The sequence below is a fragment of the Streptomyces harbinensis genome (assembly GCF_900116145.1).
GTDB classification, from domain to species: domain Bacteria; phylum Actinomycetota; class Actinomycetes; order Streptomycetales; family Streptomycetaceae; genus Streptomyces; species Streptomyces carpaticus.
Window position 1 is genome coordinate 755649 of record NZ_FPAB01000002.1, and the last position, 56927, is coordinate 812575.

The window sequence follows — 56927 nt, forward strand, 5'->3', positions numbered from 1 at the left end:
CAGCGCCACCGAGTTCGACACCGACACCTACTACCGCACCCTGGCCGCCGCCCGGCGGATCGACCGGATCATCACCGGCCACTCCACGGTCATGGACCTCTACGACCCGCTGCGCACGGTCGGCCTGGTGCTGGACGAGTGGGGCACCTGGTGGGACGTGGAGCCGGGCACCAACCCCGGCTTCCTCTTCCAGCAGAACACGCTGCGCGACGCCCTGGTGGCCGGCGTCCACTTCGACATCTTCCACAAGCACGCCGGGCGCCTGGTCATGGCCAACATCGCGCAGACCGTCAACGTCCTCCAGGCCATGATCCTCACCGACGGGGACCGGCTCGTGCGCACCCCCACCTACCACGTCTTCGAGATGAACAAGGGCCACCAGGACGCCACCTCGCTGCCGGTGCATCTGAAGCTCGCCGCCGGCGGCAGCCACGCCCTGCCCGACGGCAAGGAACTCGACACCCTGTCCGTCTCGGCCAGCACCAAGGACGGCGCCCTGCTGATCTCCCTCAGCAACCTGGACGCGGACGCCCCGGCGGAGGTCACCCTCGACCTGCGCGGCGGCTCCGTCGGCACCCCCACCGCCCGGCTGCTGACCGCCGACCGGCCGCAGGTCTTCAACAGCCCGCAGGATCCCGACGCCGTCGCGCCGCGCCCCTGGGACGAGGGCCTGCGCACCGACTCCGACCGGCCGGGCCTGCTCACCGTCACGCTGCCCGCGCACTCCTTCGCCACCGTGCGGGCCCCGATCGCCGGCTGACCCGGGAACCCCGGCACGTGCCGGCGGCCGGCCCCCGAAACGGGGGCCGGCCGCCGGCGGACCGGGGCGGGGGAGCGCGTCAGCCGTTCGAGGTGGCGGACGAACGGGCCGGCACGGTGAGGGTGGTGCCGTCCGAGAACGTCACCGTCCGCTCCGCGTCGGCGTGGTTGTGCGCCGTGTAGGTGCGCACCCCGTCCTTCTCGAACACCGCGGCGGTGGGAATGTCCGCCGTCACGTCCAGGTTGGGCGTGCCGACCGCGGCCAGGGTGGTGATCCAGTGGTAGGTGTGGGCCCGGGTCGCCCCGGCCTCCGGCTCGTACGCGTCGCCGTCCGCGTCGTAGGAGGACTTGGCGGTCGCCGGGTCGGCGAGGGCCTGGAACTGCCAGAGCAGGTCACGCCACTCCTCGAACGGGCCGCCGTTCTGCTCCACCAGGTGCGTCAGGTTCCGCTCGACGGCCTGCGGGTCGGCCGCCAGATGCAGCGAACCACCGGTCACCGGCAGCACGTTGATGCCGTGGATCTCCTCCGGGTTGGCGGTCCACCACGTGGAGTAGGCGGCGCCGGAGCCCCACACCATGCCGACGATCGGGTGCGTGTAGTCCTCGGGGTACACCTCCTGGTCGGCGTCGAACCAGTACTGGCGGATCGACTCGGCCTCGGTGGTCAGCAGGAAGACGCCCAGATCGCGCAGTTCGTCGTCGCCGGTGGCCGAGCCCCACAGGATGAGGCCGACGCTGAGGTTGATGGACTCCGAGGACGACTCCTGGTTGTTGCCGGCGGCGAAGCCCTGGTGACCGGCGGCCCAGCTGTGCCCCGCGTACGGGTCGAAGCCCCGCAGGAACGGGTAACGGTCGTCGTCGCGCGCCGGGTTGGCGGTGTCCCGGATCAGCTCGTGGACCATGCCGCCCCACGCGGACTGCTCGGCCCACGCGGGGTCGAACTGCGCGACGACGGCGGCGGCCATCACGAAGTAGCTGTAGTGGAAGTGGTGGTCGTTCAGCTCGGTGTCGCTGCCGTAGGACGCCGGGTAGCCGGTGAGCGTGGACCAGTCGGAGTCGTAGGAGAACTCGGCCGCACCGCCGACGGTGAACCATTCCTCCAGCCGGTCCTTGATCAGCGTCAGCAGCCGGTCGCGGGAGGCGTCGTCGCCGGCCTGGTCGGCGATGGTGGTGAGCTGCGCCAGCTTGCCGAGCTGCTTGCCGGTCCAGTAGGTGTCGGTGGCGCCCTCGAACGGGTCCTCCGCGCCGAGCACGTCGGCGATGTAGCCGGCGAGCCGGCCCTCGTCGACCGCGTCGCTCTCCGGCAGGACCGGCAGCACACCGGGGACGGTCTGGGTGGTGGTGAACGAGGCGCCCTCGCGGACCTTCATCGTGCCGCGCGGCGAGACGTACTCGTGGTCCAGCAGCGCGTCGTCGGTGTGCAGCCACTGGTGGCGGTAGAGCGCCTGGAGGGTGCCGGTCTCGGAGCCCTCGCGGGCCTCGGTCTCCAGCGTGTAGGTGGCGTTGACCTCGCCGGCGGCCGTGTCGTACTCCCACGACACCTGGGAGCCGGTGACGAAGCTGAAGGCGTACTGGGCGTAGGTGTCCAGCGCCTCCTGCTCGGGCAGCAGCGCGACCGAGTAGTAGTCGTTGTCGCCGAGCGCGGCCGTCACCGAGGTGCCGGAGACGTTCCAGTCGCTGCCGCTGGGGGCGAACAGCGCGTAGTGGTTGCCGGCGACGGTCACGCCGAGGATGTTGCCGTCGTCGGCGAAGACCTCGGGGGTGCCGTTGGTGATGATCTCGGCGTCACCGCCGTCCGCCTCGGCGTACACGTACGGCAGGCCGTGCCCGATGGTGGCGCGCAGTTCGCGGTCGCCGTCGCCCCAGTAGGGGGTGACGGTCCAGTCGGACCAGCCGTCCGCCCGGACGTCGGGCGCGTCGAGGCCGGTGACGCTGAGGGTGAGGTCGGCGGTGTGCGCGAACTCGTACTGCCGTCCCTCGCCGACGATGGTGTGGGCCGTGGGGTGACCCACCTGGAGGCCCTCGGCGACGGCCTGGTAGGTGAGGGGGTGCCCGTACATCGGCTGGGAGTACGGGTTGTCGGGGTAGCGCTTGAAGACGAGCGAGGACCACCACTCGTTGGTGGGGACCGGCTCTCCGGCGACCGCGTCGGTGACCTGCGGCAGGACCGGGGTGCCCATGTTGTCGGTGGGTCCCTGGGTGCCGGCCGGGCGGGAGTCGGAGTAACTGCCGTTGCCGACCGGGATCTCCGCGGCGGTGGCGGACGGGATGACCAGGGCTCCGGTGACGGCTGCCGCCGTCGCCGCCGCCGCGGTGGTCAGGGCGATCCGGCGTCGTCGCCGGTTCACGCGATGCTTGCTCATCTGCTACCTCAGGTGCGTGGGGGGAAGACGGGCAGGGCCGGACGTGTGGGACCGGCGTTCGCGAAGGTAGGAGGGTGCCGACGGCCTGTCAACGGAGCACGACCGGTTGCCGCCGCCGGGCCGGGACCGGGGGAGAGGGGAGGAACCGCAGGTGGGAAGGGGTGCGGGCGGCCGTGCCCGGGGCGGAGGCGGCCGGTGGAACGGCGGAAGATCAGTGTCGGCTCAGCCGCGCTTAAGAAGCGGTTAAGCCGCCACGGCCCCGGCGTGGTCGCCGGTATCCCCGTCCGCGACGGGAGACGGATCAGCCAGGAAAGGACGATCATCCGCCGTTCACAGGCAATCAAGTTGCTGTTCGCGGCGGAAGGAAACGGTCTAAGGCGATCCCCGTGTCGAAGGCTGCCCACGGTCCCCGATGGCGCGGCCACGCGGCCGGAGCACCGCCCAGGCAGCCGAGCAGTGAAGAGGCATCATGTTTCGTTTCCGACGGCGTCGGAACCAGCACATCGGAAAGAGAGCCGTCTCGGCGGCCGTCGCCGCCGCCCTGGTGGCCGGGCTCGGCCAGGTCGCCTCCGCACCGGGCGCCACCGCCCGCGACCAGGACACCGGCGCCGCGCAGCTCAGCCCGTTCGACGCGGTGGACCAGTTCATCGGCACCCGCCACGACACCACCCAGAACAAGGGCAACAGCGCCTACGGCAACACCTGGCCGGGCGCGACACTGCCCTTCGGCATGGTCCAGTTCACCCCCACCACGCACCACACCAGCGGCGGCGACAACTGGGGCGGGTACGAGTACGGCGCCGACCAGCTGCGCGGATTCGGCCTCACCCGGCTCTCCGGCACCGGCTGCGCCAACAACAACGGCGCCTTCGACGTCCCCGTCCTGCCGTACACCGGCCGGCTGACCGCCGACCACGCGCTGCCGACCTCGCCCGCCGACGGCATCCGCGACTACTACCTGGACTTCTCCCACGACAACGAGCACGCCGAGCCCGGCCACTACGCGGTCGGCCTGGACAACGGCACCGACGTCGCCCTGACCGCCACCCCCCGCACCGGCGTCGCCACCTTCGACTTCCCCGACGACCGGGACTCCGCCACCCTCATCTTCGACGTGGCCGGCTCCAACAACGGCTCCAGCGCGAGCGCGGTCACCGTCGCGGGCGACACCGTCTCCGGCTGGACCGAGACGCGCACCGTCTGCGGCGGCGGCAGCTACCGCGTCCACTTCTCCGCCACCTTCGACACCCCCCTCGCCTCGCACGGCACCTGGAGCGGCTCGGAGGTCACCCCCGGCGGCACGGAGGCCGCCTCGACCTTCAGCCACGGCTCGGGCGCCTTCGTCACCTTCCCGCGGGGCGCCGAGGTCACCGCCCGGATCGGCATCTCCTACGTCAGCGTGGAGAACGCCGCGCTCAACGCCGCCACCGAAACCGGCGACCGCACTCCGGAAGCGCTGCGCGCGCAGGCCGCCGCGGCCTGGCGGGACGCCCTGGGCACCGTCCAGGTCACCGGCGGCGACGACGCCCGGCGCACCGTCTTCTACACGGCGCTGTACCACGCGCTGCTGCACCCCAACCTGTACGACGACGTCAACGGCGAGTACCTCGGCTACGACGGCACCGTCCGGCGCGTCGCCGAGGGCCGCCACCAGTACGCCACGTACTCCGGCTGGGACGCCTACCGCGGCCACGCCCAGCTGATCGCGCTGCTCTTCCCCGAGGTCGGCTCGGACATCAACCAGTCCCTGACGGACCTGGCGACCCAGACCGGCCGCTGGCCCAACTGGCCGCACAACGGCGTCTCCCAGCAGAAGATGAGCGGCGACGGCCTCCAGGTGATGCTGGCCTCGATCGACGCGTTCGGCAGCACCGACTACGACCGCGAGGCCGCGCTCGCCTCCATGGTCGCCACCCAGACGCTGCCCGCCGACCGCAGCAACCGCGCGCACCTGCACCAGTACGCGGGCCTGGGCTGGGTCGAGAGCCGCAACGGCGACGTCGCCACCTCCAGGACGCTGGAGTACGCCATCAACGACTTCGCGATCGCCCAACTGGCCGCCCGGCTCGGGGACGAGGACAACCACCGCCGGTTCATGACCCGCGCGCAGCACTGGCAGAACCTCTTCGACCCGGTCAGCGGCCACATCCGGCCCCGCGATCGCAACGGCTTCGACCGCGGCTTCAACCTCGGCGAACGCGGCGACCAGTTCGAGCAGTCCACCGGCTACCAGTACGGCTGGCTCGTCCCGCACAACCTGGCGGCCCTCATCGAGCGCCGGGGCGGCACCGAGGCCGTCGCCGCACAGCTCGACACCTTCTTCACCGAGCTGGACGCCGGCGTGTACGACACCCCGTACGCCTACCTCAGCAACGAGGGCGACTTCCACACCCCCTGGATCTACAACTGGCTGCGCCGGCCCGCTTCGACCACCGATGTGCTGTACCGCGCCGCCGAGGAGATGTTCGACACCTCGCCGAGCGGCCTGCCCGGCAACGACGACCTCGGCGCGCTCTCCGCCTGGTACGTGTGGGCCGCGATCGGCCTGCACCCCTCGGTGTACGGCACCGCCGACCTCGCCGTCTCCTCCCCGATGTTCGAGCGGGTGCTGATCGACAGCGCCGGCAGCGACCGCGCCATCGCCATCGAGGCGCCCGGCGCCGGAACGGAGCAGCGCTACATCCGCTCCCTCGCCGTCAACGGCACCGACTCCACCGCCTCCTGGCTCCCGGAGAGCTTCACCCGGACCGGCGGCACCCTGGACTTCACCCTGGGCACCACCCCCGGCACCTGGGGCACCGGCCCCGACGACGTGCCGCCCTCCTACGGCGACCGGCAGGACGCGTACAACAACATCGGCACCACGGCGGACGGCCGCGGCGCCACCGGCATGCTGGACGCCTCCGGCAACAGCCTCTCCCGCGACCACCTGGCCGCCGCCGGAGCCGGCCCGGGCGCCGCGCTGACGGTGCCGGAGACCGACACCGTCTTCCACTGGCCCGACACCCCGGCGGGCGAGCCCGACAACTGGGTGCCGCACGGCCAGCGCGTGGACCTCGGCGGACGCCACGGCGCGTCGGTGTCCTTCCTCGGCCTGGCCACCAACGGCCCGGCCGAGGGCACAGCCACCGTTCTCTACACGGACGGCTCCACCCAGGAGGTGCCGGTCCAATTCACCGACTGGACCCCGGGCACCGCCTACCGCTTCGGCAATGTGCCGGTGGTCACCGTCCCCGGCCGCAACCGCGCGGACGGCGGGCAGGACACCACCGAGGCGAAGGTCTTCGCCACCGCGCCGGCCGCCATCGACCCGGACCGGGCCGTCGAGGCCGTCCGGCTGCCGGAGGGCTCCGACCGGGGCGTCATGCACATCTTCGACGTGGCGCTCAGCGACACGGCACCGCCGGCCCCGGACGAGACACCCGAACGGGTCGTCCTCACCCCGGCCGCCGACCCGGCCACCGAGCAGCGGATCACCTGGCGCAGCCGGGCGGATACGGGCACCGTCGAGGTCCGCGCGGGCGAGGCGGGCGAGGTGCGGACGGTGGAGGCCGAGGTGCGGACCGAAGCGCACATCGCTGACCCGGCGTTCACCGGCTGGACGGCCGCCCTCACCGGCCTGGAGCCGGACACCCGCTACTCCTACCGGGTCGGCCACGACGGCGCCTGGAGCCCCTGGCACACCTTCACCACGGCCGCCGCCGGGGCCGAACCGTTCACCTTCCTCTACTACGGCGACAACCAGCAGGGGCTCGGCGACGTCTGGCCGGCCATCGCGGCGCAGGCGAACGAGGCGTACCCGTACGCCAGGGCCGCCCTGTACGCCGGGGACCTCATCGACAACTCCCACGAGGGGGAGTGGAACACCTGGTTCGCCGCCAACCCGGCCGCCCTCGCCTCCCAGCTGAACCTGGTAACGGTCGGCAACCACGAGTTCAACTCCGGCAACGGCCTGCTCCAGACCAACCGGGCAAGCTTCGTCTACCCGGACAACGGCCCGCTGCCGGCCGATGCCGGGGCGGACGCCGACCGGTACGGTGCGCATCTGGCGGCGGCGCTGCGGGACACCGTGTACCACGTGGACCACCAGGACGTCCGGTTCGTGGTGCTCAACGCCAACCGGGACGACATCTGCGAGCTCGTCCGCCCGGCCGACCTCGCGGACTTCGACTGCGACGAGGCCCGCGGCGTCTGGGTGCGCATGCAGGCCGTGTGGCTGGACCGGGTGCTGACGGAGAACCCCAGCACCTGGACGGTCGTCCTGCACCACCAGCCGGTGTTCTCCACCGGCGCCGGCCGCGACGAGCCGGACATCCGTGAGGCATGGCTGCCCGTCTACCAGGAGCACAACGTCGATCTGGTGCTCGCCGGTCACGACCACACCTACGCGCGCGGCTACGTGAACGACGACGCGACGGACACCCCGGGGCTGACCACCGGGCCGGTGTACGTGGTAGCGGACGCCGGTTCGAAGTTCTACGACCTCCAGCCGGCGGACGACAACGTGTGGACGCGCAACGGTGCCACCCAGGTCACCCGGGCGCAGCAGACGTCCACGTACCAGGCGATCACGGTGGACGGCGAGAGCCTGTCGTACCGTTCGGTGATCGCCCACAAGGGCGACGACCGGGCGGCCCCGGGGGAGATCGGGGACACGCTGGACAGCTTCACCGTGACGCGGTACGCGGATGGGACGAAGTGGGTCACCGAGGAAGGCGTGACGCCCCCGGAGCGGCCGGAGGACCCGGACGACGGGGAGGACCGGACCGGCGGCGGTGACACCGGCGGTGACACGGGGGGCGAGAGCGGGGGCGAGAGCGGCGGTTCGGACGGCCCGCAGAACCCGGCCCCCACCACCGGCGGCGGTGACAGCGGCGGCGGCGATGTCGCAGGCGGTGGCACGGCGGCCGGTTCCGGCGGCAGCGGCAGCACCGGCAGCATCGGCACCACCGGCGGCGGGGGCTCCGGCGGCCACCCGGACGGAGGCGGCAAGGGTCCGCTGGCGAGCACCGGTACCGCCGTACTCCCCGCCCTCGTCCTCACCTTCGCGGCGCTGATCGCCGGCACCGCGCTGCTGCTGTGGCGCCGCCGCCTGACGGCACGCTGAACCGGCACCACCCACGGGTCCCCCTCACCCCACGGTGAGGGGGACCCGCCGCGTCCGGTTCCGGTTCCGGCCCCGTCCGCGGTGGCGCCGCCCGCCTACCGGGCCGCGTGGGCGAAGACGATGCCCAGCCAGAGCCAGCCGGTGACGATGAACACGCGCTGGATCAGACCGGTGCGGGGGTCGTCGCTCTCCCACGCCTGCGAGAACCGGGCCATGCTGACGACGGTGACGAGCGCGGTGAGCGCCGCGTACACCTTCCAGCCGGTCCCGGGCAGGACGAACACCGCGACGAGGGCCGCGACGGGCAGCGCACCGAAGACCGCGAAGCCGGCCCAGTCGTGCCGCTCATGAGTCTCCGAGAACCGCGGGGGATCCCCCTCCGGGGTGCCGGGCGGATAGCCGCGCATGGGGTCCATGGGATAGACGCCGGAGGCCACCAGCGCCAGTCCGAACACCGCGACCACCACGCCGAGCAGCACGCTGTCGACCGCTCCCGGGAGGGCGGCGGCGCCGGCGGTGATCGCCAGGCCGCCGACGATGAAGTTCGTCTTCTGCACCCAGCCCCGGTCACCGAGGGCGAGAGCGCTCACCGGATGCCGGACGGGGCGGTACCCGGGGCGGGTCCAGCCGTCGATCAGAAAGGTCACGACGAACAGCCAGCTTCCGAGGGCACCGAGCCACAGCAGGCCCGTCACACGGCCCCCTCGGTCGGCATGGGCGGACATATGGGTTCAGGGAGCACGGTGGAGTCCATCCGGAGCGACGGGCGCGGAACCCGAACCTAGGTAGGCAGGCCGGAGCCCGTCAAGGCCGGGGCACCCGGGGCAGGTTGGGCGTTGTCCTGGGCGGGTGGCGCCTGGAACCTCGCCCGCTCCGGGGTGGCCTCGCGCCCCGGCACTACAGTGGAACGGCGGAACTGGAAGCGCCATGGGGAAGGACCGCACATGAGGACCGGTACGGGGGAGCGGCCGGCGGGAAGTCCGTGGTGGTGGCTGCTGCCGGGCCTGCTGCTGCTCGGTGTGATGACCGCATGGGGGCTGCTGCGTTACCCGGAGCTGCCCGACCGGATACCGCAGCACATCGGCCCCGGCGGTGTGGACGCGTGGACGGACAAGAGCGTGGGCATGGCGTTCCTGCCGGTGTTCCTCTACGCGGGACTGATCGCGATCACGGCCGGCTGCGCCTTCGCGGTCACGCGCACCACGCCGCTGGACGAGATGCCCGCACCGAGCGACCGGTGGGCCATGGCCGCCGCCACCATGAACGGCCGTCCGGCCACGGCGGCTTCGGCCCGCCGGGTGGCCGGGGCGCTGCTGATGACCAACGCCCTCCTCGGCGTCGCCCTGCTGCCGTTGTGCTGGATCCAGTGGCGCGCCGACCAGACCGCCGCGGTCCCGGCCTGGACCTGGATTCTCGCCGCGACGGCCTTTCTGCTGTCGATGGTGCCCACCACCCGGGCCTGGTGGGCCGATGCCCGGGTGCGGGCGGCGGGGCGCGGTGTCTCCACCGGGAACGGCGCGGGGACGGCCCCCGGCCGGGACGGCTGAAACGGCGGCTGCTCGCAGGCGCGCCCGGGGGCGGAGCCGCGCTGCGGAGCCGGCTGGGCGGGGACGGGGTGCGGGTGTTGCCTCCTCGGGTCAGTGGACGACGGGACGGCCGAACCGGGCGAGCCAGGTGAAAGCGGGCAGTGCGCGGAGCGTGGGCCCCGGGTCGGACAGGGTGCGGTCACCCCCGCGGGCCGCCTCCCTGGCCTGGATGCCCAGCGCCGTGGCCACCACTGTCAGCCAGGTCTCGGTCGAGGGAGTGTGGTGCGCGGTGGTGCCCGGCGGCATGCCGCGCGGCAGCGCGGCGAGGGCGTGGCGGCCGGTGAGGACGCGTAAGGGGCCCGCCGAGCCCGGCAGATGGGACAGCAGCTTGGCTGGACAGAACGGGTCGGACGGCCGCGCCGGCAGGGAGAGCGCGTGCGTCAGCTCCAGGAGACGCTGGTGCGCCCCCGGCGCGGTGGTGAACACCGCTATCGGCCGGGTCCCCAGATGCAGGGCGACCGGAGCCCCGAGGTCCGGGCCGAGCACCGGCTCCACGGGGAAGACGTAGGTGTCCAGCCGGTCCGGCTGGACGCGCCACTTGCGCCACACGCGCGCGACCGTGGTGTACGAGACGTCCAGCCGGGAGGCGAGCAGGCGCGAGGACCAGCGGGGTGCGCGCAGCGCGGGTGGTGGGATGCCGCGGTCCGCCAGGGTCTCGGCCAGGATCTCCGCCTCGTCCACCTGCACCCGCCGCCCCGGCCGCGGTCGGTCGGTCAGGCCGTCGATGCCGGCCGCTCCGTAGCGTTCACGCCACTTCAGCACGGTGGGCCGGGTGGTCCCGGTGCGCTGGGCGATCTCGGTGTTGGGCAGTCCGCTGGCCGCGAGCAGGACGATGTGGGCTCGCTGCGCCAGTTGTGTGGGGGCTTTCGAAATGATCAACTCCAATCTTTGTCGGTCGCCGTGCTGCAACACTAACGCCGGTGCCACGTACATGACTTCGATTATGCCTATTCGTCAAACGTAAAGCATGCAATGGCACATTGCGATTGCTTGGCAAGCCGATGGGGTTCGGCTAGTGTGGAGATGACCTAAGGACGACGGGGTGAGTGGTCCTTTTCGGGACCTCGTTCAGTAATGGGGGGTGCTGTGGCGCGGGTCTGTTGTCGTGTGCACGCTGCGACTGCTCAACTGGAGCAGTAAGCGGTCAAACAGCGCGAGTTCGCTGATCACTGAATTCTTCACATGCGCCCCGCGTCGGCCGGGTGCGTATTCGGCATGCGCCTGACCGAGTTTCTTTTCCTTTGGCGCTGTCGTAGTTCTGCGTGTCCGGACTTGGTCTTGGGGGAATGGATGGCAGCCAGTTTCGCTTCGGGTTTCGCTTTGTCCGCGCGCACCGTGACCGAGTTCTTTGCGGCGTCGGTGGCACGAAACCCGGCAGCCGTGGCAGTGGTCTCCGGTGAAACGGAACTGACCTACGCCGAACTGGCGGAACGTTCCGACCGTCTCGCGGGTCGCCTGCGGCAACACGGTGTGCGGCCGGAGTCCCGGGTGGCCGTGCTCTTACCGCGTTCGGTGGACTACGTCGTCGCGGTGCTCGCGGTGGTGAGAGCGGGTGGCGTGTATGTGCCGGTGGATCCGGAGTACCCACCGGAGCGGCGACGGTACCTGCTGGCGGACGCCCGTCCCGTGGTGGTCCTGGACGCCCTGCCCGCCACCGAGGACCGCCCGGAGCCCCCGCCGGCCGGCGGGCACCCGCTCGGCGCCGCCTACATCATGTACACCTCGGGTTCGACCGGGACACCGAAAGGCGTGGAGGTCACGCACGCCGACATCGTGGCGCTCACCCAGGACCCGTGTTTCGCGCAGGGGCACGAGCGGGTGCTCCTGCACTCCCCGCAGGTGTTCGACGCCTCGACGTACGAGCTGTGGGTGCCGCTGCTGCGCGGCGGCACGGTGGTCGTCGCGCCGCCGGGCCGGCTGGACACCGAGCGGCTGGCCCGGACCGTGGCCGAACACGGCGTCACCGCCCTGTGGCTGACGGCGGGTCTGTTCTCCGTCATGGCCGAGCACCACGCCGAGGCACTGGCCGGGGTGCGGCAGGTGTGGACCGGTGGTGATGTCGTCTCCCCGCAGGCGGTGCGCCGGGTCCGTGAGGCGCACCCGGACCTCACCGTCGTCAACGGCTACGGCCCCACCGAGACGACCACCTTCGCCGCTCGCCACCCCGTCACCGGGGAGGTCGGCGCGGTGGTGCCGATCGGTGCGGCGATGGACGCCATGCGGCTGCACGTTCTCGACACGGAACTGCGCCCGGTCCCGCCCGGCACGACCGGTGAGCTGTACATCGCCGGTACGGGTGTGGCCCGGGGCTATCTCGACCGGCCCGCCCTCACCGCTGAACGGTTCGTCGCCGACCCGTACATGCCGGGGGAGCGGATGTACCGCAGCGGCGACCTGGTGCGCCGCAACGCCGACGGCGACCTGGAGTTCCTGGGCCGCGCCGACGACCAGCTCAAGCTCAACGGCTTCCGCGTGGAGCCCGGCGAGGTCGAGGCCGTCCTGCGCGACCACCCCGGCGTCCGGGACGCCGTGGTCGTCGCCCGCGAGGACCGCCCCGGCGAGCGCAGACTCGTCGGCTACGTCGTACCCGCCCCCACCGAAGGAGAGGCGGCGGAACAACTCGGCGAATGGCACGCCGTCTACGAGTCGATGTACGCCGAGTCGGCACCCGAAGCCTGGGACGAGGACTTCACCGGCTGGAACTCCAGCTACACCGGAGACCCGATCCCGCTGCCCGAGATGCGCGCCTGGCGCGACGCCGCCGTGGACACCGTCCTGGCCGGGCAACCGCGCCGGGTCCTGGAACTGGGCGTCGGCTCCGGTCTGCTGCTGGCCCGGATCGCGCCGCGCGTCGACTCCTACTGGGGTACCGATCTGTCCGGGACCGGCATCCGCCGGCTGCGGGAACGGATCGGCGGCCACCCCTGGGCCGACCGGGTCGCACTGCGCGCCCAGCCGGCCGACGACCTCACCGGACTGCCCGAGGGCTACTTCGACACGATCGTGCTCAACAGTGTCATCGCCTACTTCCCCCACGCCGGCTACCTGCGCGATGTCCTGCGCGGGGCACTGGCCCTGCTCGCCCCCGGCGGGCGGCTGATCGTCGGCGATGTCCGGAACCTGGCCACCCTGCGCGCCTTCCGCGCCGGCGTACGGGCCGCCCGGTACCCCGGTGAGTCGCCCGAGCGGGCCCGCGCCGCCGTCGAACACGCCGTGCGGATGGAGAAGGAACTCCTGCTGGACCCCGAGTGGTTCCACCGGTTCCAGGAGGACGAGCCGGACGTCACCTCGGTCGACATCCGGCTCAAGCGCGGTGCCGCGCACAACGAACTCACCCGGCACCGCTACGAGGTGGTGCTGCACCGCGGCGGCGCGCCCGCCGACCCGCAGACGCGGCCGGAGCTGCCGGTACTGCCGGAGCTGCGCTGGGGCCGGGATGTCCACACGGTCGCCGACGCCGTGGAGCGGGCCCCGGCACGGTTCACCGGCCTGCCCAACGCCCGCCTGGAGAGCGAGACCCGCCTCACTCCTCCCGGCACGGCCGCCCCGGCCGCAGCCGTCGATCCCGAGGAGCTGGCCCGGCACGCCGAACAGCACGGCCTGACCGCCCTGCTCACCCCCTCCGGAGAGACCCCGGACGCGTTCGACGCCGTCCTGCTCCCCGGCCAGGCCGAGACCCCCGCGGTCTTCCGCCCCGGCCACGGCACCCGGCCGCTGGCGAACGACCCCTCCACCGCCCGCCACTCCGGCGCCCTGGTACCGGCCCTCCGCGACCACCTGCGCGACCGGCTCCCCGCCCATCTGGTCCCCTCCGCCCTGGTGGTCCTGGAGACCATCCCGCTCACCGCCAACGGCAAGACCGACCGCCGCGCCCTGCCGGCCCCCGGACGGCCCACCGGCACCCCGCTCGTCCCGCCGAGCACCCCCACCGAGACAGCGCTGTGCGAGCTGTACGCCGAGGTGCTCGGCATCTCCGAGGTCGGCGTCCACGACGACTTCTTCGAACTCGGCGGCCACTCGCTGCTCGCCACCCGGCTGGCCAGCCGGGTACGCGCCACACTCGGCGCCGAACTGCCGGTCCGCACCGTGTTCGACGCGCCGACGGTGGCCGCCCTGGCGGGCCGCCTCGCCGGCGGACGTACCCGGACCGCGCTGACCGCCCGCCCGCGGCCCGGCCTCCTCCCGCTGTCCTACGCGCAGCGCCGCCTGTGGTTCCTGCACCGGCTGGAAGGCCCTTCGCCCACCTACAACATCCCGCTCGTGCTCTCGCTGTCCGGACCGCTGGACCACACGGCGCTGCGCACCGCCCTGGACGACGTGGTCGGCCGGCACGAGGCGCTGCGTACGGTCTTCGCCGAGACCGACGGCGTCCCGCACCAGGTGCTGCGCGAGGACCCCGCCGTGGACCTCACCCCGCACGACACGACCCCGGACGACCTGCCGGACCGTCTGGCCGCCGCTGCCCGGCACGGCTTCCGGCTGGACCGCGACCTGCCCGTGCGCGCCTGGCTGTTCCGCACCGCGCCCACCGAGCACACCCTGCTGCTCCTGGTCCACCACATCGCTGGGGACGGCTGGTCGCTCACCCCGCTCGCCGCCGACCTGATGACCGCCTACACCGCTCGCCGCGCCGGAAGCCCGCCGGCGTGGACCCCGCTGCCGGTGCAGTACGCGGATTACACGCTGTGGCAGCGCGACCTGCTCGACGACAGTCTTCTGACGGAGCAACTGGACTACTGGCGCCGGCAGCTCGACGGCCTGCCGGCCGAACTGGGCCTGCCCACCGACCGCCCCCGGCCGGCCACCCCCTCCTACCGCGGCGCGTGGCTGCCCCTGGCCCTGGACGCCGACCTGCGGCAGCAGGTCACGGAGCTGGCCCAGCGGACCGGAACCACCGCGTTCATGGTGTTGCAGGCGTCGCTGGCGGCGTTGTTCACCCGGCTGGGGGCGGGTACGGACATTCCGCTCGGTACGCCGATCGCGGGCCGCACGGATGAGGCGCTGGACGAGCTGGTCGGGTTCTTCGTCAACACCCTGGTGCTGCGCACCGACACCTCGGGTGATCCCAGCTTCACCGAACTCCTCGCCCGGGTGCGCGAGACGAGTCTGGCGGCGTACGCGCACCAGGACGTGCCCTTCGAACACCTGGTGGAAGTCCTCAACCCCGAGCGGCTGCCCGGCCGGCACCCGCTGTTCCAGGTCGGCTTCGCCGTGCAGAACACCCCCCGGCAGGAGCTGTCCGTCCCCGGCCTGACGGTACGCACCCGCCTGGAGTCCATGGGCACCTCACGCTTCGACCTCTTCGTGAACGTGGTGGAGGGCGCGGACGGCTTCGAGGGCTTCGTCGAGTACGCGGCCGACCTCTTCGACGCCACCACCGTCCGCACCCTGCTGGCGCGCTGGCAGCGGCTGCTGCGCGCGCTCCTCGCCCACCCCGGCCGGCCGATCGGCACGGCCGGCATCCTCACCGCCGCCGAACGGCACGCACTGGCCGGATGGGAGACCGGCGCGCCCACCGGCCCGCAGCCGGACCTCCTCGCCCTCTTCACCGCCCAGGACCCGGCCGCGACCGCGCTGATCGGCGGTGAGCGGATCTCCTACGGCGAACTGAACCGGCGCGCCAACCGGCTCGGCCACCGGCTCATCGCCCGGGGCGTCCGCCCGGAGGACCTGGTCGCCGTGGTCCTGCCCCGGTCGGTGGAGTTCGTCGTGACGGTCCTGGCCGTACTCAAGGCCGGCGCCGGCTACCTCCCCCTCGACCCCGCCCACCCCGAGGCCCACCGCACCCGCCTGCTCACCGAAGCGCGCCCCGCACTGGTCGTCGACGGCCCCGTGGAGAGCGCGGCCCAGCCGGACACCGACCCGGGCGTGACCGTCCCCGCCCACACCGCCGCCTACGTCATGTACACCTCGGGCTCGACCGGCACCCCCAAAGGTGTGCAGGTCACCCGCGCCGACATCGTCGCACTCGCCACCGACCCGATCTTCGCCCAAGGTCACGAGCGGGTGCTCTTCCACTCCCCGCCCGCCTTCGACGCCTCCACCTACGAGCTGTGGGTACCGCTGCTGCACGGCGGGACCGTGGTGATCGGCCCGGACGCGCGGGCCGGCACGGACGCCCTGGCCGCCGCCGTCCGGGACCACGGAATCACCGCCCTGTGGCTGACCTCCGGGCTGTTCGCCGTGGTCGCCGAGCACCACCCCGAGACCTTCCGCGGGCTGCGACACCTGGGGACCGGCGGCGACATCGTCTCGCTCCAGGCCCTGCGCACCGCCCGCGCGGCCGACCCGGACCTGACCCTCCTCCACGCGTACGGCCCGACCGAGACCACCACCTTCGCCACCCTCCACCCGGTGACCGGCGAGCCCACCGGCACCGTTCCCATCGGCCGGCCCACGGCGGGCATGCGGGCGCGCGTCCTGGACGAACGGCTGCGCCGGGTACCGCCCGGGGTCACCGGCGAGCTCTACCTGTCGGGCGCCGGCGTGGCCCGCGGCTACCTCGGCCGCCCCGGAGCGACGGCGGAACGGTTCGTCGCCGACCCGGACGGTCCCGGCCGGATGTACCGCACCGGCGACCTGGTGCGGTGGAACGCCGACGGCGACCTGGAGTTCCGGGGCCGCGCCGACCAGCAGGTGAAACTGCGCGGGTTCCGCGTCGAGCCCGGCGAGGTGGAGGCCACGCTGCGCGCCCACCCGGCGGTCACCGACTGCGCCGTGCTGGTGCGCGACGGCCGGCTGGTGGCCTACGTCACCGGGGACCCCACCGGCGTGCGGGCGTACGCCCGGGAGCAGCTGCCCGCCCACCTGGTGCCCGCCGCCGTGGTCGCGGTCCCCGTCATCCCGCTCACCGCCAACGGCAAGATCGACCGCCGCGCCCTGCCCGCCCCGGAGCAACCGGCCGGCGGCCCCGGCCGCGCCCCGCGCAGCCAGCACGAGGAAGTGCTCTGCGGCCTGTTCGCCGAGGTCCTCGGGGTGCCACGGGTCGGCGTCGACGACGGCTTCTTCGACCTCGGCGGTCACTCGCTGCTCGCCACCCGCCTCGTCAGCCGCATCCGCGCCGTCCTCGACGTCGAACTGCCCATCCGGGCCCTGTTCGAGTCACCCACCGTCGCCGGGCTCGCCCAGCACCTCGCGGGGGCCGGCCAGGCCCACCCGCCTCTCGTCCCGGTGCCACGCCCCGAGGTGCTGCCGCTGTCGTACGCGCAGCGCCGCCTGTGGTTCCTGCACCGCCTGGAGGGGCCGAGCGCCACCTACAACATCCCGCTCGCGCTGCGGCTGACCGGCACCCTGGACAAGGACGCGCTCCGGGCGGCCCTGCACGACGTACTGGCCCGCCACGAAGTGCTGCGCACCGTGCTGCCCGAGACCGACGGCGAACCGCGCCAGGTGATCCTCGACGCGGACACCGTCCCCCTCGACTGGCGCACCCGCCCCGTGGCCCGGGCGGACCTGGACGCCGCGCTGGCCGAAGCGGCGGGGCACGGCTTCGACCTCGCGACGGACATCTCCGTACGCGCCTGGTTGTTCGAGATCGAGGACACCGAATCCGTCCTGCTGTTGCTGCTGCACCACATCGCGGGAGACGGCTGGTCGCTCGGCCCGCTGACCCGCGATCTGATCGCCGCCTACGCGCGCCGCCGCTCCGGCCTGGCCCCGGACTGGGCGCCGCTGCCCGTGCAGTACGCGGACTACACCCTGTGGCAACGGCAGCTGCTCGGCGCCGACGGCGACCCGGACAGCCTGCTCACCCGGCAGCTCGACTACTGGACGGACACCCTCGCCGGGCTGCCCGAGCTGGTCACGCTGCCCACCACCCACCCCCGGCCCGCACGGTCGGCGCACCGGGGCGACCTCACCTGGTTCGAACTGGACGCCGAGACGCACCGCCAGGTGCTGGACCTGGCCCAGCGCTCCGGCGCGACCGTGTTCATGGTGCTGCAGGCGTCGCTGGCGGCGCTGTTCACCCGGCTGGGGGCGGGCACCGACATCCCGGTCGGCGTGCCGATCGCCGGCCGCACGGATGAGGCGCTGGACGAGCTGGTCGGCTACTTCGTCAACACCCTCGTGCTGCGCACCGACACCTCCGGCGACCCCACCTTCACCGAACTCCTCGGCCGGGTCCGGGAGGCGAGTCTGGCCGCGTACGCGCACCAGCACGTCCCGTTCGAATACCTCGTGGAAGTGCTGAACCCGCCGCGCAGCGCCGCACACCACCCGCTGTTCCAGGTCATGTTCGCCCTCCAGAACACCCCGGAGTCCCGGTTCACCCTGCCCGGGATCCAGGTCGAGGCCGAACCGGTCGGCACCGGCACCGCGCGGGTGGACCTCGCCATCAACCTCACCGAACGGCCCGGCGCCGCCGGTCTCACCGGCATGGTGGAGTACAGCAGCGAACTGTTCGACCGCGCGGATGTGGACACCCTCCTCGCCCGATGGGCCCGGCTGGTCCGTGCCCTGGCAGGCACGCCCGACCGGCCCATCAGCCGGGCGCCGCTGCTGACCGCCGCCGAGCACGCCCACCTTCTCGGCACCCCCGCGCCCGTGGCCGCGCCCGGCCCGCTGCTCATCGACCTCGTTCCCGGCGAGGCGGACACCACCGCCGTCAGCTTCGGGAACCGAACGCTGAGCTACCGCGAGCTGGAAGTGCGGGCGAACCGGCTGGCGCACTGGCTGATCGAGCAGGGCGTGCGCCCCGAATCGCGGGTCGCGCTCGTGCTGCCGCGCTCGGCCGATCTGGTGGTGGCGGTGCTGGCGGTGCTGAAGGCCGGTGGAGCCTATGTGCCGGTCGATCCGGAGTACCCCGAGGAGCGGCGGGCGTTCGTCGTCGCGGACGCGGCGCCGGTCGTGGTACTGACGGAGCTGCCCGAGGTGTCGGGGTATCCGGCGACCCCACCCGGCGTGCGGGTGCCGGACACGGCGGCGGCGTACGTCATCTACACCTCGGGTTCGACGGGTGTGCCCAAGGGTGTGGTGGTATCGCACCGCAATGTGGTGCGGCTGCTGGAGCGGACCCAGCCGTGGTTCGAGGTGGACGCCTCCGATGTGTGGGTGCTGTTCCACTCGATCGCCTTCGACTTCTCGGTGTGGGAGCTGTGGGGCGCTCTCACCCGCGGCGGGCGGCTGGTGATCGCGCCGTACGAGACGACGCGTTCCCCCGAACGGTTCGCCGCGCTGCTCGCCGACGAGGGGGTGACCGTCCTCAACCAGACGCCCTCCGCCTTCTACCAGCTGATCGCCGCCGCACCCGAACTGCCCGACCGCATACGGCTGGTCGTCTTCGGCGGTGAGGCCCTGGACGCGGCCCGCGTCACCCACTGGCTCACCAACTGCCGCACGGCGCCACCACGCCTGGTCAACATGTACGGCATCACCGAGACGACGGTCCACGTCACCGCCCAGCCCCTCACCGCCGGCATGACCGGCAGCCCCATCGGCGAGGCGATACCGGACCTGCGCCTCCACCTTCTCGACGACCGGCTGAACCCCGTCCCGCCGGGCGTGACCGGTGAGCTGTACGTTGCGGGCGCCGGTGTGGCCCGCGGCTACCTCGGCCGGCCCGGGCTCACCGCCGAACGGTTCGTGCCCGACCCGTTCGGCGCACCCGGCACCCGCCTCTACCGCACCGGCGACCTCGCCCGGCGCACCCGGGACGGCGGCCTGGAGTTCCGGGGCCGCGCCGACAGCCAGATCAAGGTCCGCGGCTTCCGCATCGAACCCGGCGAGATCGAAGCCGCCCTCCGCGACCACCCCGATGTCGAGGACGCCGTGGTCGTCGTCCGCGAGGATCGGCCCGGCGACCGCCGCCTCGTCGCCTACGTGGTGGGCGCGACAGCCGGACTCCGCGACCACGTCGCCCGGAGGATGCCCGCCCACCAGGTGCCCGCCGCCGTGGTCTCCCTCCCGGAGATCCCCCTCACCCCCAACGGAAAGCTCGACCGGCGCGCCCTGCCCGCACCCGAGTACGGTGGCTCCGGCGGCCTCGCCCGCACCCCGCAGGAGGACCTGCTCTGCGGGCTGTTCGCCGAAGTGCTCGGTCTGCCCCGGGTCGGCGTGGACGACTCGTTCTTCGACCTCGGTGGCCATTCACTGCTCGCCACCCGCCTCAGCAGCCGGGTACGCGCCGTCCTCGGCACCGAACTGCCGATCCGGACCCTGTTCGACGCGCCCACCCCCGCGGGTCTGGCCCGCCGGCTCGTCCGCGACGGCCAGGTGCGCATGGCGCTCCGCCCCCGGACCCGGCCCGAGACCCTGCCGCTGTCCTTCGCCCAGCGCCGCCTGTGGTTCCTGCACCAGCTGGAGGGCCCCTCGGCGACCACCTACAACATGCCGCTGACCCTGCGGCTGACCGGCGTACTGGACGAGACGGCGCTGCGGGCGGCCCTGGACGACGTGGTGGCGCGCCACGAGTCGCTGCGCACCGTGTTCCCCGCCGTGCACGGCGAACCCGTACAGCGGATACGCCCGGCCGCCCGCATCGCCTGGCACACCGAGCGGGTGACCCCCGACGCACTGGCCGACTCCCTGGCCTCGGCCGCCCGCCACCGCTTCGACCTGGCCGAGGAGATCCCCATCCGGGCCGGACTGTTCCGGCTGAGCGACACCGAGGCCGTCCTCCTCGTGCTGTTCCACCACATCGCGGGAGACGGCTGGTCGATGGCGCCGTTCGCCCGCGACCTGGTCACGGCGTTCACCGCCCGCCGCGAGGGCGCCGCCCCGGACTGGCCGCACCTGCCGGTGCAGTACGCCGACTACACCCTGTGGCAGCGGGAACTGCTCGGGACGGACGACGACCCGGCCGGCATCTTCGCCACCCAGGTCGACTACTGGCGGCGGCACCTGGCCGGACTGCCCGAGCGCCTGGAACTGCCCACGGCGCGGCCCCGCCCGCCGGTGGCCTCCTACCGGGGCGCCACCGGCCACTTCACGATCCCCGCCGAACTGCATGCCGCCGTCGAAGCGCTGGCGCTCCGCAGCGGCGCCACGGTGTACATGGTGTTGCAGGCGTCGCTGGCGGCGTTGTTCACCCGGCTGGGCGCGGGTACGGACATTCCGCTCGGTACGCCGATCGCGGGCCGCACAGACGAGGCGCTGGATGAGCTGGTCGGGTTCTTCGTCAACACCCTGGTGCTGCGCACCGACACCTCGGGCGATCCCAGCTTCACCGAACTCCTCGCCCGGGTGCGCGAGACGAGTCTGGCGGCGTACGCGCACCAGGACGTGCCGTTCGAACACCTGGTGGAAGTCCTCAACCCCCGGCGCAGCGCCGCACACCACCCGCTGTTCCAGGTCGCCCTGGCTCTCCAGAACCACGGGGCGGGCGAGTTCACCCTGCCCGGGCTGACCCTGCGGGTGGAGACGGCGGACGTCGGCACCGCCCGCTTCGACCTGCTGCTCTCCCTCACCGAACAGCGCGCCGAGGACGGCCGCCCCCAGGGCATCGGCGGCCACGCCGAATACGCCACCGACATCCACACCGCATCGACCGTGAAAACACTGGTCGCCAGGTGGCTGCGCCTGCTCGCCGCCGTGACCGCCGATCCCGACCAGCCCGTGGGCCGGGCCGACATTCTGACTGCTGAGGAGCGTGACCGGGTGCTGGTGGGCAAGGGGAGTCAGCCGGAGACAGGTACCACCGCGACGCTGATCGAGCGATTCCACTCCAGGGCCAGGCGCTCGCCGCGCGCGATCGCGGTGGACGGGCTGAGCTACCGCGAACTGGACGCCCGGGCCAACCAGCTGGCCCACTGGCTGATCGAGCAGGGCGTGCGCCCCGAAGCGCGGGTCGCGCTCCTGCTGCCGCGCTCCGCCGATCTGGTGGTGGCCGTGGTCGCGGTGCTGAAGGCCGGTGGAGCCTATGTGCCGGTCGATCCCGATTACCCCGAGGAGCGGCGGGCGTTCATCGTCCAGGACGCCGCACCCGCCGTCGTACTGACGGACCTGCCCGAGGTGTCGGGGTATCCGGCGACCCCACCCGGCGTGCGGGTGCCGGACACGGCAGCCGCGTACGTCATCTACACCTCGGGCTCCACGGGCACACCCAAGGGCGTGGTCGTGTCCCACCGGAACGTGGTACGGCTGCTGGAGCAGACCCAGCCGTGGTTCGAAGTGGACTCCTCCGACGTCTGGGTCCTCTTCCACTCGATCGCCTTCGACTTCTCGGTGTGGGAGCTGTGGGGCGCTTTGACCCGCGGCGGGCGGCTGGTGATCGCGCCGTACGAGACGACGCGTTCCCCCGAACGGTTCGCCGCGCTCCTCGCCGACGAAGGGGTGACCGTCCTCAACCAGACACCCTCCGCCCTCTACCAGCTGATCGCCGCCGCACCCGAACTCGCCGAGTCGGTCCGCCTGGTGATCCTCGGCGGTGAGGCCGTGGACGCCGCCCGCGTCGCGGACTGGCTGGCCGGCCTCGGCGAGCACGCCCCCGAAGTCGTCAACATGTACGGCATCACCGAGACGACCGTCCATGTCACCGCCCAGCCCCTCACCGCCGGCATGACCGGCAGCCCCATCGGCGAGGCGATACCCGACCTGCGCCTCTACCTCCTCGACCCGGACCTGCGGCCCGTCCCGCCGGGCGTGACCGGTGAGCTGTACGTCGCGGGGCCCGGTGTGGCCCGCGGCTACCTCGGCCGGCCCGGGCTCACCGCCGAACGGTTCGTGCCCGACCCGTTCGCGTCCACCGGGGAGCGGATGTACCGCACCGGTGACCTGGCCAGCCACACCCCGGACGGCGGCCTGGAGTTCCGGGGCCGCGCCGACAGCCAGATCAAGGTCCGCGGCTTCCGCATCGAACCCGGCGAGATTGAAGCCGCCCTCCGCGACCACCCGGGGGTCGGCGAGGCCGTGGTCGTGGCCCGTGAGGACCAGCCAGGCGACCGCCGCCTCGTCGCCTACGTCGTACCGGCAGCCGGAGCCGAGGCCGACGCCGACGGACAGGTGCAGGAGTGGCGGGAGATCTACGAGTCGATGTACGGCTCCGCGGACTCCGCCCCGTGGGGAGACGACTTCACCGGCTGGAACTCCAGCTTCACCGGCCGACCGATTCCGCTGCCGGAGATGGCGGACTGGCGGGACGCGGCCGTCGAACGGGTCATGGAACACGCACCCCGCCGGGTACTGGAGATCGGCGTCGGCTCCGGCCTGCTCATGTCGAGGATCGCGCCCCGCGTCGAGTCCTACTGGGGCACCGACCTGTCCTCCGTCGCCATCGAGCGGCTGCGCGGCCGGCTGCCCGGCGTGGAACTGCGCTGCCGGCCCGCCGACGACTTCACCGGCCTGCCCGAAGGCCACTTCGACACCGTCGTCCTCAACTCGGTGATCCAGTACTTCCCGGACGCCGACTACCTCGCCCGGGTCCTGGCCGGGGCGTACGCGCTCCTCACCCCGGGCGGCCGGATCGTCGTCGGGGACGTGCGCCATCACGGCCTGCTCCGCGCCTTCCACACCGAAGTCGTCCAGCGGCAGACGCCCGACGCCACCCCCTCGGTACAGCGGGCCGCCGTGGAACACGCGGTGCTGCGCGAGAAGGAACTCCTCCTCGACCCCGCCTGGTTCACCCGGTGGGCCGAAGAACACCACGCCGTCGCCGACATCCGGCTCAAGCGCGGCGCGCCCCGCAACGAACTGACCGCCTACCGCTACGAGGTGGTGCTGCACCGCGAGCCCACCGAGGTCGTCTCCGCCGCCGGCCTCGCCGAGACGGACGCGCCGGCCGCCCCGCCCGTCCGCGTCACCGGACTCGGCAACGCCAGGCTCGGCCCCGGCGGTACCGACCCCGAGGCCATCCACGCCTGGGCGGCGGAACACGGCTACCGCGCCATCACCACCTGGTCGGCCGCCGACCCGCAGCGCTTCGACGCGGTGATCCTGCCGCCCGGCGACGCCGTCGTCACCGACGCCTACCGCCCGGCAGCCGCTCCGGGCGGACTGGCCAACACCCCGGTCACCTCCCGGCAGGTCGGCGCACTGGTCACCGGCCTGCGCGACTACCTGGCCGACCGGATGCCCGCCCACCTGGTGCCCTCGGCCGTCGTCGCCATCGCCGACATCCCCCTGACCGTCAACGGCAAGCTCGACCACCGGGCCCTGCCCGCCCCCGACTTCGCCGGAACGGGCCGCGCCCCGCGCACCCCGCAGGAAGAAGTCCTGTGCGGGCTCTTCGCCGAAGTCCTCGGCGTGTCCCGGGCCGGCATCGACGACTCCTTCTTCGACCTGGGCGGTCACTCCCTGCTCGCCACCCGCCTCATCAGCCGCATCCGCTCCGTCATGGGCGTGGTGCTGCCGATCCGCGCCCTGTTCGAGACCCCCACCGTGGCCGGGCTCGCCCCGCAGCTCGGCTCCGGCACGGCGCCCCGCGACGAGCTCGCCCGCCAGGAACGCCCCGAGGTGCTGCCGCTGTCCCACGCCCAGCAACGCCTGTGGTTCCTCTACCAGCTGGAAGGCGCGTCACCGACCTACAACATGCCGCTGGCCCTGCGGCTGACCGGCGAGACCGACCGGGCCGCGCTGCGGGCCGCCCTCGACGACGTGATCGCCCGGCACGAGGCGCTGCGCACCGTCTTCCCGTCCGTGGACGGCGATCCGCGCCAAGTGGTGCTGCCCACGGCCACCGCCGAGTGGACCATCCGCGAGGTCCCCGAGGACGAGCTGTACCCCGCGCTGCACGAGGCCGCCCGGCACCCGTTCGCACTGGACCGGGACATCCCGGTGCGCGCCTTCCTGTTCCCGGTCGCTTCCGGGGAGTGCGTGGTGCTCGTGCTGCTGCACCACATCGCCTCCGACGGCTGGTCCATCGGCCCGCTCGTACGGGATCTGCTCTCCGCCTACACCGCCCGGTCCGGCGGCGCCGCACCGGACTGGCAGCCGCTGCCGGTGCAGTACGCGGACTACACGCTGTGGCAGCAGCGCCGGCTCGGCGTGGACACCGACCCCGACAGTGTGCTCACCCGGCAACTCGGCTACTGGCGTGCACAACTGGCCGGCCTGCCGGAACGGATCACGCTGCCCGCCGACCGGCCCCGGCCCGCCGTGCCCTCCTACGCGGGCGGACTGACCTGGTTCGAACTGGACGAGGACCTGCACCGCGCCGTGACCGCCCTGGCCCGGCAGAGCGGGTCGACGGTGTTCATGGTGCTCCAAGCAGCGTTCGCCGCCCTGTGCACCCGGCTGGGGGCGGGCACGGACATTCCGCTCGGTACGCCGATCGCGGGCCGGACGGATGAGGCGCTGGACGAGCTGGTCGGGTTCTTCGTCAACACCCTCGTGCTGCGCACCGATACGTCGGGGGATCCGAGCTTCGCCGAGCTGATCGAGCGGGTGCGCACCACCGACCTGGCGGCGTACGCGCACCAGGACGTGCCGTTCGAATACCTGGTGGAGGAGCTCAACCCACGCCGCTCCAGCGCCCACCACCCGCTCTTCCAGGTCATGTTCGCCCTCCAGAACGCCCCGGAACCCGACTACCGGCTACCCGGAGTACGCGTCACGGGCGAGCCGATCGGCACCGGGGTCTCCCGCGTTGACCTGTCGGTCAACCTCGCCGAACGGTACGCCGACGACGGCCGCCCGGCCGGGGTGCTGGGCTGGGCCGAGTACGCCACCGACCTGTTCGACCAGGCGACGGTCGACGGCCTCATGGCCCGCTGGCTGCGCTTCCTCACCGCCTGTGTCACCGCCCCCGACCGGCCCATCGGCGCCGCCGACCTGCTCACGGAGGGGGAACGCGAAGCCCTGCTGGACCTGAAGGTCCTGCCCACCGCCGACCGGACGGTGCCGGAGGTGTTCGCGGCGCAGGACCCGGCGGCTCTCGCTCTCGACGGCGAGGAGCGGCTGACGTACGGGGAACTGGATGCGCGCTCCGACCGGCTGGCGTCCTGGCTGATCGGCCGGGGCGTGCGGCCGGAATCCCGGGTGGCGGTGGTGCTGCCGCGTTCGGTGGACTACGTGATCGCGGTGCTGGCGGTGCTGAAGGCCGGCGGTGTCTATGTGCCGATCGACCCGGAGTACCCGGAGCACCGCCGTGACCTGCTGCTGGCCGACGCCCAGCCGGTAGTCGTGCTGGACGGCGAACTGCCCGAGGGCGGCGGGCCGGTCACCGGCCTGCCCGCTCTGCGGCCGGACAGCGGCGCGTACATCATGTACACCTCCGGCTCGACCGGCACACCCAAGGGCGTCCTGGTCACACACGCCGACATCGTCTCCCTCACCGCCGACCCCTGCTGGTCCGAGGGGCACGAGCGAGTGCTGTTCCACTCCCCGCAGGTCTTCGACGCCTCCACCTACGAACTCTGGGTGCCGCTGCTGCGCGGCGGCACCGTGGTGGTGGCGCCCCAGCGGCCGGACACCGAGCAGCTCGCCCGCGTGATCGCCGAGCAGCGGATCACCGGACTCTGGCTGACCGCCGGTCTGTTCTCCGTCATGGCCGAGCACCACCCCGAGGCGTTCGCCGGCGTCCGGCAGCTGTGGGCCGGCGGCGACGTGGTGGCCCCGCACGCCGTCCACCGGATACGTACCGCCCACCCCGACATCACCGTCGTCAACGGCTACGGCCCCACCGAGACCACCACCTTCGCCGCCCACCACCCCGTCACCGGCGAGATCGGCGCGGCCGTCCCCATCGGACGGCCGATGCACGGCACCCGCCTCTACGTCCTGGACGACCGGCTGCGCCCGGTGCCCCCCGGCGTCCCCGGCGAGCTGTACATCGCCGGCGCCGGCCTGGCCCGCGGCTACCTCGACCAGCCCGCCCGCACCGCCGAACGGTTCGTCGCCGACCCCTACGTCCCCGGCGAGCGGATGTACCGCACCGGCGACCTCGTGCGCCACAGCACCCACCGTGACCTGGAGTTCCTGGGCCGCGCCGACAACCAGGTGAAACTGCGCGGCTTCCGCGTCGAACCCGCCGAGGTCGAATCCGTACTCCGCGGCCACCCGGGCGTCACCCAGGCCGTGGTGCTGCCCCGCTCCGGCCGCCTCGTCGCCTACGTCGTCGGCGAGACCGACGGCGTGCGGGACTTCCTCCTCCAGCGGCTGCCCGACTACCTGATGCCCTCGGTGGTCGTGTCGGTCCCGGAGATCCCGCTCACCGCCAACGGCAAACTCGACCGCGCCGCACTCCCCGACCCCCTGCCCGTCACCACCGGCCAGGCCCCGCGCACCCCGCGCGAAGAGCTGCTGTGCGGACTGTTCGCCGAAATCCTCGGCCTGCCCGCGGTCGGCGTCGATGAGTCGTTCTTCGACCTCGGCGGCCACTCCCTGCTCGCCACCCGCCTCATCAGCCGCATCCGCTCCGTCCTGGCCGTCGAACTGCCCATCCGCGCCCTCTTCGACACCCCGACCGTCGCCGGACTCGCCGCCCGGCTCACCGACACCGGCCCGCGCCGCACCGCCGTCACCCCCCGCCCCCGGCCCGACATCCTGCCACTGTCGTTCGCCCAGCAACGCCTGTGGTTCCTGCACCAGCTCGAAGGCCCCTCCGCCACCTACAACATGCCGCTCACCCTGCGCCTCACCGGCGACCTGGACCGCCGGGCCCTGCACGACGCACTCGCCGACGTCGTCACCCGGCACGAGTTGCTGCGCACCCGGTACCCCGAGGTCGACGGCCGCCCCCGGCAGCAGATCCTCACCCCCGAGGAAGCCGCCGTCACCTGGCAGACCGAGCACGTCACCGACCTGCCCGCCGCTCTCACCCGCGCCGCCCGCCACGGCTTCGACCTGGCCCGGGAACTCCCCGTGCGCGCCTGGCTCTTCGACACCGCCCCGGACGAGGCCGTCATCGTCCTGCTGCTGCACCACATCGCCGGCGACGGCTGGTCGATGGGCCCCCTGGCCCGCGACCTGATCGCCGCCTACACCGCCCGCCGCGAGGGCACCGCGCCCGACTGGGCGCCGCTGCCCGTCCAGTACGCCGACTACACGCTCTGGCAGCGCGACCTGCTCGGCGACAGCACCGACCGGGACAGCCTGTTCGCCCGGCAACTCGCCTACTGGCGGCAGCACCTCGAAGGACTGCCCGAGGTACTCGCCCTCCCCACCGACCGGCCACGCCCCCAGGCCGCCTCCTACCGGGGCGACAACACCCCGTTCCGCCTCGACGCCGACCTGCACCGCGCCGTCGTCCGCCTGGCCCACCGCTCCGGCACCACCGTCTTCATGGTGCTGCAAGCGGCCCTGGCCGCCCTGTTCACCCGGCTCGGCGCCGGCACCGACATCCCGCTCGGCAGCGGCATCGCCGGCCGGACCGACCAGGCGCTGGACGACCTCGTCGGGCTGTTCGTCAACACCGTCGTGCTGCGCACCGACACCTCCGGGGACCCCACCTTCACCGAACTCCTGGACCGGGTACGCGAGGCCAGCCTGGCCGCCTACACCCACCAGGACGTGCCGTTCGAATACCTGGTGGAGGAGCTGAACCCGGTCAGGTCGACCACCCACCACCCGCTGTTCCAGGTCGCCCTCGCCCTGCAGAACATGCCGCAGACCGCCTGGGAACTGCCCGGACTCGTGGTGCGGCCCGAATTCACCGGGACCGGCACCTCGCGTTTCGACCTGCTGTTCTCCCTCAACGAGGAGCAGGACGCCGACGGCCTGCCGGCCGGCCTCACCGGCTGGGTGGAGTTCGCCACCGACCTGTTCGACCGGGCCACGGTGGACGGCATGGTCGCCCGCTGGACGGGCCTGCTCGCCGCCGCGGCCGGCGACGCCGACCGCAGGATCAGCGAGTTCGACCTGCTCACCGAAGGCGAAGCGGACCGGGTCCTGCGCACCTGGAACACCACGGAACCGGTCGCCCCGGTCCCCTTCGGCGCCCTCCCGTCCGGCGCCGGCGACGCACCCGCCCTGGCGCACGGCGACCGGACCCTGACCTACGCCGAACTGACCGCCCGCGCCAACCAGCTGGCGCACTGGTTCATCGCGCGGGGCGTGCGCCCCGAGTCCCGGGTCGCGCTCGTCCTGCCGCGCTCGGCCGACCTGATCGTCGCCATCCTCGGCGTTCTGCGGGCCGGCGCGGCCTACGTGCCGGTGGACCCCGCCCAGCCGGCCGAGCGGCAGGCGTTCCTCCTCACCGACACCGACCCCGTCCTGGTACTGCGCGAACTGCCCGCCCTCGACGGCGTGCCCGCCACCGACCCGGCCGTGCACATCCACCCCGACAGCGCCGCCTACATCATCCACACCTCCGGCTCCACCGGCACCCCCAAGGGAGTCGTGGTCACCCACGCCGGCATCGCCGCCCTGGCCGACACCCTGCTGGAGCGCTGCGCCGTCACCGCCGACGCCCGGGTGCTCCAGCTCGCCTCCCCCGGCTTCGACGCCTCGGCCCTGGAACTCGCCATGGCCTGGCGGGCCGGCGCCGCCCTGGTCGTCCCGCCGGCCGGACCGCTCGCCGGGGACGCGCTGCACACCGTGCTGCGCACCGAGCGCGTCACCCACGCCCTCATCCCGCCGTCCGTCCTGGCCACCGTGCCCCGCGAGGACCTCCCCGACTTCCGCTCACTCATCGTCGGCGCCGAATCCTGCCCGCCCGAGCTGGCCGCCGCCTGGTCGGCCGGCCGCCGGATGGTCAACGCGTACGGGCCGACCGAGAACACCATCGCCGTCAGCATCAGCGCCCCCGTCACCGGCGGCACCCTGCCCATCGGCACCCCGGTGCGCGGCACCCGCGTGTACGTACTGGACGACGCCCTGCGGCCGGTCCCACCCGGCATGCCCGGCGAACTGTACGCGGCCGGTCCCGGCGTGGCCCGCGGCTACCTCGGCCGGCCCGCGCTGACCGCGACCCGGTTCCTGCCCGACCCGTTCGGCCCCGGCCGGATGTACCGCACCGGCGACCTGGCCCGCTGGACCACCGGCGGCGTACTGGAGTACCTGGGGCGGGCCGACGACCAGGTGAAGGTCCGCGGCGTACGCATCGAGCCCGGCGAGGTCGAATCGGTGCTGCGCGAGCACCCCGGGGTGGCCGGCGCCGTCGTGACCGCCCGCGAGGACCGGCCCGGCGACCGCCGCCTGGTGGCCTACGTCGTCCCCACCGCCGACGGCGAGTCCGCCGCGCAGGTCGCCGAGTGGCGCGACATCTACGAACGCGTCTACACCGGGGCGGACGCCGCCGAGTGGGGCGACGAGTTCACCGGCTGGAACTCCAGCTTCACCGGCGAGCCCATCCCGCTGCCCGAGATGGCCGACTGGCGGGACGCCGCCGTCGAACGCGTCATGGCCCACGCGCCCCGCCACGTGCTGGAGATCGGCGTCGGCTCCGGGCTCCTCATGGCGAAGATCGCACCCCGTGTGGAGAGCTACTGGGGAACGGATCTGTCCCCGGCCGCCATCGAGCGGCTGCGCGGCCGGCTGCCCGGCGTGGAACTGCGCTGCCAGCCGGCGGACGACACCTCCGGACTGCCCGAAGGCCACTTCGACACCGTCGTCCTCAACTCGGTCGTCCAGTACTTCCCGGACGCCGGCTACCTCACCCGGGTACTCGAACAGGCCCTGACCCTGCTGGCCCCCGGCGGCCGGATCGTGGTCGGCGACGTCCGCAACGCCGCCACCCTGCGCCTGTTCCACACCGCCGTGCACCAGCACCGCATGCCCGACGCACCCGCCTCCGTACGGCGCGCCGCCGTCGAACACGCCGTCCTCGTCGAGAAGGAACTGCTGCTCGCCCCCGACTGGTTCCACCACTGGGCCGCCGAACACGGCGCCGCCGCCGACATCCGGCTCAAGCGCGGCACCGCGCACAACGAACTGACCTGCCACCGCTACGAGGTGGTCCTGCACACCGACCCCGCCGCGACGCTCCGGGTCGAGGACGTCCCGGTGGTGCCCACGATGGACGACATCCGGGACCTGCCCGCCCGCGTCACCGGACTGGTCAACGGCCGCCTCGGCGCCGGCGGGACCGACCCCGAAACCGTGACCGCCCTCGCCGCCGAGCAGGGCCTGCAAGCCGTACTGACCTGGTCCGCCGGGGACTCCACCGCCTTCGAGGCCGTGTTCCTGCCCCCGGACGTCACCGCCCTGTCCGGCGTCTACCGCCCCGCTGCCCACCCCGGCGAACTCGCCACCAACCCGGCGGCCTCCCGGCAGGCCGGCGTCCTGCTCACCGCCCTGCGCGCCTACCTCGCCGACCGGCTGCCCGAACACCTGCTGCCCTCCTCGGTGCTCGCGATCCCCGCCATCCCGCTGCTGGCCAGCGGCAAGGTCGACCGCAACGCGCTGCCCGCGCCCACCGCACCGCACACCGCCACCGGCCCCGGCCGGCCGCCGCGCAACCCGCAGGAAGAGATGCTGTGCGCCCTCTTCAGCGAAGTCCTGGGCATCGCGAGCACCCGAGTGGACGACTCGTTCTTCGACCTCGGCGGCCACTCCCTCCTCGCCACCCGGCTCATCAGCCGCATCCGCTCCGTCCTGGGCGTGGAACTCCCGATCCGGGTGCTGTTCGAAGAACCCACCGTGGCCGGCCTCGCCGCCCGTCTCCACGACGCCGACCGCGCCCGCACCGCCCTGACGGTGCGGGAACGCCCCGAGGTGCTGCCGCTGTCGTTCGCCCAGCAGCGCCTGTGGTTCCTGCACAAGCTCGACGGACCCTCCGCCACCTACAACATGCCGCTGGCCCTGCGCCTGCGCGGCCCGCTGGACCCGGAGGCACTGCGCACCGCGCTCGACGACGTGATCGCCCGGCACGAGGCGCTGCGCACCGTCTTCCCCGAGGTGGACGGTGCCCCCCGGCAGACCGTGCTCCCGCAGGCCCCCGCCGTACGGTGGGCCGTACGGCCGACCACGGAGCAGGAACTGTCCGCGGCGCTCGCCGGAGTCCTGTCCCAGACCTTCGACCTGGCCGCCGAGATCCCGGTGCGTGCGACGCTGTTCGTCCTCGGTGACGAGGAGGCGGTGCTGGTGGTGCTGATGCATCACATCGCGGGTGACGGCTGGTCGATGGGCCCGCTGGCCCGGGATCTGGTCACGGCCTATACCGCCCGGCGGGAGGGCACAGCCCCGCAGTGGCAGCCGCTGCCGGTGCAGTACGCGGACTACACCCTGTGGCAGCGCGACCTGCTCGGCGACGAGCACGCCGGGGAAGGGCTGTTCGCCCGGCAACTGGGCTACTGGCGCGACCAGCTGGCCGAGCTGCCCGAGCTGACCGTATTGCCCACCGACCGGCCCCGGCCGCCGGTCGCCTCCCACCGGGGAGCCGTCACCACCTTCGCACTGAACGCCGAGACGTACCGGCGGATCGCCGACCTGGCGCAGCAGCGCGGCGCGACGGTGTTCATGGTGCTGCAGGCGTCGCTGGCGGCGTTGTTCACCCGGCTGGGGGCGGGGACGGATATTCCGCTCGGTACGCCGATCGCGGGCCGGACGGATGAGGCGCTGGACGAGCTGGTCGGGTTCTTCGTCAACACGCTGGTGCTGCGGACCGACACCTCGGGGGATCCGACCTTCGCCGAGCTGATCGAGCGGGTGCGGACGACGGATCTGGCGGCGTACGCGCACCAGGACGTGCCGTTCGAATACCTGGTGGAGGCGGTGAACCCGGTCGCCCTGCAGAACGCGCCGCTGCCCGCCTTCGACCTGCCCGGGATCGAGGTGACGGGTGAGCCGGTCGAGCTGACCGTGTCCCGGGTCGACCTCACCCTGAACCTCGCGGAACTGCCCGACGGCGGAGTCCATGGCTGGGCCGAGTACGCGACCGACCTGTTCGACCGGGCCACCGTCGACACCCTGCTGGAGCGCTGGCTCCGGCTGATACGCGATCTGCTCGCCGACCCCAGCCGTCCGATCAGTGCCGCGCCGCTCACCACCGCTGCCGAACGCGAGGCGCTGCTGGACCTGCGGGCGCTGCCTGCCACGGACCGGACGGTGCCGGAGGTGTTCGCGGCGCAGGATCCGGCGGCTCTCGCCGTGGATGGCGAGGAGCGGCTGACGTACGGGGAGCTGGATGCGCGGTCGGATCGGCTGGCGTCCTGGCTGATGGGTCAGGGGGTGCGGCCGGAGTCGCGGGTCGCGGTGGTGCTGCCGCGTTCGGTGGACTACGTGATCGCGGTGCTGGCGGTGCTGAAGGCCGGCGGGGTGTATGTGCCGATCGACCCGGAGTACCCGGAGCACCGCCGTGACCTGCTGCTGGCCGACGCCCAGCCGGTAGTCGTGCTGGACGGCGAGCTGCCCGAGGGCGGCGGGCCGGTGACCGAGCTGCCCGCCCTGCGGCCGGACAGCGGCGCGTACATCATGTACACCTCCGGCTCGACCGGCACACCGAAGGGCGTCCTGACCACACACGCCGACATCGTGGGTCTGGCCCAGGACCGGTGTTTCGCGGAGGGACATGAGCGGGTGCTGTTCCACTCCCCGCAGGTCTTCGACGCCTCGACGTACGAACTCTGGGCCTCCCTGCTGCGTGGCGGGACCGTGGTCGTCGCGCCGCCGGGCCGGCTGGACACGGACGCTCTCGCCCGGGCCGTGGTGGAGCAGCGGATCACGGGGCTGTGGCTGACGGCGGGTCTGTTCTCGGTCATGGCGGAGCATCATGCCGAGTCGCTGGCCGGGGTGCGGCAGTTGTGGGCCGGTGGTGATGTGGTGTCGCCGCAGGCGGTGCGCCGGGTCCGGGAGACGAACCCGGGTATCACGGTCGTCAACGGCTACGGCCCGACCGAGACCACGACGTTCGCCGCCCGCCACCCCATCACCGGCGAGGTCGGCGCGGTGGTGCCGATCGGTGCGGCGATGGACGCCAAGCGGCTGTACGTCCTGGACGACCGGCTGCGCCCGGTGCCCCCCGGCGTCCCCGGCGAGCTGTACATCGCCGGTACGGGTGTGGCCCGGGGCTATCTCGACCAGCCCGCCCTCACCGCCGAACGGTTCGTCGCGGACCCGTTCGCGCCGGGGCAGCGGATGTACCGCACCGGCGACCTGGTGCGCCACAACATCAACGGCGACCTGGAGTTCCTGGGCCGCGCCGACGACCAGGTGAAACTGCGCGGCTTCCGTATCGAGCCCGCCGAGGTCGAAGCGGTCCTCCGTAGCCACCCGGGCGTCACCCAGGCCGTAGTGCTGCTGCGCTCCGGCCGCCTGGTCGCCTATGTGGTCGCCGAGCGCGGGGCCGATGGACTCCGGGAGGCGCTGGCCCAGCGACTGCCGGACTACCTGGTGCCTTCCGCCGTTGTCCCGGTCGAGGCGATCCCGCTGACCGCCAACGGCAAGGTCGACCGCGCCGCCCTGCCCGACCCCGACACCGCCGGAACGGGCCGGTCCCCGCGCACCCCGCAGGAAGAGGTGCTGTGCGGGCTGTTCGCCGAGGTCCTCGAACTGCCCGTGGTCGGGGTCGACGCGTCGTTCTTCGACCTCGGCGGCCACTCCCTCCTCGCCACGCGCCTCATCAGCCGCATCCGCTCCGTCCTGGACGTGGAGCTGCCGATCCGCGCCCTCTTCGAAACCCCGACCGCCGCCGGTCTCGCCGCCCGCCTGTCCCGTGCCGGGAGCGCCCGGCCCGCGCTGACCGTGCGAGAACGGCCCGAGGTGCTGCCGCTGTCGTTCGCCCAGCAGCGCCTGTGGTTCCTGCACAAACTCGAAGGTCCCTCCGCCACCTACAACATGCCGCTTGCCCTGCGCCTGACCGGCACAGTGGACCGGGAGGCGCTGCGGGCCGCACTGAACGACGTGGTGGCCCGGCACGAGTCCCTGCACACGGTCTTCCCCGAACGGGACGGCAAGCCCGGTCAGGAACTGCGTCCCGAGCTGCCGGTGCCGTGGAGCACCGTGGAGGTGACCGAGGACGGTCTGGCCGACGCTCTGGCCGGGGCGGCCCGGCACCCGTTCGACCTGGCCGGGGAACTGCCCGTCCGGGCCTGGCTCTTCGTCCTGGACAGCGGCGAGCACGTGCTGTTGGTGCTGATGCATCACATCGCCGGTGACGGCTGGTCGATGGGCCCGCTGGCCCGCGATCTGGTCGCCGCGTACACCGCCCGCGCCGCCGGGACCGCGCCGCCGTGGCCGGCGCTGCCCGTCCAGTACGCCGACTACACGCTCTGGCAGCGCGACCTGCTCGGCGACGAGCACGCACCGGACAGCATGTTCGCCCGGCAACTGGACTACTGGCGCGGGCAACTGGCCGACCTGCCCGAACAACTTCCCCTCCCCACCGACCGGCCCCGCCCGCAGGTCGCGTCCTACCGTGGCGAGCTGACCTTCTTCACCCTCTCCGAGGACACCCACCGGCGGCTGGCGGAACTCGCCCGCGAGACCGGCGCGACCGTCTACATGGTGTTGCAGGCCGCCATCGCCGCCCTGTTCACCCGGCTCGGCGCGGGCACCGACATCCCGCTCGGCAGCGCGATCGCGGGCCGGACGGATGAGGCGCTGGACGAGCTGGTCGGGTTCTTCGTCAACACCCTCGTGCTGCGGACCGACACCTCGGGCGATCCCACCTTCGCCGAGCTGATCGAGCGGGTGCGCACCACCGACCTGGCGGCGTACGCGCACCAGGACGTGCCGTTCGAGCACCTGGTGGAAGTCCTCAACCCCGACCGCGGCGCTGCGCACCATCCGCTGTTCCAGGTGATGTTCGCCCTCCAGAACACGCCGCCCGCCGACTTCGACCTGCCGGGCCTCGCGGTCCGTGGCCAGACGGCGGCCCTGGGCACCTCACGGTTCGACCTCTTCTTCAGCCTCACCGAACGCCCCGAGCGGGGTGGGATCGACGGCTTCGTCGAGTACGCGACCGACCTGTTCGACCGGTCCACGGTGGACACCATGGTCGCCCGCTGGCTGCGGCTGCTCGACGCCGTGCTGGCCGATCCGCGGCGGCGGATCAGCACCGCCGAACTGCTCACCGGCGCGGAGCGCGCCGCGCTGCTCCCGCGCCCCCGCCCGACGCTCGACCGGACGGTGCCGGAGGTGTTCGCGGCGCAGGACCCGGCGGCTCTCGCTCTCGACGGCGAGGAGCGGCTGACGCACGGGGAACTGGATGCGCGCTCCGACCGGCTGGCGTCCTGGCTGATCGGTCAGGGGGTGCGGCCGGAATCCCGGGTCGCGGTGGTGCTGCCGCGTTCGGTGGACTACGTCGTGGCGGTGCTCGCGGTGCTGAAGGCCGGTGGTGTCTATGTGCCGGTCGATCCGGGCTATCCGGTCGAGCGGCGCGAGATGCTGCTGGCCGATGCCCAGCCGGTGCTGGTGCTGGACGGCCCGGTCGAGGTGGCGGACGAGCCCGTCCGCCCGCTGCCCGCGCTCCGGCCGGACAGCGGCGCGTACGTGATGTACACCTCCGGCTCGACCGGTACGCCCAAGGGCGTGCTGGTGACGCACGCCGACATCGTCGCTCTGGCCCAGGACGGCTGTTGGTCCGAAGGACACGAGCGGGTGCTGTTCCACTCGCCCCAGGTGTTCGACGCCTCCACCTACGAACTGTGGGCGCCGCTGCTGGGCGGGGGAACCGTGGTGCTCGCCCCCGAGGGGCGGCTCGATTCCGAAGCCCTGGCCCGGGTGATGGCCGAGCAGCGGATCACGGGCCTGTGGCTGACGGCGGGTCTGTTCTCCGTCATGGCCGAGCACCACGCCGAGGCGTTCGCCGGGGTGCGGCAGTTGTGGACCGGGGGTGATGTTGTCTCCCCGCAGGCGGTGCGCCGGGTCCGGGAGGCGCACCCGGACCTCACCGTGGTCAACGGCTACGGCCCGACCGAGACGACGACGTTCGCCGCTCGCCACCCCGTCACCGGGGACGTCGGCGCGGTGGTGCCGATCGGGTCTGCGCTGGACGCCATGCGGCTGTACGTCCTGGACGAGCGGCTGCGGCTGGTCCCGCCGGGGGTGACCGGTGAGCTGTACATCGCGGGTACGGGGGTGGCCCGGGGCTATCTCGACCGGCCCGCCCTCACCTCCGAGCGGTTCGTCGCCGACCCGTTCGCGCCGGGGGAGCGGATGTACCGCAGCGGCGACCTGGTGCGCCGCAACGCCGATGGCGATCTGGAGTTCCTGGGCCGCGCCGACGATCAGGTCAAGATCCGCGGCTTCCGTATCGAACCCGCCGAGGTCGAAGCGGTGTTCCGCGAACATCCCGGTGTCACCGACACGGTCGTGGTGCTGCGCGAGGACCGCCTCGTCGCCTACGTCGTGCCCGGTACGACGGAAGGCGACACGACCGAGCAGGTCCAGGAGTGGCAGGGCATCTACGAGTCCATGTACTCCGGTTCCACCGCGGCCGACTGGGACGACGACTTCACCGGCTGGAACTCCAGCTTCACCGGCGACCCCCTCCCGCTGCCCGAGATGCGCGCCTGGCGGGATGCCGCCGTGGCCCGTGTGATGGAGGGATCGCCCCGGCGGGTGCTGGAGATCGGTGTCGGCTCCGGACTGCTGCTGTCCCGGATCGCGCCGGAGGTCGAGTCCTACTGGGCCACCGACTTCTCCGCCGTGGTCATCGACCGGCTCCGGGGCCGCCTGCCGAACGTGGAACTCCGCCACCAGTCCGCCGACGACCTGACCGGGCTGCCCGAGGGCCACTTCGACACCATCGTGCTCAACTCCGTCGTCCAGTACTTCCCGGACGCGGCTTACCTCTCCCGCGTCCTGACGCGGGCCAGGACGCTCCTCACCCCGGGCGGCCGGATCGTGGTGGGCGACGTCCGCAACGCCGCCACCGTCCGTCACCTGCACACCGCCGTCCAGCGTGCCCGCCACCCGCACGCCGGCGCTGCCGCCGTGACGGCGGCCGTCGAGCACGCCGTGCTGGTGGAGAAGGAACTCCTGCTGGACCCGGAGTGGTTCCACCGCTGGGCCGCCGAGCACGGCGCCGCCGCCGACATCCGGCTCAAGCGCGGCACCGCGCACAACGAACTGACCTGCCACCGCTACGAGGTGGTCCTGCACCACGACCCGGACGCGACGCTCCGGCTCGACGATCTTCCCGTGGTGGCCTCCGTGGATGCCGTCCACGATCTCCCGGCCCGGATCACCGGGCTCCGCAACGGCCGCCTCAGCAGCGCCGGCACCGACCCCGAAACCCTCGCCGCCCTGGCCGCCGAACACGGCCACCAGGTGGCACTGACCTGGTCGCCCGATGACCCCACCGCGTTCGAGGCGGTGCTCCTGCCCGCAGGCCACGGCCCGGTCAGCGGCACCTACCGGCCCTCCGGCCGTACCCGCGGCCTGGCCACCCACCCGGCCGGCACCAGGGAACTCGGCGCTCTCATCGCCGCCCTGCGCGGCTACGCCGAAGCGCGGCTGCCCGAGCACATGGTGCCCTCCGCCGTGGTCGCGCTCTCCCGGATCCCGCTCACCGCAAACGGAAAACTCGACCGCCGTGCCCTGCCCACCCCGGACTACGCGGGCGTCTCCACCGGCCGTGCCCCGCGCACCCACCACGAGGAGGTGCTCTGCGGCCTGTTCGCCGAGGTGCTCGGGGTGTCCCGGGTCGGTATCGACGACGGCTTCTTCGATCTCGGCGGGCACTCGCTGCTCGCCACCCGGCTCGTGACCCGCATCCGCGCGGTCCTCGATGTCGAACTGCCCATCCGGGCCCTGTTCGAGTCACCGACCGTCGCCGGGCTCGCCCAGCTCCTCGCGGGCGCCGGAGCCGGCCGCCCGGCTCTCGTCCCGGTGCCGCGCCCCGAGGTGCTGCCGCTGTCGTTCGCCCAGCAGCGGCTGTGGTTCCTGCACAAGCTGGAAGGGCTCTCGCCGTCCTACAACATGCCGCTCACCCTGCGGCTGACGGGCCAGGTCGACCGGGCAGCCCTGCGCGCCGCCCTGCAGGACGTCGTCACCCGGCACGAGTCGCTGCGCACCGTCTTCCCGGAGACCGGCGGCCGGCCGCAGCAGCGCGTGGTGCCGGCCGCCGAGGCCGAGGTCGTCTGGGAGCACCGCCACCTCGACGCGGAGGAACTGCCCGCCGCCCTGGAGGCCGCCGCCCGCCACGGCTTCGATCTGTCGCACGAGATCCCGGTACGCGCCTGGCTGTTCACCACCGGCCCCACCGAGTCCGTGGTGCTCGTCCTGATGCACCACATCGCCGGCGACGGCTGGTCCATGGGCCCGCTCGGGCGCGACCTGCTCACCGCCTACACCGCCCGCCGCGACGGGCGCGCCCCCAGCTGGGCGCCGCTGCCCGTGCAGTACGCCGACTACTCGCTGTGGCAGCGGGCCGTGCTCGGCAGCGAGGACGACCCGGGCAGCCTGTTCAGCCGCCAGGTCGACTACTGGCGGGACCGGCTGGAAGGGCTGCCCGACGCCCTCACCCTGCCCACCGACCGGCCCCGGCCGGCGATCACCGCCTACCGGGGCGACCTCACCGAGCTCCGGCTCCCCGCCGAACTGCACCGGGCGGTGGCCGAGCTGGCCCGGCGGACCGGCACCACCGTCTTCATGATCCTCCAGGCCGCGATGTCCGCCCTCCTGACCCGGCTCGGCGCGGGCACCGACATCCCGCTCGGCACCGGCATCGCCGGCCGCGCCGATGACGCGCTCAACGATCTGGTCGGCCTCTTCGTCAACACCGTGGTGCTGCGCACCGACACCTCCGGCGACCCCACCTTCAGCGAACTGCTGGCGCAGGTCCGCGAGAACAGCCTCGGCGCGTACGCCCACCAGGACGTACCGTTCGAGCACCTGGTCGAGGTGCTCAATCCCCGGCGCTCCACCGCGCACCACCCGCTGTTCCAGATCGCCCTCGTCCTGCAGAACACCGACCGCGCCGAGTTCCACCTGCCCGAGCTGTCCGTCCAGGCCCAACTCGCGGGCACCGGGACCGCCCGGCTCGACCTGCTGTTCCTGCTGATCGAGAACTTCACCCAGGACGGCGCCCCCGCCGGGCTGGCCGGCTCCATCGAGTACTCCACCGAGCTGTACGACCGCGACAGTGTGCACACCCTGGTGGACCGCTGGATCCGGCTGCTGTCCGCGGTCGCCACCCGGCCGGAGCTGCGGCTGGGCGAGATCGACCTGCTCAGCGCCGAGGAACACGCCTCCCTGTCGGCCGCCCCCGCGGAACTCACCCCGGCCCCGCGGACCTGGCCCGACCTCTTCGAGGAACAGGCCGCCCGGACCCCGTCGGCCGTCGCGGTCCGCGGCGCGGACGGCGAACTCACCTACGCCGAACTCAACACCCGCGCCAACCACGTCGCGCACTGGCTCATCGGCCAGGGCGTCCGCCCCGAGCACTTCGTCGGCCTGGCGCTGCCGCGATCGCTCGACCTGGTGGTCGCCGTCGTCGCCGTCCTCAAGGCGGGCGGCGCCTATGTGCCGCTCGACCCGGAGTACCCGGCCGAACGGCTCACGCACATGCTCACGGACGTCGCCCCGCCGCTGGTGCTGACCGACCGGGAACTGCGCGCACGCCTGGCCCCGGTCCTGGAGAGCAGCCGCACGGTCGTCCTGGAAGACCTGCCGGACACCGCCTCGGGCGACAACCCGGGGATCCGCCCGTCCCTCGACCACCCCGCCTACGTCATCTTCACCTCCGGCTCGCTCGGCCGTCCCAAGGGCGTGATCGTGCCGCACCGCGGGGTGGCCGGACTGACCGAGGCGCAGCGCGACCGCTTCGCCGTCGGCGCGGGCAGCCGCGTCCTCCAGTTCTCCTCGCCCAGCTTCGACGTCTCCTTCGCCGAGCTGAGCGCGGCCCTGCTGCTCGGCGCCACCCTCGTCCTGCCCGAGTCCCGGCAACTGGCCGGCCAGGAGCTGAAGGAGACGCTGGACGAGCAGGACATCACCCACCTGCTGGTCGCCCCCTCCATCCTCAGCACCATCCCCGTGCACGGCGGCCCGCTGCTGCCCGCCCTGGAGACCGTCGTGATCGGCGGCGAGTCCTGCCCGCCCGACCTGCTGGCCACCTGGTCGGCCGGCCGCCGGGTGGTCAACGCCTACGGCCCCACCGAATGCACCGTCCACGTCACCACCAGCGCCCCGCTCACCGGGCCCGGTACCCCCATCGGACGGCCGGTGGCCGGTACCCGGGTGCACGTCCTGGACGCCTACCTGCGGCCCGTGGCCCCCGGTGTGGCCGGCGAACTGTACGTGTCGGGGCCCGGCGTGGCCCGCGGATACCTCAACCAGCCGGCCATGACCGCCCAGCGGTTCGTCGCCGACCCCCACGGGCCGGCGGGAGCACGGATGTACCGCACCGGCGACCTCGCCCGCTGGAACCGGCACGGTGAGCTGGAGTACCGCGGCCGGGCCGACGACCAGCTCAAGGTCCGCGGCTTCCGCGTCGAACCCGGCGAGGTCGAGTCCGTCCTGCGCGAGCACCCCGGCGTCCACCGGGCCGTGGCGATCACCCGCGAGGACCAGCCGGGCGACCAGCGGCTGGTGGCCTACGTGGTGCCCAGCGGCACCGCCCTGCACACCGGGGAGAGCGGCCAGGTCGCCCAGTGGCAGGAGATCTACGAGTCCATGTACGGCGCCGCGCGCGCCGAGGAGTGGGGCGAGGACTTCACCGGCTGGAACTCCAGCTTCACCGGCGCCCCCATCCCGCTGCCCGAGATGGAGGAGTGGCGGACCGCCGCCGTCGCCCGCGTCCTGGCCCACCGGCCGCGGCGGGTCCTGGAGATCGGCGTCGGCTCCGGACTGCTGCTGTCCCGGATCGCGCCGGAGGTCGAGTCCTACTGGGCCACCGACTTCTCCGCCGCCGCGATCGCCCACCTGCGCGGGCGACTGGCCAACACGGAACTGCGCTGCCGGCCGGCGGACGACACGACCGGACTGCCCGAAGGCTTCTTCGACACCGTCGTCCTCAACTCGGTCGTCCAGTACTTCCCGGACGCCGGCTACCTCTCCCGGGTGCTCCGCCGGGCCCTGACCCTGCTGGCCCCCGGCGGCCGGATCGTGGTCGGCGACGTTCGGCACGCAGGCACCGCCCGCGCCCTGCACACCGCCGTGCAGCGGCACCGGCGGCCCGGGCTGCGCCCGGCCGCCCTGCGGGCCGCCGTCGCCCAGGCCGAACTGGTCGAGAAGGAACTGCTGCTCGACCCGGAGTGGTTCCACCGCTGGGCGGCCGAGCACGGCGCCGCCGCCGACATCCGGCTCAAGGACGGCGCCGCGCACAACGAGCTGACCGCGCACCGCTACGAGGTGACGCTCCACACGGCGGTCGACGCCGCGCTCGACGTCTCGGCGCTGCCCGAGGTGACCGCGCTGGACGCGGTGGCCTCCGTCCCGGTGCGCGTCGCCGGGCTGCCCAACGCGCGCCTGACCGCCCAGGGAGTGGACCCGCGGGCCGTACGGGAGTGGGCCACCGCACGCGGCTACCGCGCCGTGCTGGCCCCCGCCGCCGCGGACCCGTCCCGCTTCGACGCGATCCTGCTGCCCGCCGGGGACGCCCCCGTCCTCGGCGGCTACCGCCCGGCGGACACCGGCCGCCCCACGCACAACAACCCGGTGAGCCCGCAGCGCGTCGACACCCTCATGGCCGACCTGCGCGCACACGTACGGGACCGGCTGCCCGACCACATGGTGCCGGCGGCCGTCGTGGCGATCGGCGAGATCCCGCTCAACACCAGCGGCAAGCTCGACCGCGGCGCCCTGCCCGCGCCCAGCTACGCCACCGGCGCGCAAGGGCGCGCCCCGCGCACGCCGCGCGAAGAGCTGCTGTGCGGGCTGTTCGCCGAAGTGCTCGGCCTGCCCCGGGTCGGCGTGGACGACTCGTTCTTCGGCCTGGGCGGGCACTCGCTGCTCGCCACCCGGCTCATCAGCCGCATCCGGGCCGTCCTCGGCATCGAACTGCCGATCCGGGCTCTGTTCGAGTCCCCGACGGTGGCCGGGCTCGACCGGCACCTGGGCCGGGCGGGCAGCGCCAGGACCGCGCTCACCGTACGGCCCCGGCCCGAGGTGCTGCCGCTGTCGTACGCCCAGCAACGCCTGTGGTTCCTGCACCGCATGGAAGGCCCGTCCGCCACCTACAACATGCCGCTGGCGCTGCGCGTCTCCGGCGAACTGGACCGCGAGGCGCTGCGGGCCGCGCTGAACGACGTGCTGGCGCGGCACGAATCGCTGCGCACGGTCTTCCCCGAACACGAGGGCGTACCGTCGCAGCACGTGCTGCCACGGGCCGACATCCCCTGGGCGACCCGCCCGGTGGACGCGGACGGCCTCCAGGAGGCGCTGGCCGGCGCCGTCCGGCACCCGTTCGACCTGGCCCATGACCTGCCGGTGCGTGCGACGCTGTTCGTCCTCGGTGACGAGGAGGCGGTGCTGGTGGTGCTGATGCATCACATCGCGGGTGACGGCTGGTCGATGGGTCCGCTGGCCCGGGATCTGGTCGCGGCCTACACCGCCCGGCGGGAGGGTGCCGCACCGGACTGGCAGCCGCTGCCGGTGCAGTACGCGGACTACACGCTGTGGCAGCGCGACCTGCTCGGCGACGGCGCCGACCGGGACAGCCTGTTCGCCCGGCAACTCGGCTACTGGCGCGAGCAACTGGCCGGCCTGCCCGAGGCGCTGCCGCTGCCGGCCGACCGGCCGCGCCCGCCCGTGGCGTCCTACCGGGGCTCCGCCACCTGGTTCGCGATCGACGCAGAGGTGCACCAGCGGGTGACCGACCTCGCCCGCCGCTCCGGCGCGACGGTGTTCATGGTGCTGCAGGCGTCGCTGGCGGCGTTGTTCACCCGGCTGGGGGCGGGGACGGATATTCCGCTCGGTACGCCGATCGCGGGCCGGACGGATGAGGCGCTGGACGAGCTGGTCGGGTTCTTCGTCAACACGCTGGTGCTGCGGACCGATACGTCGGGGGATCCGACCTTCGCCGAACTGGTGGAGCGGGTGCGGACGACGGATCTGGCGGCGTACGCGCACCAGGACGTGCCGTTCGAATACCTGGTGGAGGCGGTGAACCCGGTCCGCTCCACCGCGCACCACCCGCTGTTCCAGGTGATCCTGGCGCTCCAGAACGCGCCCGCGGCCGAGTTCTCCCTGCCGGGCCTGCGGCTCACCCCGGAATCCGCCGGCACCAACGTGTCGCGGGTCGATCTGACCCTCAACCTCGCCGAGCAGCACACCACCGCCGGTGACCCCGACGGCCTCACCGGCTGGGTGGAGTTCGCCACCGACCTGTACGACCGGGCCACCGTGGACACCCTGCTCGGCCGCTGGACGGCCCTGCTGGCCGAACTGGTCGCCGACCCGCGGCGGACGATCGGCTCGGTCGAGACGGTGACCGGCGAGGAACGGGCCCGGCTGCTGGACCGGCTGCCCGGCACGGTTCCCGGCGTGACCGTGCCCGGCCTGTTCGCCCGCCAGGACCCGGCGGCCGTCGCCCTCGACGGCGAGGAGCGGATGACCTACGGGGAACTGGACGCGCGGTCCAACCGGCTGGCGCACTGGCTCGTCGCACACGGCGTGCGCCCCGAGTCGCGGGTGGCGCTGCTGCTGCCGCGTTCGGTGGACTATGTGGTGGCGGTGCTCGCGGTGCTGAAGGCCGGCGGGGTGTACGTGCCGATCGACCCGGAGTACCCGGAGCGGCGGCGCGCACAACTGCTCGCGGACGCCCGGCCCGTGCTGGTACTCGACGCGATCCCGGACACCGGCGACGCGGCAGGGGAGACCCTGGACCGCTCCTCGGCGAGGGGCGGCGCGTACGCGATGTACACCTCGGGTTCGACGGGGACGCCCAAGGGCGTGCTGGTGACCCATGCCGACATCGTCGGCCTCGCCCAGGACGGCTGTTGGTCCGAAGGGCATGAGCGGGTGCTGTTCCACTCCCCGCAGGTGTTCGACGCGTCCACGTACGAGGTGTGGGTGCCGTTGCTCCGTGGCGGGACGGTGGTTCTCGCTCCCGAGGGCCGGCTGGACACGGACGCTCTCGCCCGGGCCGTGGTCGAGCAGCGGATCACGGGACTGTGGCTGACGGCGGGTCTGTTCTCCGTCATGGCGGAGCACCACGCCGAGGCGTTCGCCGGAGTACGGCAGCTGTGGGCCGGTGGTGACGTTGTCTCCCCGCAGGCGGTGCGGCGGGTCCGGGAGACGCATCCGGGTATCACGGTCGTCAACGGCTACGGCCCGACCGAGACGACGACGTTCGCCGCCCGGTACTCCGTCACCGGGGACCTGGGCGCGGTGGTGCCGATCGGTGCGGCGATGGACGCCATGCGGCTGTACGTGCTCGATCAGCGGCTGCGGCTCGTCCCGCCGGGGGTGACCGGTGAGCTGTACATCGCGGGTACGGGTGTGGCCCGGGGCTATCTCGATCAGCCGGCGCTCACCGCTGAACGGTTCGTCGCCGACCCGTATGTCACCGGGGAGCGGATGTACCGCACCGGCGACCTGGTGCGCCACAACACCAACGGCGACCTGGAGTTCCTGGGCCGCGCCGACGACCAGGTCAAGATCCGCGGCTTCCGGATCGAGCCCGCCGAGGTCGAAGCGGTCCTGCGTGGCCACCCGGGCGTCACCCAGGCCGTCGTCCTGGCGCGCGGGGACCGCCTCGTCGCCTACGTCGTCGGCGAGACCACCGGGCTGCGCGCCCATGCCGCCGAACGACTGGCCGCCCACCTGGTGCCCTCCGTCATCGTCCCGGTCGAGGCGATCCCGCTGACCGCCAACGGCAAGGTCGACCGCGCCGCCCTGCCCGACCCCGCCGCCCCCACCGGCGGCCGGGCCCCGCGCACCCCGCAGGAAGAGGTGCTGTGCGGGCTGTTCGCCGAGGTCCTCGGCCTGCCCGCGGTCGGGGTCGACGCGTCGTTCTTCGACCTCGGCGGCCACTCGCTCCTCGCCACCCGGCTCATCAGCCGTATCCGGGCGGTGCTGGACGTGGAGCTGCCGATCCGCGCCCTCTTCGAAACCCCGACCGTGGCCGACCTGGCCGCCCGTCTGGACGAGACCGGCCGGGCCCGCAGCGGCCTGACGGTGCGGGAACGGCCCGAGGTGCTGCCGCTGTCGTTCGCCCAGCAGCGCCTGTGGTTCCTGCACAAGCTCGAAGGCCCCTCCGCCACCTACAACATCCCGCTCGCGCTGCGCCTGACCGGCGCACTCGACCAGCAGGCGCTGCGCGCCGCACTGGACGACGTGATCGCCCGGCACGAGTCCCTGCGCACCGTCTTCCCGGAGGTGGACGGCCGGCCCAGCCAGCTCGTCCTGCCCGCCGCGGAGGCCGGGATCGGCTGGGAGACCCGGCACGTTCCGGCGGAGGAACTGGACGCGGTACTCACCGAGACCGCCCGGCACTCCTTCGACCTCGCCCACGACATACCGGTGCGGGCCTGGCTCTTCACCACCGGCGGCGAGGAGTCGACCCTGCTGGTGCTGATGCACCACATCGCCGGTGACGGCTGGTCGATGGGCCCGCTCGCCGCCGACCTCACCCTGGCCTACACCGCGCGCCGCGCCGGCCGCGCTCCGGAGTGGCCCGCCCTCCCCGTGCAGTACGCGGACTACACGCTGTGGCAGCGCGAGGTGCTCGGCGACCACACCGACGGCGACAGTGTGTTCGCCGGCCAGGTGGGCTACTGGCGGGATCACCTTGCCGGACTGCCCGAAACCCTGCCCCTGCCCACCGACCGGCCCCGCCCGGCGACCGCCACCCACGCCGGCGGCTACGCCTGGTTCCGGGTGGACGCGGACCTGCACCGGGACCTGACCGCGCTGGCGCATTCCTCGGGCACCACCATGTTCATGGTGCTCCAGGCAGCGATGGCCGCCTTGTTCACCCGGCTCGGCGCGGGCGAGGACATCCCCCTCGGGTTCTCCATCGCCGGCCGCACGGACGAGGCCCTGGACCGGCTCGTCGGGTTCTTCACCAACACGCTGGTGCTGCGCACCGACACCTCCGGTGATCCCGCCTTCACCGAACTGCTGGCGAGGGTACGGGAATCCGGTCTGGCCGCGTACGCGCACCAGGACGTGCCGTTCGAGCATCTGGTGGAGGTGCTCAACCCGCACCGGACCACGGCCCACCATCCGCTGTTCCAGGTGATCTTCAACCTCCAGAACGCGCCGGACGCCGACTTCTCGCTGCCCGGACTGCGCGCCACCGCCGTCCCCGTCGGCACCGGGGTCTCCCGGGTGGATCTCTCGGTCAACCTGGTGGAACACCACGGCGGGGACGGAACCCCGGGCGGGATGGCCGGCCTGGTCGAGTACGCCACCGATCTGTTCGACCAGGACACGGTGGAACGCCTGATGGCCCGCTGGGTGCGGTACCTGAGGGCCCTGGCCGATCACCCCGGCGCCCCCATCGGCCGGCCCGACCTGCTGGAGGCGGCAGAACGCGACCGGGTCCTCGGCTCCTGGAACAGCACCGGCACCGAGGTGCCGCCCGCCGGTATCGTCGAACTGTTCGAAGCCGTCGACCCGGGTGCGCAGGCGCTCGCCGCCGGCGCCGAGCGGATGACCTACGGCGAGCTCGGCGCCCGGGCCAACCGGCTGGCGCACTGGCTCATCGCGCACGGAGCACGGCCGGAGACCCGGGTCGCCCTGCTGCTGCCGCGCTCGGTGGACCTGGTGGTCGCCGTCCTGGCGGTCCTCAAGACCGGGGCGGCGTACGTCCCGATCGACCCGTCCTATCCCGCGGCCCGGCGGGAGTACATGCTCGCCGACGCCGACCCGGTGCTCGTCCTGGACGCGCTGCCGGACACCGGGGACCGCTCCCCGGCGAGCCCCGGTATCCGGGTACCGGTCGACTCGGCCGCGTACGTCATCTACACCTCCGGCTCCACCGGCACCCCCAAGGGCGTCGTGGTCAGCCACGCCGGCATCGCCGCCCTCGTCGCCACCCAGACCGAACGGCTCGGCCTCACCGCGGACAGTCGGGTGCTCCAGTTCGCCTCGCCGAGCTTCGACGCCTCGGTGTGGGAGCTGGTGATGGCGCTGTGCACCGGGGCCACGCTGGTCGTCGCACCCGAGGACCGGCTCGTCGACACGGCGCTGGCCGGCGCCCTGCGCTCCGGCCGGGTCAGCCACCTCACGCTGCCCCCGTCCGTCCTGGCCACCCTGCCCCCGGAGGACCTGCCCGACCTGCGCACCCTCGTGGTCGCGGGTGAGGCATGCCCGCCGCACCTGGCCGAACAGTGGCGCACCGGCCGTACCATGATCAACGCCTACGGACCCACCGAGACGACCGTCTGCGTCAGTACCAGCGACCCGCTGACGGGCGACCTGCCCATCGGCCGCCCCATCCACCACACCCGCGTGTATGTGCTGGACAGGAATCTGCTCCCGGTACCGCCCGGCGTGACCGGCGAACTGTACGCGGCGGGCAGTGGACTCGCCCGCGGCTACCACCGGCGGCCCGGCCTGACCGCCACCCGGTTCCTGCCCGACCCGTTCGGGCCGCCCGGCAGCCGCATGTACCGCACGGGCGACCTGGCCCGCTGGCGCGCCGACGGCCAGCTGGACTACCTCGGCCGCGCCGACGACCAGGTCAAGCTCAACGGGTTCCGCGTCGAACCCGGCGAGGTCGAGGCGGTGCTCGCCCGGCACCCGGACATCACCGGCTGCGCCGTCGTCGTGCGCACCGACACACCCGGCGAGCCCCGCCTGGTCGCCTACGTGGTCGGAGCCGCCACCGCCACCCCGGCGGTGCTGCTCGACCATCTGCGCGAACACCTGCCCGAACACCTCGTGCCCGCGGCCGTGGTGCGGATGGACGCGCTGCCGCTCACCGGCAACGGCAAACTCGACCGGGCCGCCCTCCCCGCCCCGCAGCACAGCGCCGGGGGACGCGCGCCGCGCACCGCGCACGAGGAGGTGCTGTGCGGGCTGTTCGCCGAAGTGCTCGGGGTGGCCGGCGTCGGCGTGGACGAGTCGTTCTTCGACCTGGGCGGCCACTCGCTGCTCGCCACCCGGCTGATCAGCCGGGTGCGCAAGGTGCTGGACGTCGAGTTCCCGGTGAGCCTGCTGTTCGAGGAGCCCACCGTGGCCGGACTCGCCCGCCGGCTCACCGCCCCGGGTACCGGCGACACGGCGCGCACCGCTGTCCAGCCGCGTCCCCGGCCCGCGGAACTGCCGTTGTCGTTCGCCCAGCAGCGCCTGTGGTTCCTGCACAAACTGGAAGGCCCCTCACCCACGTACAACGTGCCCCTCGCCCTGCGGCTGCACGGCACCGTCGACCCCGACGCCCTGCGTCAGGCCCTGACCGACGTACTGGGGCGGCACGAAGCGCTGCGCACCCTGCTCGCCGACGTGGACGGCAGCCCCCGCCAGGTGATCCTGCCGGCGAAGGACCTGCCGCTGCGCTGGGACGTCGTGGCCACCGATGAGGAGGAACTGCCGGACCTGCTCGCCGGGGCCGCCCGGTACGCATTCGATCTCGGGACCGAACTCCCGGTACGCGGCTGGCTGTTCACCCTGAGCCCGCAGGAGTGCGTGGTCGTGGTGCTGATGCATCACATCGCGGGCGACGGCTGGTCGATGGGCCCCCTGGCGCGCGACCTGACCACGGCCTACGCCGCGCGCCGGGCGGGGGAGGCACCGGCCTGGGCCGCGTTGCCGGTGCAGTACGCGGACTACACGCTGTGGCAGCGGGAACTGCTCGGCGACGACGCCGACCCCGGCAGCCTCTTCAGCCGGCAGCTCGACTACTGGACCGGGCAGCTCGCCGGCCTGCCGGACCGGACCGGGCTGCCGGCCGACCGGCCCCGGCCCGCGGTGGTGTCGTACGAGGGCGCGGCCACCTGGTTCCAGCTGGACGCCGATCTGCACCGCCGGGTGGTGCGCTTCGCGCAGCGGTCCGGTGCGACGGTGTTCATGGTGCTGCAGGCATCGCTGGCGGCGTTGTTCACCCGGCTGGGCGCGGGGACGGACATTCCGCTGGGCTCGCCGATCGCGGGCCGGACGGATGAGGCGCTGGACGAGTTGGTCGGGTTCTTCGTCAACACCCTGGTGCTGCGGACGGACACCTCCGGCGATCCGAGCTTCGCCGAACTGGTGGAGCGGGTGCGGACGACGGATCTGGCGGCGTACGCGCACCAGGACGTGCCGTTCGAATACCTGGTGGAGGTGCTCAACCCGCGCCGCTCCAGCGCTCACCACCCGCTGTTCCAGACCATGTTCACCTTGCAGAACGCGCCGGGCGGCGAGGTCGAGTTGCCCGGGGTACGGACCAGTGCCGTACCGGTGGTGACGAACGTCTCCCGGGTGGACATGTCGATCAACGTGGGGGAGCAGCGCGACGCGGACGGTACCTGCCTGGGCATGGCCGGGATGGTCGAGTTCTCCACGCACCTGTTCGACCGGTCGACCGTCGACACCGCGATGGCCCGCTGGGTGCGGCTGCTCGACGCCGTACTGGCGGATCCGCGGCGGCCCATCGGCGCGGCCGACCTGCTCACGGAGGAGGAACGGGCCGCACTGCTCCCGCGCCCCGGCCTGACGGTCGGGCGGACGGTGCCGGAGGTGTTCGCGGCGCAGGATCCGGCGGCTCTCGCCCTCGACGGCGAGGTGCGGCTGACGTACGGGGAGCTGGGAGCGCGGTCGGATCGGCTGGCGTCCTGGCTGATCGGTCAGGGGGTGCGGCCGGAGTCGCGGGTCGCGCTGCTCCTGCCCAGGTCGGCCGATTTCGTGGTGGCGGCGCTGGCGGTACTGAAGGCCGGTGGGGTCTATGTGCCGGTCGATCCCGGGTATCCGCTGGAGCGGCGCGAGACGCTGCTGGCCGACGCCCAGCCGGTGCTGGTGCTGGACGGCGAGCTGCCCGAGGACGGCGGGCCGGTCACCGACCTGCCGGTGGTGCGGCCGGACAGCGGCGCGTACGTGATGTACACCTCGGGTTCGACCGGGACGCCGAAGGGCGTGCTGGTGACCCACGCCGACATCGTGGCGCTCACCGAGGACGCGTGCTTCGCCGAGGGGCATGAGCGGGTGCTGTTCCACTCGCCGCAGGTGTTCGACGCCTCGACGTACGAGGTGTGGGTGCCGTTGCTGCGCGGTGGCACCGTGGTGGTGGCGCCCCAGCGGCCGGACACCGAGGAACTGGCGCGGACCATCGCGGAAGAGCGGATCACCGGTCTGTGGCTGACGGCGGGTCTGTTCTCGGTCATGGCGGAGCATCATGCCGAGGCACTGGCCGGGGTGCGGCAGGTGTGGGCCGGTGGTGATGTGGTGTCGCCGCAGGCGGTGCGGCGGGTCCGGGAGGCGCACCCGGGCCTCACCGTGGTCAACGGCTACGGCCCGACCGAGACGACGACGTTCGCCGCTCGCCACCCCGTCACCGGGGACATGGGCGCGGTGGTGCCGATCGGTGCGGCGATGGACGCCATGCGGCTCTATGTGCTGGACGAGAGGCTGCGGTTGGTCCCGCCGGGGGTGACCGGCGAGCTGTACATCGCGGGAACGGGTGTGGCCCGGGGCTATCTCGATCAGCCGGCGCTCACCGCCGAACGGTTCGTCGCGGACCCGTACATGCCGGGGGAGCGGATGTACCGCAGCGGCGACCTGGTGCGCCGCAACGCCGACGGCGATCTGGAGTTCCTGGGCCGCGCCGACGATCAGGTGAAACTGCGCGGCTTCCGGATCGAGCCCGCTGAGGTCGAAGCGGTCCTCCGCGGCCATCCGGGTATCACCCAGGCCGTCGTCCTGGCGCGCGGTGACCGTCTCGTCGCCTACGTCGTCGGTGAGACGGAGGGCGTGCGGGAGGCGCTGGCCCAGCGGCTGCCGGACTATCTGGTGCCTTCGGCCGTTGTTCCGGTCGAGGCGATCCCGCTGACCGCCAACGGCAAGGTCGACCGCGCCGCCCTGCCCGACCCCGCCGCTCCCACCGGCGGCCGGGCCCCGCGCACCCCGCAGGAAGAGGCGCTGTGCGAGGTGTTCGCGGAAGTCCTGGGGGTGCACCGGGTCGGGATCGACGAGTCGTTCTTCGACCTCGGCGGCCACTCGCTCCTCGCCACCCGGCTCATCAACCGTATCCGGGCCGTCCTGGGCGTGGAGCTGCCGATCCGCGCCCTGTTCCAGTCACCCACCGTGGCGGGCCTGGCCGGCCAGCTGCGGCTGGATGTCCAGGAGGACACGCTCGGGGTCCTTCTCCCGCTGCGGCCCCACGGCACCAGGCCACCGTTGTTCTGCGTCCACCCGGCGGGTGGTCTGAGCTGGCCGTACGGTGCCCTGCTCCAGCACCTGGACCCGGACGTCCCGTTGTACGGGCTCCAGGCGAGGGGGCTGGCGGGCGATGAGGAGCCGGCCGCTTCGGTCGCGGACATGGTGGAGGACTATCTGGCGCAGCTGCGTGCGGTCCAGCCGCACGGCCCGTACCACCTGCTGGGCTGGTCCTTCGGCGCGGTGGTGGCCCACGCGCTGGCCGAGCGCCTTCAGGAGCTCGGGGAGCGCACGGATCTGCTGGTGGTCATCGACGCGGTGCCGGCGAAGCCGCTGCCCGAGGAGGCCAGGGAGCAGATCGCGGCCCTGGAGATGTCCAAGGTGTACCTCGGGATGCTGGAGGCGTTCCACATCGACACCGACGGCATCGACGAAGCCGGCCTCACGCACGAGGAGTTCCTCCGCATCCTGTCGGCGGAGAACACCGCGTTCGCCACCATGGACGAGGGCATCGCCGAGGCGGCGATGCGGATTCTGCAGAACAACGTCGCCATCGGCGCCCTGCACCGGCACGGACGGGTCGCCACGGATCTGCTGATCTTCACCGCGACGGACAACGGTGAGTACGTGATCGACCCGGAGGTCTGGTCCCCGTACATCGAGGGCCGGATTCTCCACCACCGCGTCACGTCCTCGCACCACGCCCTGATGCAGCCGGAGTCCCTGCGCCAGCTGGGGCCCGCGCTGGCCGCGGAACTCCGCAGCCACCACATCCACCACATCCACTCCACCCACCGAGAGGACTGACCATGACGAATCCGTTCGACGACCCCGAGGGCCGCTTCCTGGTGCTGGTCAACGACGAGGGGCAGCACTCCCTCTGGCCGGCGTTCGCGGATGTTCCCGAGGGCTGGGAGACCGCCCACCCGGAGGACACCCGTGAGGCGTGCCTCGCCTACATCGAGAAGAACTGGACCGACATGCGTCCCCTGAGTCTGGTGAGGGCGATGGAGGATTCCGCCACGTCCTGATCTCCCGGGGCTCCGCCCCGGGGGCCGGGCCCGGTCCGGCGTTCCGCCACGCCGGACCGGGCCCGGCCCACGACACGCTGTATCACGGCATCCCCGCAGGTCAAGGCAGGTTTGTCATCTTTGGTTGACAGCTTCTCCCTGTCAACCTAGGATGACAAGCATGGAGATCGACCAGCTCGTGCTGCTGGCACAGGAGGCCAAGGGCGAGGACCCCGTGGCGGGGCTCGCCGCCGCCGCCGAGATGCGGCGCGAAATGGAGCGGCTGGAGGCGGTGCTGGTGCGACGGGCTCGCACCCAGGGCCGTACCTGGGCCGACATCGCCGCCGCTCTCGGCATCAGCAAGCAGGCCGTCCACAAGAAGTACGGCGGCCGGGGGCTGTTCCGCAACCAGGACTGACCCCGCCTCGCAGCGGAATCCGGCTCCGGCGCTCGCGCCGGAGCCCGGTGAAAGCTGTCCGGGTCGAGGTGCGCGAGCTGGGCGTATCCGGATACATGGTGCCGTGCTACAGGAATTCGGTGAATCCCTCATGGGTGCACAATCCGTTACACAGCAAGCGGTGGCCGTCGCCGTGGCCGCCAATCTGCCCGTCATCCTCTGGGGCGCCCCGGGCACCGGGAAAACCTCGTCCGTGGTGGCTCTGGGGGAGAGCCTGGACATGCCCGTGGAAGTCGTCGTCGGATCCATCCGCGAACCGAGCGACTTCTCCGGCCTCCCCGTACTCCGCGACGGCGGCACCTGGTTCGCCCCGCCGCGCTGGGCGGAACGCCTCGCCCGGTCCGGGACCGGCATGCTGTTCCTCGACGAACTGACCACCGCGCCGCCCGCCGTCCAGGCCGCCATGCTGCGCGTCGTGCTGGAGCGCACGGTCGGAGACCTGGTGCTGCCGCCCGAGATCCGTATCGTCGCCGCCGCCAACCCGCCCGAACAGGCCGCCGACGGCTGGGATCTGTCCGCGCCGCTGGCCAACCGGCTCATCCACCTCGACTGGGAGGTCTCGGCCGCCGACATCGCCGAGGGCATGGCCGCCGGGTTCACCGTGCCGGAGCTGGCCCGCGGTGAAGCACCCACCGAGGCCGCGGTCAGCGGATCCCGGGCCACGGTCGGCGCGTTCCTGCGCGTACGTCCCGAACTCGTGCTCGCCGTACCCGACAGCCCCGACCGGGCCGGACGCGGCTGGCCGAGCCCGCGCAGCTGGGACCTGGCCGCCCGAGCGCTGGCCGCCTGCGCCCACAGCGGCGCCGAGGAGGCCGTGCTGGCCGAACTGGTCCTGGGCGCCGTGGGCGAGGCCGCCGGATTCGAACTGCTCTCCTGGCTGCGCAACCTTGACCTGCCCGATCCGGTGCAGTTGCTCAACGACCCGCACGCCCCGCTCCCCGACCGCGTCGACCGGCTGCACGCACTGCTCGGCTCGCTCGTCGCCCACGTCGCCGCCGAGGGCGGCGCACCCGTCTGGGAGCAGGCCTGGAGTGTGGTCGGCCGCGTCGCCCGCACCGCGCCCGACGTGGCGGCCAGCGCCGCCCGGGCACTCGCCCGGCAGCGCCCCGGCGGCGCGAAGCTGCCCACCACCATGCTGGAGCTGGCGCCCGTGCTGCGCGCGGCGGGGCTGCTGACATGACCGCCGACCCCGAAGGGCCGGCGGGGCGGGAGGGCGAGGTCCTCGCCCGGTTCGCCGCCGCCCGGCTGTGGGCCGCCCACCGCGCCCCGTACCTGGCCTCCGCGGTGTTCGCGCTCAACCCGGTACTCATCGAGGCCGCTCTCGACGACACCACCGGGGCGCCGCTGCCCGACCCGGAGTTCCGCGCCTTCCCCGCCGACATCCGGTGGAACGTCCACCTGGAGACCGGGACGGCGCTGGCCACCCCGGTGCCCGAGATCGGCTGGTGGCTGCTGCACCACGTCGGCCATCTCGTCCGCCGGCACGCGAGCCGTTCCCCGGTACGGCCCGAGGACGGCGGGGGCACGCACGCGGCCGGGCTCGCCGGGGACGAGCGGGCGCACCGCTGGAACCAGGCCGCCGACGCGGAGATCAACGACGACCTGGAGGCCGATGACCTGCCCGGGCCGGACGGGGTCATCTCCCCGAAGGCCCTGGGGCTGCCCGCCAACCGTATGGCCGAGGAGTACGTCCCGATGCTGGACGTGCTGGCCGACGCGATGGGGAGGGGCGGCAAGGCACTGGCCGACGCCATCGACTGCGGCAGCGCCGCCGACGGACGGCCCCGCACCTACGAGGACTCCGGTGGCGGCGGGGGACTGTCCGAACTGGACAGGGAACTGCTGGAACGCTCCATCGCCGTCGGCATCCAGGACCGGATCAGCGCCCGCAGCGAGGTGCCCTCCGGCTGGCAGCGCTGGGCCGGCGAGCGCCTGGCGCCCACCGTGAACTGGCGGGCCCGGCTCGGCGCGCTGATCCGCCGGGGACTGTCCACGGTGGCCGGCAACACCGACTTCAGCCACCGCAGGCCGTCCCGCCGGGCGGGCGCGTACACCGACATCGTGCCGCCCGCGCTGGTCTCCCCGGTACCGGACACCGTGCTCGTCATCGACACCTCGGGCTCGGTCACCAACGCCGTACTCGACCGGCTGCTCGCCGAGGTCACCGCCATCATCACCGGCGTGGCCGGCCCGAACCGGCGGCTGCGCGCCCTGTGCTGCGACATGCACCCGCACCCGGTCCAGACCGTGCGCCGCGCCGAGGACATCCGGCTCGTCGGCGGTGGCGGCACCGACATGCGGGCCGGGATCGAGGCCGCCGCCGGCCTGCGGCCCCGGCCCGACCTCGTCGTGGTGCTCACCGACGGGCAGACGCCCTGGCCGGAGCGGCGGCCCCGGCCGCACGTCGTCGTCTGCCTGATCGGCGACGACGGCCACGCACCCGACTGGGCCGCCATCGCCCGTATCCCCGAGGAGGGACCGACATGACCGTGGCATTCAGCGACGACGACGAACCCGGCCGCGACAGGGACCGGGACGGGAACGGCGACAAGGAAGGGGCCCAGCGGGGGCCCGCCCCGGAGCCGGAGTACGCGCCGGCCCCGGAGCCGCTGCCGCAGTGGCCGGAACACGGCTTCACCCTGGCCGAGGCCCGCCGGTGGATCGACGAGGGCTTCGCCGTCGAGGAGGCCGTGCGCTGGCGCACCTCCGGCGTCTACGCCCCGGACGCGGCACGGCAGTGGCGCACCGCCGGCGCCACCCCGTACACCGTCGACACCTGGCTGAGCGCCGGCATGACCCCGCGCGACGCGGTCCGCTGGCGTGAACTCGGCTACTCGGCCCGGGAAGCCGCCGAACGGCACCTGGCGGGGGAGAGCCCCACGCCCCGCAGCTGGCTCTACCGGCTGCTCAACCCGCGCCGGGACAGCGCGAAGGACAACCTCGGCGAGGAACAGGCCGCGGCCATGAAGACCCTGCTGCACCAGGGCGTCCCGGCCGCGGTCGCCCGGGGCTTCGTCGCCTCGGGCTGGACCGGCGAGGAGGCCCTGCCCTGGGCCCGGCGCGGTATCGACCCCGGCGAGGCCCGGATCTTCCTCGCCCTGGGCTTCGCCGTCGGCGAGGCGGAGAAGGTGCTCGCCGACGGCGAGTCCGCCCTCGCCGTGATGGCCGGCTGGTGGCGCGCGGGCATTCCGCTGGACGAGGTCGCGCCCTGGCGGGCGGCCGGCTTCACCGCGCAGGAGGCGGCGTCGCTGCGCGCCGAGGGCACCGACGTCGAACAGGCCAAGGTGCTGCGCGCCCTGGGCGGCGGCGACTGACGCGGGACCGGGCGCAATCCCTCACCCACCCCCGTTCGATGAGGAGAATCTCAATGACCGTGTCAAGCCGTCTGCGTGGCTGGCGGGGCGGAGGTGAACAGTCTCTTGTCACGCAGCATCGCCCAGAGTACGTCGACGCGGCGGCGGGCCAGGGAGAGCAGGGCTTGGGCGTGGACCAGTCCTTCGCCGCGTTTCTTGAGGTAGTAGTCGCGGGGGGGTCCTGGCCGCATCATCGCGGTCTGGGCGGACATGTAGAACAGCCAGCGCAGACGGCGGTTGTAGCGCTGGGGCCGGTGGTAGTTGCCGGTGCGGCGGCCGGAGTCACGGGGGACCGGGGCGAGGCCGGCGTGGGAGGCGAGGCGGCCGGCGTCGCGGTAGCCGGACAGGTCGCCGGTGA

General features: G+C 73.1%; 13 protein-coding genes (1 of these 13 only partly in view). 9 read left to right on the forward strand and 4 right to left on the reverse strand.

Features of this window, described 5'->3' with window-relative positions; translation table 11 throughout:
* Positions 1–760: the end of an alpha-N-arabinofuranosidase gene (locus tag BM385_RS07665; RefSeq protein WP_019435929.1), read on the forward strand. Its footprint begins 785 nt before the window's first position; 760 of the gene's 1545 nt are visible here — the last part of the coding sequence; the start codon falls outside the window, past its left edge; it ends in the stop codon at positions 758–760.
* Positions 761–839: 79 nt separating this feature from the next.
* On the opposite strand, the gene BM385_RS07670 is transcribed toward BM385_RS07665, so the two are convergent.
* Positions 840–3122, reverse strand: a complete 2283-nt coding sequence (locus BM385_RS07670; protein ID WP_254791464.1) for a glycosyl hydrolase — start codon at positions 3120–3122, stop codon at positions 840–842.
* A 469-nt stretch (positions 3123–3591) separates the two neighbouring features.
* Here BM385_RS07670 and BM385_RS07675 point away from each other — a divergent pair, with 469 nt between their 5' ends.
* A complete protein-coding gene (locus tag BM385_RS07675) occupies positions 3592–8229 on the forward strand; it encodes a GH92 family glycosyl hydrolase (protein WP_254791466.1) in 4638 nt (1545 codons plus the stop codon).
* Between the two features lie 95 nt (positions 8230–8324).
* Here BM385_RS07675 and BM385_RS07680 read toward each other — a convergent pair whose 3' ends face one another.
* Positions 8325–8924, reverse strand: a complete 600-nt coding sequence (locus tag BM385_RS07680; RefSeq protein ID WP_093842560.1) for a DUF998 domain-containing protein — start codon at positions 8922–8924, stop codon at positions 8325–8327.
* 249 nt (positions 8925–9173) lie between these two features.
* On the opposite strand from BM385_RS07680, the gene BM385_RS07685 reads away from it, so the two are divergent.
* Positions 9174–9776 carry a DUF1648 domain-containing protein gene (locus BM385_RS07685; RefSeq protein WP_093842561.1) on the forward strand — a complete coding sequence of 201 codons (603 nt, stop codon included), beginning with the start codon at positions 9174–9176 and terminating at the stop codon, positions 9774–9776.
* A gap of 90 nt (positions 9777–9866) precedes the next feature.
* Here BM385_RS07685 and BM385_RS07690 read toward each other — a convergent pair whose 3' ends face one another.
* Positions 9867–10694 (reverse strand): helix-turn-helix domain-containing protein, encoded by an 828-nt coding sequence (locus BM385_RS07690; protein ID WP_175542937.1) that lies wholly within the window; start codon positions 10692–10694, stop codon positions 9867–9869.
* Between the two features lie 411 nt (positions 10695–11105).
* On the opposite strand from BM385_RS07690, the gene BM385_RS07695 reads away from it, so the two are divergent.
* From BM385_RS07695 to BM385_RS07720, 6 genes are all read left to right on the forward strand, one after another.
* Positions 11106–52556 carry a non-ribosomal peptide synthase/polyketide synthase gene (locus tag BM385_RS07695; protein WP_254791468.1) on the forward strand — a complete coding sequence of 13817 codons (41451 nt, stop codon included), beginning with the start codon at positions 11106–11108 and terminating at the stop codon, positions 52554–52556.
* A 2-nt stretch (positions 52557–52558) separates the two neighbouring features.
* Positions 52559–52780: an MbtH family protein gene (locus BM385_RS07700; protein ID WP_019435923.1), complete on the forward strand. Its 222-nt coding sequence runs from the start codon at positions 52559–52561 to the stop codon at positions 52778–52780.
* 160 nt (positions 52781–52940) lie between these two features.
* Positions 52941–53177, forward strand: coding sequence for a helix-turn-helix domain-containing protein (locus BM385_RS07705; protein WP_019436368.1), 237 nt, complete (start codon positions 52941–52943; stop codon positions 53175–53177).
* A gap of 160 nt (positions 53178–53337) precedes the next feature.
* The gene (locus tag BM385_RS07710; protein WP_019436369.1) at positions 53338–54396 is read left to right on the forward strand and encodes an AAA family ATPase; all 1059 of its coding nucleotides are present in this window, start codon (positions 53338–53340) and stop codon (positions 54394–54396) included.
* A complete protein-coding gene (locus BM385_RS07715; protein WP_093842564.1) occupies positions 54393–55703 on the forward strand; it encodes a vWA domain-containing protein in 1311 nt (436 codons plus the stop codon). The genes BM385_RS07710 and BM385_RS07715 overlap by 4 nt, the downstream gene beginning before the upstream one ends.
* A complete protein-coding gene (locus BM385_RS07720) occupies positions 55700–56530 on the forward strand; it encodes a hypothetical protein (RefSeq protein WP_093842565.1) in 831 nt (276 codons plus the stop codon). Before BM385_RS07715 ends, BM385_RS07720 begins: the two co-directional genes overlap by 4 nt.
* Positions 56531–56592: 62 nt before the next feature.
* Here BM385_RS07720 and BM385_RS07725 read toward each other — a convergent pair.
* On the reverse strand, positions 56593–56927 hold a 335-nt coding region (locus BM385_RS07725; protein ID WP_139275149.1), incomplete at its 5' end, for a transposase.

What these genes read in the sequence shown, in the direction of transcription:
- BM385_RS07670 (WP_254791464.1), bottom strand. Translation starts at nt 3,122, where the DNA reads ATGAGCAAGCATCGCGTGAACCGGCGACGACGCCGGATCGCCCTGACC.
- BM385_RS07675 (WP_254791466.1), top strand. Translation starts at nt 3,592, where the DNA reads ATGTTTCGTTTCCGACGGCGTCGGAACCAGCACATCGGAAAGAGAGCC.
- BM385_RS07685 (WP_093842561.1), top strand. Translation starts at nt 9,174, where the DNA reads ATGAGGACCGGTACGGGGGAGCGGCCGGCGGGAAGTCCGTGGTGGTGG.
- BM385_RS07695 (WP_254791468.1), top strand. Translation starts at nt 11,106, where the DNA reads ATGGCAGCCAGTTTCGCTTCGGGTTTCGCTTTGTCCGCGCGCACCGTG.
- BM385_RS07700 (WP_019435923.1), top strand. Translation starts at nt 52,559, where the DNA reads ATGACGAATCCGTTCGACGACCCCGAGGGCCGCTTCCTGGTGCTGGTC.
- BM385_RS07705 (WP_019436368.1), top strand. Translation starts at nt 52,941, where the DNA reads ATGGAGATCGACCAGCTCGTGCTGCTGGCACAGGAGGCCAAGGGCGAG.
- BM385_RS07715 (WP_093842564.1), top strand. Translation starts at nt 54,393, where the DNA reads ATGACCGCCGACCCCGAAGGGCCGGCGGGGCGGGAGGGCGAGGTCCTC.
- BM385_RS07720 (WP_093842565.1), top strand. Translation starts at nt 55,700, where the DNA reads ATGACCGTGGCATTCAGCGACGACGACGAACCCGGCCGCGACAGGGAC.